This window comes from Fibrobacter sp. UWH5, from assembly GCF_900142505.1.
Classification (GTDB): domain Bacteria; phylum Fibrobacterota; class Fibrobacteria; order Fibrobacterales; family Fibrobacteraceae; genus Fibrobacter.
The window spans coordinates 1-57,671 of sequence record NZ_FRBB01000019.1 but is presented as its reverse complement, the minus strand read 5'-3'; the positions used below and the strand labels follow the sequence as shown (position 1 = coordinate 57,671).

Here is a 57,671-nt window from a genome sequence, read left to right as displayed (position 1 = left end):
AGTAGGACTTGCGGGGCTTTTGCTGTACCTATGGAGGTTGTCTGCGGCTTGTGGGGCGGCTAGCCGATGTCTTCGAAGAAGGCGTCGGCCAGGGCGGCACGGAAAGCGTGGATGCGGTCTGCGTTGGCTTCGCGATGGGGATAGGTGAAGTTGCTGAGGAGGACCACGGCAGCACCCTTGTGGGGGTCGGCGACGATGCTTGCTCCTGTAAAGCCCGTCTTTCCGAAGGTGCGTGGAGAGCATTTCGTTCCCATGAACTTGGGAGAGTTCAGTTCCCAGCCTAGGGCGGTACAGGCGTTGACAGGACCTGCGCTTGTGTGGTGGCCTTCTGCGTCGAAGGCGTTGGTGCTGACCAGTTCCAGCAGGCCTGCCGGGGCGATCCGCTCGCCGCTGACGGGGTCGGTGCCGTCGTTAAGAACCATCTGGACGAACTTCAGCAGGTCCGGTACGCAGCTGAACATGCCGGCGCTCCCTACAGGGAAGAGCTGTCGCAATACCCAGGCGCTTTCATCGTGGATTTCTCCCTGGATTTCGCGGTTCCTGAATGCGCAGATTTCTGTAGGGGCGATTTCTTCCTTGGGAATTCTGTTGAAGTCCCTTGTAAGCGGATCCCAGCCACTGCGGTTCATTTTTAACGGATCAAAAAAGGTTAGACGTCCCTGTTGCTGTAAATCCATACCTGTAAGGCGGCTCAGGATAATGCCCAGAAGGACGCTTGCCGGATTGCCGTAGTTGAAGTCTGCGCCCGGTGGAGCCTGGAACTGGTAATTGTAGAGGGCTTCCAGGATTTTTTCGGCCGGAAGTTCCCGCAAGGTTTTCATGGGGACCCTGTAATCCAGGCTGTGGGTCAAGAGGTGGAATATCCGGATTTCTTCACGATAGTTTGTTCTTAATTCCGGAATATAGTCGATGACCTTGGTCTCGGGGGATAGCCGCCCTTCGAGAATGTGGCAAAGCGCTAGCGTTGAAGTGGGGCATACCTTGGTCAGGCTTGCAATGTCGAAAACGGTGTCTTCCGGAGTGCCCAAGTGAAGGATTTTTCTTGTCCCGTCTGGGAGGATGAACCCGGCGACGGCCTTGTTGAATATGCTCTGGGCCTTTGCTTCGTCTAAAAGGTTGCTCAACTTGTTTTCATTAAAATTCATAGCCCAAAAATATAATTCATAAATCTTATATTTTGCTTGTATGGATGTTTGAGGTTAAGGAAGACTGTAGAAGGAGCCGATATGGAAGGGCGAGGGAAAAAAATCCTGGTTGTAGACGACGATCATCTATCCATGAAAATGACTGAACAGATCCTGAAAGGATTTTCCTTTGAGGTCTTGACAGCCAATTCAGGGGAATCTTGCCTCGATGTATTGCGTCGGTCTCAGGTGGACCTTGTTCTCCTTGATGTTGAAATGCCGGGGATGAATGGCCTGGATACGTTGAGGCTTATTAGGGCCGAAGAAAAGATTAGAAGTACAAAGGTCGTTTTTCTTACGGGTACCATCGATGGTGAACGAAAGAGGATTGTACAGTCGTTGGGTGCCCTGGATTTTATACAGAAGCCCATTTTGCCTGTTAGCCTGGTAGAACAGATTTCCAAGGTTTTCCGCGAAACTTCTAGGCAGTGCATTCTTGTGGTTGATGATGACAACATGAACCTTCGTTTTGCTCAGCGTATGCTGGGGAGCTATTACGATGTGTCTTGCGTGTCTTCGGGTAAGGCTGCCCTTGAGTATCTGAAGACTTCTACTCCTGCCCTGGCCCTGCTGGATTTGCATATGCCGGAAATGAACGGTTTCCAGTTGCTGGAGCAGATCCGTTTGCTGCCGGACGGTGACAAACTTCCGGTTGTCTTTTTGACTGCGGACAACGATCGTGAAACCGAAATTCAGGTGTTCAAGGCTGGCGCCCTGGACTACATCCAGAAACCTTTCGTGGCGGACGTGCTGTTGCACCGACTGAACCGAATTCTCGATTTGAAGCGCTTGCAGGATTCCCTTCAGGAAGAAGTGGAAAAGCGTACTGCGGAATTGAGCGATAGTCGTCGCAAGGTGGCCAACTTGTCATTGCAGGTGGTTACGACTCTTGCCAGTACCATTGACGCCAAGGATAAGTATACCAATGGTCATTCAAGACGCGTGGCCAAGTATTCCCGTGAACTTGGGAGACGTATGGGCAAAACTCCTTCTGAACTAGAAGAGATTTACTTTATTGCCATGCTTCATGATATCGGCAAGATCGGCATCCCCGATGCCATTATCAACAAGACCAGTCGGTTGACTGATTCTGAGTATGGAGTCATCAAGGCCCATCCTTCCATTGGTGCGGAAATCCTGAAGAATATTTCTGAAATGCCCAATATGGAAATTGGCGCCCACTGGCATCATGAACGTTATGATGGCACGGGGTATCCCGACGGATTGAAGGGTGATGCTATTCCTGAAATTGCAAGAATCATTGCTGTCGCAGATGCCTATGATGCCATGACTTCCCGTCGTAGCTATCGTAGTGCGCTTCCTCAGGCGGTGGTCCGTGCTGAAATCGAGAGGGGACGCGGCCTACAATTCGATCCGCAGATTGCAGACTTGATGCTGGAAATGATTTGGGAAGACGCTGATTACGAAATGCGCGATGAGGGTTTTTATGGAGAATTCTAAGTCTCGGTTGCAACAGTTCAGGCAGATTTTTTTCGATGAAAAAATCGAGATTCAGACTCGTCTTCTGAATCTGATCCTCTGGGCTGTTCTGGTGGGTGGCTTTGTCATTTCGATGTTCGTGCTTTTTTTCGAAAGGGATAAGTACGGGCTTATTATTCTTGCTCTTCTTGCGGTTGTTTGCGTTGGACTTGTGCTGTCGGTAAAGAAGCATCCTCAGCTTGCGGGTGTTGTGGTGACTGGTGGCGCAAACGTTATTTTCTTTCCGTTGATTTATCAGAATTTGGGTGGTCTTGAGAGCGGTACGATTCTGTGGTTCGTGCTGGGACTTATTTTTGCCTTCCTTACGTTGCGTGGTGCGCTCAGCTATATCGTGTATGTGGTGGGGCTGGTGTCGCTCAGTGCCTGTATCTTTTACTTTGACGTACATCCTGGTCTGCTTGCAGAAATGCCTGCCGATTTTAGAATCAGGAATATGGTCATCTCGCTGGCCATTGTGTCTGCAATTTTCGGAACCATCTTTAAGTACCAGGATTACGCCTACAGAAAGCAGAACCGTTTGCTACTAGACCAGGAAAAGAAACTTCGCGAAACCATGGAAGACTTGAAGGTGGCGAGCCGCGCCAAGTCTGAATTCCTGGCGAACATGAGTCACGAAATTCGCACTCCTATCAACGGTATTCTGGGCATGAACACCATGCTGTTGAAGGAATGTAATGATGATAATTTAAAGGAGTATGCGCTGAACATTCAGAGTGCAAGCCATACTCTGCTTTCGATTATCAACTCTATCCTTGATATTTCAAAGATTGAATCCGGAAAAATGGAAATTCTGCTGAACAACTATGAGTTGTTCTCGGTTTTGAATGACTGCTATAACATGGTTGTGACGAAGGCCGAAGACAAGAACTTGAACTTCCGTCTGGATGTGGATGAAAATCTCCCGGTCGGACTTTTGGGTGATGAAGTTAGAATTCGTCAGATTATAAACAACCTGCTTTCTAACGCAGTGAAATACACCGAACAGGGATTTGTAAAGCTTACGGTTGGTTTTGAACCGTTGGATTGTGATACCTTGGAAGTTGGTTCCAAGATCCTGTTGAAAATCGCGGTAAGCGATTCGGGTAAGGGAATCAAGTGTGAAGACCAGAGCAAACTCTTCCAGATGTTCCAGCGCATTGACGAAATGAAGAATCGCAATGTGGAAGGTACCGGGCTCGGTTTGAATCTTTCTCGCAAGCTTGTTGATATGATGGATGGCGAAATTCACGTCATCAGTGAGTATGGCTCGGGCTCCACGTTCTTTGTCAGCATTCCTCAGGTTGTAAAGAATCCTGATAAGATGGGTAACTTCTCCGAGAAGTATCGTTCCCTGGCATCAAAGCAGGAACTGCCCAAGGTTCATCTGGAAGCGGCCGGCAAGCGCATTCTTGTGGTTGATGATGTCAAGATGAACCTGAAGGTCGTGGAGGGCTTGCTTAAGGATACTGGCATGCAGGTGGATGCCGTCTTGAGTGGTCGTCAGGCCCTGGAGATGGTCCAAAAGAATAATTACGACATGATTTTCCTGGATCACATGATGCCGGAAATGGATGGCGTGGAAACCATGCGTCTGATGCGGAGTCTTCCGGGAAATAAGAATGAAAAAGTCCCGGTAGTGATGCTTACCGCCAATGCGATTATCGGTGCCAGGGAATATTACCTTAAGGAAGGGTTTAGCGACTATCTGTCAAAGCCCGTTCGTGAGCAGGAACTGCTATTCCTGATTAGGAAATACCTGAATCATTCTGATGGAAACGAAAAAAGAGTAGATGGTGATTCCTCTGCTGAAAGCTCCAGCGCTTCCGACTTAAAGGAAAAGAAGTCTACTTACGAAAAGATTTGTACTCTTCGCGAACTTGATGCCCAGTCCGGCCTTGAACTGTGTATGAACGACGAAAGTTTCTACATCGAAATGCTGCAGGAATATCTTGCCGGAAACAAGAGCGAAGAACTGGAAAAGTTTTTCGTTGCGGCAGACTGGAAGGATTACAGGATTGTTGTGCACGCCCTGAAGAGCACTTCTCTTACCATCGGTGCAAAGAAATTGTCGGAAGAGGCCAAGGCTCTGGAAATGGCTTGCTCTTCTGGAGATGTTGCCTTCGTGAAATGTAATCACGGCTCGATGATGAAGAACTATCAGGTGGTGATAAAGAAGATCAATGAGGCTCTTGGTTTATGACATCTAGAAACGGTGCAAGAGAAGGGCGTTATGTTGCATACTACATCATTGTGATGATGTTGTTTTTGGGCTGCGTCGCCCTATGTGCAATGTTCGTTTCGAAAAATTTTTTGAGACAGAATGAGCGGGATGCCGTTCTTCTTGCTGATTTCAAGCACCGTCAGAATGCCGAGGCCTTGAATGACTTTCTGTATAGGGCAAGTTTTGCGCTAGAGTCGGCCGCGATGATTGTTGATCATCTGATTGCCTCCGGCGAACCTGTCGAAAAAATCCAGGAATTTATGGCCCTGGAAATGAAAAGGGCTTCTAAGCAGACGGATTCCCTATCAGGCAATGTGTTTGGAGTTGTGAATGGAGAGTTTGTTCACGATGGAGACTGGCTTCCTGGCGATGAGTATATGCCGTTGCGTAGACCCTGGTATAAGGATGCTGTGCGTACTCATGGTCGTGTTGTCGTTGGAAAACCGTTTACCAGCACTAATTCCGCAAAGCCTGTAATCTCCTTTAGTAAGAGCCTGTTGGACGAAAAAAATGTGGTCGCATTTACTTTGCCCTTGGCGAGCTTGTCCCGTTTCATCGCCTCCAGAAAAGAAAAGGTTGGCGATATCTGGATGGTTATGGATAGGGATGGCCTTGTTATAGCCAGTTCCGGTGAAATTCGCCAGGGCTTTGATTGTCTTTCTTCTGAAGCATGGGGAATGGATGAAGAAAAGCTTGCTCGTGAAATTTTGCTGGCCGGTGAAAAGCCCTTTGAATTTGTGTACCATAAAGACAAATATATGGTTTTCTCCATGGCTGTCCAAAATGGCTGGAACATGGTCTCCCTTGTTAAAAAGAGCCAGGTCTTTGGCCATTCCCGTGTAATTCTGGTGCAGGTGCTGGTTGTCTTTGGTTCGATCTTTATTGTAATCGTAGTGCTTTGTACAATCACCTTGATCAATCGAATCCGTGTTGTCAGATCGGTACGTAGAAAGTCTGACTTCCTGGATTCCGTAGCCAAGGAACTTAGGACGCCTCTGAACGGAATTCTGGGGATGACTCGAATTCTCCTTCGTGATGCCCGTGATGAAAGTGTTCATGACTATGTTAAAAACGTGCAGGTCGCCTCTATAGGACTTTTGTCTGTCGTTCATGAAGTTCAGGAAATCGCGAAAATAGAAAGTGGCGAATTTGTATTGAATCCTGTGCAGTATGAATTGTATTCGGTGCTGAAGGATTGCTTTGATACGGTTTCGCCAAGGGCTACCGCCAAAAATTTGCACTTCTCCCTTGAATGTGATCCTGATATTCCGTCTAGCCTGTGGGGTGATGAAGACCGAATCCGTCAGATTATTGTGAACCTTCTGACCAATGCCATCTTGTATACGGAATTAGGTGAAGTTCGTCTGATTGTCAGTTATGATGTGATTCCCAATCAGGGTGAACAACGTCTGGATGAATGCATCAATCTGAAAATTACGGTAAAGGATTCGGGCGTGGGAATCCGCGACGAAAATACGGATTCCATTCTCGGATTGTTCCAGATGATGAATGAACCGAAACCTGCCGGAACTCGATTTAGTCTTAGCCTGACAAAAAAACTGATTTCCATGTGTGGTGGCGAAATTATCGTGAAGAGCCGTTTTGGTGAGGGCGCTACATATATGGTTTCGATTCCGCAGCTCGTGTTGAATGTTGAACCTATGGGCGATTTTGCGACTCGCTATAAGAACAGTTCTGAAAAGGAATCGCTGGGCTCAGAAATGTTGTTTGCTCCTGCTGCCCGCATATTGGCGGTCGACGATGCAGAATTGAATCTGAAGGTGATTCGTGGTTTGCTGAAGGAAACCCGCGTTCAAATCGATACGGCATTAAATGGGTCTCAGTGTCTGGATATGGTCCAGGTAAGACATTATGATCTGATTTTGCTTGACAATATGATGCCTATGATGGACGGCCGAGAAACCTTTGAAAGGATGAAGCGCCTCTCTGTCAACTTGTGCAAGGACACTCCTGTGGTCATTATGATTGCAGGTCCTGTTCCTGTAGATAAGGAATCCTATTTGAGTGTGGGCATTGCCGATTATATTCCTAAGCCGCTTATGGAAGAAGATTTGCTTCGTGCCTTGAAGTGGTATTTGCCCAAGCATTTGGTTCTTACCCGAGAAGACTTGAATATGTCTCCCTATGAAGAGATGTCCGCTAAGAACCTGGAAGAAGAAACGTCGGCTCTACTGGCCACTTATGACAAGGTGAACGGATTCTATCAGGTGGCTTCTAGCGAATCTGAAAAGAAGAAAAAGCGTGAACTTGTTGGCGACCTGGAATTGGATATGGTTACTCCTCAAAGTCCCAATGAGCGCCTGTCTGTTTTTGAAGATGTCCTGGATGTTAAACTTGGACTGGAAAACTGCATTAATGACGAGGAATTCTTTAGGGAAATGCTTTCTGAATTCCTGCTGGATGACAAGCGGAAGGAATTGGAACGTGCATACGATTCTGGTGAATGGATGAATTATCAGATTCTGGTTCATGCCCTTAGAGGTACTGCCCGCACAATTGGTGCCGAGGAATTGTCACGAGATGCCAAGTCGATCGAGATGGCTTGCAAGGAAGGTAAGATTGACTATGTGCGTAAGAGGCATGTTGAACTGATTGCTTCATATGCCAATGTTCTTCGAAAGATTCGTGAAGGATTGAACGCAAAATGAGAATGGTAGGCTTTGTATTTGGAAGTATCCTGATGATCATTGCCATCGGCATTTTGATGATGCAGGATAAGAAAGTTGAGACCAATGTGACTCTCCATCGTACGAAGGTGGCCGTAATCATGAACGGCTCGCGAAATGATCACAGCTGGAGCGAATCTCATTATGAGGCCATGGAGAAAGTTGCTGACAGGCTTAATCTGGAAGTGCTCTATTATGAGAATGTGTCCGAGGATTCCCTGACGGAACGCATTATGGAATCTGCCATAAAAAAAGGAGCTCGTATTGTTGTGGCCAATTCCTTCGGGTTTGGAAAAACTGTAATGCGGATGGCCGAGAAATATCCTGAAGTCAAATTTATACATGCGTCAGGTATCGATTATAAATCTAACGTATCTACTTTCTTTGGACGAATTTACCAGATGCGTTATTTGTCGGGAATCGTGGCAGGTCTTACTACGAAGACGAACGAAATTGGTTATGTGGCTGCATTTGATATTTCTGAAGTGAATCGTGGAATAAACGCCTTTGCGCTGGGAGTCGCCAAAGTGAACCCCGAAGCGAAGGTTTTTGTGGGTTGGAGTCATTCCTGGGAAGACTCTGCCTTGGCTGCGGATGCGACTAATGACTTGATTAATAAGCATAATATAGACGTGTTGACGGTCCATGTGGATGCCCTGAGCCCTTACGATATTGCAGAACATCGGAATATTCGGATGATTGGGTATAACCTGGATAATGGAAACCGTTTCCCGAGAACGTTTATGACAGCCCCGGTATGGCGCTGGGAGAATTATTACTCTCCCAAGATCATGGCTATCTTGCAGGACAAGTTTGTTGGCGATCATGCCTGGCTTGGTGTTGATAGCGATATTATTGGCCTGGCTCCAATGACGGCTCTTGTTCCGGATTCCGCAAGGAAAATCGTTGACGTAGAATTCGAACGTTTGAAATCTGGCGCCTACGATGTCTTTTATGGCCCCATTGAAGATAACCATGGAGATGTTCGCGTAAATGATGGTGAAAGCATGACCGATGTGGATATGCTTGAACATTTTGACTGGTATGTGAAAGGGGTGGTGAATGAATAAATTGTTATGGACAATTCCCCTTGTCTGCATCATCCTGACAACGGTCATTATTTCGTCGATTTTGTCTTTTGGTAGCGAAAAGGAGACTCCTGAATCAGTGATAGGAGTCATTATGCCCGGCCGCGTGAATGAATTGGGCTGGAACGGCATTCATTACAAGGGTATTGCGGAAGCCGCCGAAAATTTGGGCGTAAAAGTTTTGCTGGTTGAAAATGCTCGTGAGAACTCGGGACTTTGTGCAGCTGCAATTGATAGCCTTGTTGAGGCTGGCGCAAAGATGGTTATTCTTGGCAGCTACAATTATCCGCAGGAAGTCCTGTCAACTATACGTAAATATCCCAAGGTGATGTTCTTCTCTTACCTGTCCATGTCGGATGAAGAAAATTACAAGGTTTATTTTGCGAGAGTTTATCAGGCCAGGTTCCTTTCCGGAATTGTTGCCGGCCTGTCTACGAAGAACAACAAGATTGGCTATGTGGCAGCCATGAATAATAATGAAGTGAATCGTGGAATAAATGCCTTTGCGCTGGGCGTTGCCAAGGTAAATCCCGAAGCAAAGATTTTTGTTTCGTGGACGGGTGCCTGGGATGATGAGGATATTGAAAAGGATAATGTGAATCGTCTGGTGAATGGTGCAGGCGTTGACCTGGTGGCATATCATCAAAATCAGGATTGGGTTCTGAAGGAAGCCGAAGTGATGGGCGTGATGTCCATCGGTTATAATTTGGACTCTTCTTCCTATTCGCCTAATGTGCTGACATCTGTCTCGACGAATTGGGAAATTGTCTACAAGTCCATCATCCAGGATTACTTTCAGAAAAAGCAAAGTCTGTCTAATTATTGGATTGGCATAGAAAATGATGCAGTAGGGTTGTCTTTTTATTCTTCTCTCGTAAGTGATTCTGTCAAGAACGTCTTGAACGAGACTGTTCTCCAGATGAAAAGTGGGATGGATGTTTTTTCCGGTCCGATTTATGACAATAAGAAGAAAAGGCGTTGTGCCAAGGATGAAATTGTCAGCGATCAAATTTTACGTGATAGTATGGATTGGTTTGTGAAGGGGGTGGTCATTTATGAAGACTAGTATTCGATTGAGGATGATCCTTTGGATGGTGGCGTTTGCCTCTGTCCTGTGTCTTGTGGCCGGTTTGCTGCGTTTTAGACTGGATAGCCTTTTTTATGGATATGTTTCAAGCCAGGTATCAAAGCAGGCTGCCATCATGGCTGAACTCGTGGATGAACGGGTGAGCGTCCAGCTTGAATTCCTGTCGGGAATTTCTAGGGAAATGGAAAAGGATAGTTCAAGAATGTCCGTAATCCTGGAAAGCTACCGAAAGGAAAATGGGATTTCCTATGGAGTGTTGAATCTAAAGGGAAAGCTTATTGTGGGTGATACGTCAGTAACGGTTTCGCCTGCCGATTTTTCAAGCATCGCCCAGTCATTTCGAGGGAATGAGGCTGTCAGCTATAGCGAGGGCAAGGGCTTCCTTTTTAGCGTTCCCATATACCATGGTAGAAACGTTCGTTATGTCCTTTATAAAATCTATAGCGAGTCTGAAGTTCTTCGCTATTTCGACAATCGCTGTTATGATGGGGAATGCTATTCTTCGATTCGTAATGCCGATGATCAGGTGATTGTGGGTTCGGCCAATAACCCGCTTTCTGAAAATCCGATTTGGCAGAACGGAAACTTTGATCCCATTCGCGTTCAGCTGAAAAAACTTCTGAATGTTTCTATTGCCGCAGCCGTACGCGAAGATGTGGGCGGAAAGGGTTACTTCTTCTTTATGGCGGACTTGAAGCAACCTGGTCTTTCTCTTGTTGGCATGGTTCCCGAATCGGTTGCCGCAAAGGGTGTTGAAGATATTACCCTCCTGATTTTCTGGGTTTTCGGAATTTTGCTGCTCTTGTTCCTTATCGGCTTTGGCTTCATATTTGTGTCGGAACGTAAGGCGGAAGAAAATGTGACCTTGAGAGAAGCGAAGGTCCTGGCAGAAAAGGCAAGCCTGGCCAAGAGTCAGTTCCTGGCTAACATGAGCCATGAAATTCGTACTCCGATTAACGGAATTCTGGGTATGGATACAATGTTGCTGAAGGAATGCAAGGATCCGACCTTGAAGGAATATGCCCTAAATATTCAGAGTGCGGGCCATACGCTGCTTTCGATTATTAACGACATCCTGGATATTTCCAAAATTGAATCGGGCCGCATGGAAATCGTTCCTGTTGAATATGACTTGTTCTCTGTGCTCAATGAATGCCGTAACATGGTGTCTATGCGCGCCAACGAAAAGTCGTTGGATCTTCGTGTAGAAGTGGATAAGTCCATGCCATCGGGCTTGATGGGTGATGAAGTCCGTGTGCGTCAGATTATCAATAACCTGTTGTCGAATGCGGTCAAGTATACTCCCAGTGGAAGCGTAATCTTGAGAGTGTCTTACGAACGGAACAATATGGGTTCGCAGTTGGGTTCTCCGGATCTCCGTACCATCAATTTGGTGATTGCCGTTCAGGATACTGGTATTGGAATTCGCAATGAGGATGTCGACAAGTTGTTTGTGACGTTCCAGCGCCTAGAAGAAAAGCGTAACCGCAATATCGAAGGAACGGGCCTTGGCTTGAATCTGACTAAGCGTCTTGTTGACTTGATGGGTGGCGACATCCAGGTGGAAAGTGAATATGGAAAGGGTTCTACGTTTATCGTGGCGATTCCGCAGATTGTGAAGCGTAGCGAACCTATTGGTGATTTTAATGAACGTTGCAACAAGGCAGTGACGGTTGATATTTCCCGTAACCGCTTTAGGGCTCCTCACGCCAATATCCTGGTGGTTGATGACGTTCCCATGAATCTTCGTGTGATGAGTGGCCTCTTGAAGGATACGCAGGTGCAGATCGATACTGCACTCAACGGAATGGAAGCTCTGGAAAAAATCAAGCGTAAACATTACGATGTCATATTCCTTGACCATATGATGCCTGTAATGGATGGTATGGAAACGGTTTCGCTGATGCATACCCTTTCTGGACATCCGAACGAGAGTACGCCTGTAATCATGCTGACCGCCAATGCCGATAAGCATGCCCGCGATCTGTATTTGCAGGCGGGATTCTCTGATTATCTGTCAAAGCCGATTCGCGAAGCGGATTTGCTGGGTGTCTTGCTGGACTATCTGCCGTCTGACCTTCTCGTGATGGTTGACCAGCCTAAGCCTGTTGCGGAACCCAAGTCGTTGGATGACCTGTATCAGACTCCTGTAGTTTCTGTGCCTCTTGCAAATAAGGAAAAAACTCAGCCGGAAGAAAAGTCTCCAAGATATGGAAAGGCTTTGAATATTTCCAAGGATCTGGTGGATCTTTCTGCAACGGGTTTTGTGGATGTAGAAATCGGTCTAGGCTATTGCATGAATGATGAAACGTTCTATCGCGAAATGCTGACCGAATTTGTGAAGACCAATAAGGAATCTGAATTGAATGCGTCCTTGAAGGATGGCGATTTCGAATCCTATAGAATTTGCGTTCACTCCCTGAAGAGTACTTCCTTGACTATTGGCGCAGTGGAATTTTCGAGCCGTGCCAAGGCCATGGAATTTGCCTGCAAGGATGGGCATTTTGACTATGTGCAGATGCATCATGACGCGCTGATGGCCGAATATCGTAACTTCTTGAAAGTCCTTACGGATTTTGCCAAGGATCATCGGGCATGATGAGGTAATAAAATGACTGAAGAACAGATTGATGTGTTGAATCCGGATGGAACTTTCGCTGGCTATTCCCGTGGCCGTACTGAAGTACACGAGAAGGGCCTTTGGCACAGAACGGTGCATATCTGGGCTTTTGACAAGAGCGGCCGTATTCTGTTTCAGCTGCGCGCCGCTGTAAAGGAAAACAATCCGGGGCTTCTGGATACCAGTTGCGCAGGCCATATTTCTGCGGGCGATAGTAGCTGTAATGCCGCTGTCCGTGAATTGCGGGAAGAGTTGGGCGTTACGAAAACCGCCGAAGAACTGGAGTACCTTTTCGAGTCTGGACATGAGAGCGTGCTGAACGGTGGCTCCTATCTGGACAATGAATATTACGACACCTACAAGATTGTCCTGTCTGATGAAGAGGCCGCTAGCCTTGTTCCCCAGCCTGGCGAAGTGGACGATTTTGTATGGATGACCCGCGAAGAATTTTTTGCGAAGCATAAGCTGAATCCCGAAAAGTTCGTAGACCATCCCAAGGATTATGCCTGGCTGGAAAGCAACTTGGTGCTCTAACATACTGAAGGAACGATTATATGGCAATGTTTAAGGATGTAGCTCTGGTTCTTGAAGGTGGCGGCATGCGTGGCGCCTATTCTGGCGGCGTGTTGGATATTCTGTTGGATCACGGGATTAAGTTTGGCGGTTATGCAGGAACCTCTGCCGGCGCCACCCATATCTGCAGTTTTCTGTCGGAACAGCGCGAACGCAATATGCGCATCGATACGGTCCATTCCAAGGATCCGCGGTATAGCGGTTTCAAGTATCTGTTGAAGGGCGAAGACTTTTTCCCGAGAGAGTTCTGCTACGTTACCATTCCCCGCGAGATTGACATCTTTGACTATGCCAAGTTCGAAGAGAATGCCCATATTTCCGATTTTTATTCTGTCTGCACGAACCTGGAAACGGGCGAAGGCGAATACCTTCTGACCCAGGATGTGGACAAGGGCGACGGTCTTGAATGTGTTCGCGCTTCGGCATCCTTGCCGCTGGTCAGTAAGATTGTGGAACTCCGCGGTAAAAAACTTCTGGATGGCGGCATTGCCGACAGCATCCCCTTCCAGTTCATGGATAGCAAGGGTTTCAAGAAGCAGGTGGTCATCTTGACTCAACAGGAAGGTTATGTCAAGAAGCCCAATTCCATGATCCCGCTGTTCAAGCTGATGTACCGCAAGTATCCGAAGTTCGTTGCCGCGGCTGCTACTCGCCATATCCGCTACAACCAGGCGCTGGCCACCTTAAAGCAGTGGGAAGGTGAAGGCAAGTCCTTTGTGTTCCGCCCCAGCGAACCGTTCCAGATCAGCCGTATCGAAAAGGATACCGAAAAGCTGAAGGAACTTTACAAGATGGGCCTGCGGGATGGCGAGCGCTTGATTCCCGCTCTCAAGAAGTTCCTGGAAGGTTAGCGTTTATATTCCGCTAAAATCATCCCAGTTATAATGGCGACCGCCCCTGCGATTGCCACGGGAGAAATGTATTCCCCGATGGTAATGACCGCCGTGATCATGGTAATGAGGGGAATGGCGAAAATGTAGTTGCTGGCGAGAACCGTCCCCAGTTTCATCATCACCTTGTTCCATATCAGGTAGCCGAACAGGTTGCTGAAAATGCAGAGACATAAAAAGTTTCCGATGACCACGGGTTCCCGGAACGCCTCCCATGGGATGTTGTGAGTTTGCCCGAATAGGGTTGAACCCGGGATTCCTATGCAGTCAAGAATCATCAGCGGCAGGGACGTAAGTACCCCGTAAAAGAAAATCTTTCGAATGGCGAAACTGGTGCTGTACTTTTCGCGGGTCTTCTGGGTGCTGAAGGCGTAGAATACCCAGGACACGGCGGCACCGAATGCCAACAGGTCGCCGACAGGTGAAAGCTTCAGGATGAATTTCCCGTTCAGAACCACCAGCGCGGCACCCAGGAAGGTGACGATACTTCCAAAAATCTGGCGCCGGTTCAGACGCTCCGCCTTGTAGAGCAGGCCGCCAACAATCATGATCATCAGGGGGTTGGTACACACGATCAGCGACACGTTGCTGCTTGGTGAAAGCGACAGTGCGGTGTTTTCTGCCCAGAAGTAAGTGGTGCAGCCGGTAAAACCTCCCAATAAAAATTTGAGCTCATCTTTCCAGCAGTCAGAAAAGAACTTCTTGTGGTTGGCGATCAAAAGCATCAGGTAGGTTGTCGCAAATCGTATAAAGAAAATCTGGATGGGGGAAAAGCCGTGCTCGATCAGAACCTTGGTGCTGACGAAGCTGGTACCCCAGAAAATCATGGTGACAATTGCGAGTAGGTGCCAAATCATGACTTCAAAGATAGAAATTCTGTTTTTGGTTTGATAAGCATACGGGAAACGCAAATTTTAAAGAGAATGTTAAATGTTATAGTTTTTATTTATTGCCGCTTATAATTAAAACCTTATAGCAGGGGGAAGATCTTGCAGGATTGTTTTATATGGCGGGTGTTTATATTGTGTTGGCTATAGGAACTAGCTATATTTGGAGCATCAATCTGCGGTTTAACCCCGCGTGCATCAGATTGCACGGCAGGTGGCCGAAGCGATTAGTGCATTTAACATAAAGAGGAAAATATGGCAAATCTCGAAACATTGTGTGTTCAGGCCGGTTGGACCCCCAAGAAGGGCGAACCCCGCGTGCTCCCCATCTACCAGAGCACCACTTTCAAGTACGACACTTCCGCCCAGATGGCTGACTTGTTCGACCTGAAGGAATCCGGCTACTTCTACACCCGTCTCCAGAACCCCACCAACGACGCTGTTGCCTCCAAGATCGCTCAGCTGGAAGGTGGCGTAGGTGCCATGCTCACCTCTTCCGGTCAGGCTGCAAACTTCTACGCCGTGTTCAACATCTGCGAAGCCGGTGACCACTTCATTTCTACTTCCGCAATCTACGGCGGTACCAGCAACCTCTTCAGCGTTACCATGAAGAAGCTGGGCATCGAATGCACCTTCATCGACCAGGATGCTTCCGACGAAGAAATCGAGAAGGCTTTCCGCCCCAACACCAAGTGCGTCTTCGGTGAAACTGTGGCTAACCCCGCCGGCAAGATTCTTGACCTGCAGCGCTTCGCCAACTTGGCTCACAAGCACGGCGTGCCTCTGATCATCGACAACACTTTCCCCACCCCGATTCTCTGCCGCCCCTTCGAATTCGGCGCAGACATCGTGACCCACTCTACCACCAAGTACATGGACGGTCATGCCATGGCTGTGGGTGGTGTTGTGGTTGACAGCGGTAACTTCGACTGGGAAGCCCAGCACGACAAGTTCAAGGGCCTCACCGAACCGGATCCGTCTTACCACGGCCTGACTTACACCAAGTCCTTCGGCAAGCTCTGCTACATCACCAAGGCTACCGTGCAGCTCATGCGCGACCTGGGTTCCATCCAGTCTCCCCAGAATGCTTTCCTCCTGAATGTGGGCCTGGAAACTCTGTTCCTCCGTATGCCCCGTCACTGCGAAAACGCTCTGGCCTGCGCCAAGTACCTGAAGAACCATCCGAAGGTCGCTTGGGTGGACTACGCCGGTCTCGAAGACAATGCTTCCTACGCCCTGGCCCAGAAGCAGTTCAAGGGCGGTCTGCCCTGCGGCGTGCTCACCTTCGGTATCAAGGGTGGCCGCGACAAGTCCATCCAGTTCATGGATGCCCTGAAGCTGATCTGCATCGTGACCCATGTGGCCGACGCCCGTAGCTGCGTGCTGCACCCGGCAAGCCACACTCACCGTCAGCTTTCCGATGAACAGCTCATCGAAGCAGGCGTTGCACCTGACCTGATCCGCTTCAGCGTGGGTATCGAAAACGTGAACGATATCATCGCCGACTTGGAACAGGCTCTGGCACAGGTCTAGTTTAGATATCAGATACAAGATATGAGCGAATAGCGAAGTCTCATATCTGAAACCAGTATCTTGATTTTTGAAAAATCCGCGATGTCCTTCTGCGACAACGCGGTTTTTTCTTTTTCGTATCTCATCCCTCATATCCAATTCCGGCGCCAGATCCTTCGACTCCGCTCAGGATGACTCCCAAAACCGCTCACCACTCATCCCTCATATCTCATGCCTCACCGCTCATTCCCCTCTTGACTATCAATATCAAGGGATGTATATTATTCCTGTCGGTCTATATGACGTTGTATTTGTCTATGTATATGTCGGGGTAAATTATGTATCGTCCGTCCTTAAAGTTGAGCATGGAGATTGTGAATCTGGCTATCGAGATTTCCGTTTTGGCGACCCGATGCGAGGCCTGGCTGGAAGGCCGTCAGGGGCATCGCGGCTTTGACTGCGGCGTCGGTAGAGACCTCTGCGATGAACCCTTTCAGGGGGATTACGACGTGTTTTCGCTGTCGGATTTTTTGCGGGCCCATGCCGACTTGGCGGGGGCGAACCAGCCTGACGGGGGATCTTTCAGGACGGGGAACGGCTGCGTTTTCAACGGCAAGATGTGTATCCACCTGGCGCCCCCTGCAAGCGAAGTGCCTTACATGATGCAGGAACTTTTCCAGTGGCTCCAGAAAAGCGAGGACCACCTGCTGATCAGGGCCTGCATTTTCCATTACGCCCTGGATTACATCCGCCCCTTCAAGGATGGCAATGGCCGCATGGGATTGCTCTGGCAATCGTTGCTCCTGAAGAAGCTGAGTCCCGTTCTTTCGAACCTAACCCGGGAACATTGGGACGAAGATCAGCAACGTCGCTACTATTTTGCCTTTGTGAAGGCCATAAAGGCAGGCGAGGCGGGCCCCTTTGTGGAGTTCCTTTTGCAGGGAATCCTGGATTTGCTTAAAAACATTGCAGAATCCCTTAAAGAAAAGGGGGATGATGCCGCAAGTGTGGAACTTTCTATCCGACAGAACAAAATTTTGGATTATCTGCGAGAAAAAACGCTGACTGTTGAGCAGATTGCCAAGAAGTTGAAAGTTTCGTCGAGAACTGTAGAACGGGAAATGTCTAAATTACAGCAAATGGGTGTTGTTTACCGCGAGGGTTCCGACAAAACAGGCTCCTGGCGGGTACGTTAAAAAGGACCTCGGATGAATCCGAGGCCCTTTCTATTTCGTTAGATTGTTTTAGACAAATTAAGCGAAGTTGTACAGGTCTGTAATATCTTCGTTGTTCTTGTCGTACATCCAGAACTGGTTGATGTGGGCATGTTCGTCTTCCACCAGGTTGATCTTCATGCCGTGCTTGTACTCCAGATAGTTGTACATGCGGTTCAGGTCCTTGCACATCACGTCGATAACGAAGGGGCTGACCACCAGAGTCACTTCGCGGAGCTTGCCCTTGGCCTTGGCGCGAGCCATCCAACGGTCAATCATGCCGAGAGTGCTTTCCAGGGTAGCGATACGGCCACCACCGCAGCAGACCGGGCATACCTGAGTCTTTTCGGTCATCAGGTTCACGCGGACGCGCTTACGGGTCACTTCCATCAGGCCGAACTGGCTAATGGGGGCGGGGGTGATGGGAGCCTTGTCGCGACGGATTGCCTTGCGGAATTCCTGGTAGACGGTCTCGTTGTCGGCTTCGGTTTCCATATCGATGAAGTCGATAATGATCAGGCCGCCCACGTCGCGGAGACGGAGCTGCTTTGCAATTTCGTGGCAAGCATCGATGTTGGTTTCCAGGATAATCTTACCCTGGTCCTTGCCGTGGACTTTGGGACCGGTATTCACGTCGATGGACACCAGTGCTTCGGTCTGCTCGATGACCAGGTTGCCACCGCGGGGCAGCGGGACCTGGCGCTGGAGAGAGCGTGCATAGTCGTTTTCGATCTTGAAGTATTCGAACAGGCTTTCGTTGCTGCTCCACAGCTTCACCTTGTCCAGCTTGTCCGGAGACAGAACCTTCAGGTAGTCGCGGAGGGCGAAGTATTCGTCGCGGTTGTCGATATACACGTAGTCGGTGTTATCGCCAAAGTATTCGCGGACGGTCTGTTCGATGGAATCAGATTCTTCGTAGATGCAGGTTTCGGCAGGCTGGTTTTCGAAGTTGTACTTCGTCTGTTCCCACTTGCTTTCCAGTTCACGCATCTGCTTGTTGATTTCGAATTCGGATTCGTTCAAGCCGTTGGTACGTACGATATAGCCCACATCGCGACCCTTCAGGCGGCGGACCACCTTCTTGAATTCGCGGCGCTTGGCCGGATCACGTTCACGCTTGGACACACCGATAAAGTTGGTACCCGGCATGCAGACCAGGAAACGGCCGGCAAAGCTGAGATGGGTGGTCAGACGGGCACCCTTGGTGCTGATGGGTTCCTTAACCACCTGGACCATGATTTCCTGGCCTTCGTGGAGGATTTCATCAATAGGCACTTCCTTGGAGGAACCGCCTTCGTCATCATCGTCACCGTATTCGCGACGAAGCAGTTCGTTGCGATCGACGGCGTCTTCCTGATGGAGGAAGCCGGCCTTCTCCAGGCCGATGTCAATGAACGCAGCCTTCAGTGCCGGAAGCACCTTCTGGACCACGCCCTTATAAATATTGCCCAGAACTCGATTAGAAGAAACGCCTTCCACTACCAATTCGACGAGTTCACCGTCTTCCATGATAGCGATACGCTTTTCATAAGGCGTCTTGCTAATCAAAATCCCGCGCTTACACTTATTTGCCATTAAAACTCCTAAAAGTTCGACAAAACTTGATAGACACGATAATAGATTTTGGCCCCAAGACCGGTCCAAAAGTATGGGCCCTGTCCGAGCCCCGCGCGCTTCTTGACGGAAAGTACCGACTGCCTGCCAACGCGAGACCTGGGGACCATAAATATATAATATGATTTTTATGCGGGGGAAGCCTCCCCCTCGCTCAAGCCCTTTTTAAGGTCTTTTGCTACCCCCTCTGCGGGGGCACGCCCCCGCAACGCCCCCAACCGTTGACAAATTGTACAACATATTTTTCAGCCAGCGCATCAAAAAAGTTTCGCCAAAGTCTATATTCTAACCGTAAGGAATTTGGGAAACCAGGAGGCTCTATGTCCATCAGGAAACATTGGGGAAAAATCACCTTGAGTATCGCCGCCAGCTTCTGGGCCGGCTGTAACGATAGCGGCACCGAGGCGGAATACATCCAAGGTGGCGAAAACATCTGTACAAACGAGCAAAATGAAGAATGTGGCGGTGGTGCTGTCATCGCACTCTACGGCGTCGCCCCCACTTATGACATCAGCTCCAGCAGCATAACCGGTGACTGCACCGAAGGTAACTGCGCAGAGTCTTCCTCCGGCATGGGAGAATCCTCTTCCAGCGTCAATAGCGAATATCCCTACGTGCTCTATTCCGATCCCTCGGTACACTGCAAGGACAGCACCGTATACGTTCCGTCTCCATGCGAAAACGCCTCCAAAAGCTACGCATCCACTGATGAAAACGCCCCTCTGTACGGCATCGTTCCCATCGTCTGCAATACACCGAGCCGTTACGATCCCATTTTCAAGTGCGACAACGGCGATTCCCTCCCCGCATACCGTTACAAGGAAAAGGACGGCATCATCTACACCAACAAAGAGTACGATGAACTATTCGGCTCCAACTAAGCCAATAATTTAGTAGATTGCCCTGCATGGCCCTGCTCCTCACCATCATTTTCTTCGCCTGGTTTATCAGCAATATTGTCCGCGGCAACATTTCTCACCAGGGCAGTGATTACCATTTCAGGGAGCACCCCATACCGTTCATCATCATCCAGATTTTCCTTCTAGGCTTCGGTCTCTTCTGCTTGAACCGTTTTCTGAGTGAGATCGGGATTCACGTCTTCTAGATTTTAATATCTTTCGTCTCCAGGAAGAAGAAAAATCTATGTCTGACCAGATCAACTTAAAAGACGAACTTTACCTAAAAGATTATGCCGGCAAGATTCACAATTTACCGTTGGGTGAACTGTACGAAGTTTTGGGTGTCGTCAAGAAGGATTCCTCTGACGAACGAGTCAAGATCGTAATGGATCGGATCCATGAGTTAGAGGCGGAAATTCAGACGAACAAGTCTAACAAAAAAAAGAAAGTAAAGGTAAAGCCCGTCAAGGCGGCAAGGGAAGATTCTGCAAATAGGGAATCGCCGGTAAAGCTTTTCATCCGCAAGCTTTTCTGGATTTCTCTCATGGCCGTATTCGTTGTTTCGAGAGTGCAGGACGTCGCCCATAAAATTCTTGATGGTTCGTTTGATGTTACCGAATGCGGAATCACCTTTACCATGGATATTCTTCCGTTTTTTTGCTTTGGTATCGGGTACAAGATCGCCCGGCGTTTTACCATGGCCAAGAAGAAGAAGTTCCATCTTGGAGTCGCCTTTTTCCTGATGGGGAAGGCTGTTCTGGGAATCTGTCTTGACGTCTATCTTGGTGTCGTCTGCCAGTTTTACGATGAGAAGGCGTCCTACGTATCTGTCATCGTTCTTGCGGCGGCCTTGCTTTTTACGGTCAACATGTTCCGCAGGAAGGTCAAGGACAAGTTTGCGACAAACGGCATGTTGCCTATGGCCATTGCCCTGTTGGCGGAACAGCAAATCTGGATGATGTAAGAAAGGCGGGACTGAGCCCGCTTTTTTTATTGAAGATGGGTGGGCGGGGCGCCGGCGCTATTCTTGATGGCAGCCTGCTTGGTAGCCACGATCTTGTCGGCAATGGCGCGGGCCTTTTCCGTAAGCCACAGCCATGAAGTCGTTGCTTCACTGTAGTCCGCTTCGCCGTACATCTGCACACGGCCATCGCGGCGGAGTGCGTCCACCTGGCGCATGCCCTTTACGTCGCCCTTGGGGTAAACGGCAAAGGTGCTTCCGCCATTGTTGTTCAGGATGCTGAAGGCGGGAACGTCACTGGGACCGTCGGCGATGTATACCATGTTCTGGAAGGGAACGCGGCGCACTTCTCGTGCGATAGAGGAGTTGACGTCGATGGTTTCGGGGTACTTGTTGCTGCCCTTGTTGATTTCGAAGATGTAGCGGGTCTTGGAAGTGTTGTCCAGGGCGCTGGCGATCTGGGAAATTTCGTTTGCGGATACTTCGTTTGCGTTAGGGACGTTCCCTGCTGCGTCCTTTGCATCCAGAAAACCGGGTTGCAGTACTTCTTCGATGAATTCACATCCAAAAATTCCATCTACAAAGGGGGCGATGGCGCTGCCACGGATCGTTTCGGCAAAACCGGTACTGACCACGTAATGTTCCAGACGGATGTCGAAGGCCTTGTATTTCGGATCTTCTTCAATCAGCTTCTTGATTTCGCCGAAAAAATCGGGAAGGCCCGGGTAAAAGGCAAGTTCCTTGCCGAAGCTACGGAGCATCTTGTTGGAAAGTCCCTTGAACAGCCCCGCCTTCACATAGGTCAAGATGTGGTTCAGGTAGCTGGTGTCGGAATTGACGGAAATTCCCTGGGCGGCGTAGTGGCTTTTTAGGGCGTTCACTTCTTGCCAGAACTTGGCGCCGTCAACGTTGAAATGACGGAATAGGGGTTCCTGCATGTAAGAGCTGATGAGCGTCTTGTCGCAGTCCCATACCATGGCGATGATGTTCTGTTCAAAAGCGGAATTTGCCATATTGACCTCGTTCCTGTCCACCTATTTGGTGATGAAGAAACTTTCGGGGTTGATGGAGTTGCCCGACAGTCGGATTTCGTAGTGCAGGCCGAGGCTCGTTTCGCGACCGCTTTCGCCGATGAGGGCGATGGGTTGACCGCGTTTTACAAAGCTTCCCTGGGGGACAAGGGATTTCCCTAGGTGGGCGTAGAAGGAACGTACGCCCTTCACATGCTCGATTTTCATGGACAGGCCAAAACCGCGATGGTTGCGGACTTCCATGACGGCACCTGCACCTGTCGCATAGACGGTGTCCCCTTCGACGGCCACGTAGTCGATGCCGCGATGGGGCAGTTGTCTGTCGGTAAAGGGATCGTAGGCCATTTCAAAGCGTTTCTTGACGGCGTGTTCACCCTTCATGGGGTGAAGTACGGGCAGCTTGGCGGCCAGGGCGGAATCGTTTTCCAGGGCGTTCAGCAATTTGCGGAAAGTGGTTTCCAGTTCCATCAGGCTCTTGCGCTTGCGGGCGGCGCGTTCTTCGTCGCTGGTGGTTTCCAGGGTGAATCCCAGACCTCCCATTTTCAGGGTGCTGTCGCGGAGAAGCCTTGTTTCTTCGGCCTTGAGGATGGAAGAGTCTACGGAGGCGCGGACGGCTACCAGTTCCTTTTCGATAGCTGCATTCTGGCGATAGACGTTCGTTACGTTTCCGCTTGTTATGTTATCCATAATGCGGACGGGAGAGAACATGATAAAGCCTGCCACGGCGGCACAAACGCTCAATACAGAGAGTATGGCCCCTAGGAGGGATACGCTGTAGCTCTTACCCGAGGTGGTCTTGCTGGGGAATACATGGATTTCAAGTTTTTTCACCGTCGATACGCTCCCGCAAGGAATTGATTTTGCGCTTATGTTCTTCGATGGCGCCGAGTATTTCTACCACGGACGGGTCGTCCTTGATGGCGGAAAGAAGGTCGTCACGGACGGCTCCGTGAAGTTTCTGACCCAGTGCCTGGAAGCGGTTTTTGAGCCTAGATTCCTCGGCTGCCAGTTCTACCCGCAAAAGTGCGGTAGAGGCGAAGTTCATAGCCGAATTTTTAAGCTTATTTAAAGGAATTTTACTCATAAGATGATTTCCAATGTCTGTAAAAAAATTAGTTTTTTATCCGTATAAAATTTGGAGAAATACCATGAGTCGTCGCGATCGTAGACACGCTAAACAAGAAGTCAAGAAGTTCACCCCGAACAAGAAGAACGCACTGGACCCCAAGATTATTGCTGTACTTGGAGCTCTCGCCGTAATCTTCTTTGTTGGCACCATGCTAATCCAGAGAGGCTAAGATGAAGTTCGATATTAAGAAGTCCGACCTGCAGGAAGCTCTGCAGACTGCCATTACCGCAATTCCCAACAAGTCTACTCTTCAGATTCTGAACAACTATTCTCTTCGTCTCGAAGGAAACATCCTGGAAATTTGCGCAACCGACTTGAACCTTGGTGTCAGGACCAAGCTGGAAGTGAACGGCGAACGTGATGGCGAAGTCGTGATCAACGCCCGCAAGTTCTCTGACTTGATCAAGGCTCTTAGCGATCCCGCTATCGAAACCATCAGCATCGATGTCCAGGATTATCTGGCTCGCATCAAGTGGAGCGAACGCGGTCAGGCTTCTATCATGGGTTTTGACGCTGGTGACTTCCCTCCGTTCCCGGAAGTGGAAGGCGACAGCCTGAACTTCGCTGCAAGCGAACTTGCATTCCTCGTCGAAAAGACCGCTTTTGCAACTTCCAACGATTCTGTCCGCATGAACCTGAATGGCGTGTTCTTCGAAGCTGACAATGGCAAGGTTTCCATGGTCGCTACCGACGGTCACCGCATGGGCCGTGCAAGCATCGACCAGGAAGGCGCTACTCTCGCTAGCGGCATTATCATCCAGCCCAAGGTTCTGCAGCAGATCCTGCGCATTGCCAAGAGCGAAGATATCATCGAAATTCGCACTACCGAAACCCATGTGCTGTTCAGCACCGGTTCTACCCAGATCATTTCCAAGCTGTACGAAGGACCGTATCCTAACTACCGCAATGTGATCCCCCAGAACTTTGAACGTACCGTGCAGGCCAACTGCGCCGAACTTCAGGGCAAGGTCAAGAGCATTCTCCCCATGGCTAATCCCCGCACTCACCAGATCCGTCTGCACATGAACGGCAACGTCATGGAACTTTCTGCAACTGACCCGGATGTTGGTGGCGAATGCCGCGAAGCACTGGCCATTACTCACAATGGCGAAGGCAACTTCAGCATGGGCTTTGACGGTCGTTACTTCTCCGAAATCCTCGGCATGTGCAAGAGCGAAGAAGTTATCCTCAAGATGAACAGCCCTCTTGGCGCCTGCATTATCGAACCGGTCGGTGAAGACCTGAACTATAGCTTCCTCCTGATGCCGTCTCGTCTGGTTGACTAAGGCTTAGACATTAGGAACTGCAATAAGAAAGGGCTCGCGAAAGCGAGTCCTTCTTTTTTTATAGGTATGCGGAAATTATTTACGTTTAATTTATCTATATCAATAAGTATAAACTAAACGAGTTTTTCTGCCTCGCCTTCGGCGTACTTTCCGTAAAGCATGGCAATGACGTCCTTCTTGGGAACCTTCTGCTTGGTCTCCTTGAGGCTTACGTGGAGGCGGTCCAGCATGGCCTTGTCGATTTCCTTCCAGTACTGATTGTTTTCGGTCAGCGTCCAAAGCTTGTCGCCATCGTCGCTGGTGGAGACGGTTACCAGCTTTGCCTTGAAGAATGTTCCCAGGGCGCGGTTGATGTAACTGCTTGTGGTGCCGGGGATGTTCATGGCGACGATTTCTTCTACCAGCATTTGCTTGCTCATGGGAACGAAGGAGCTCAGGTCGCAGGCGGCCACGTAGATTTTCTTAAGCATGTTCTTGGGGAAGATGTCCCAGCCCTTGCGCTTGAGTGCCTTGGCCAGAACCATCTGGGCGTCTTCTTCCACAGAGACTTTCTGCTCGGCGAGAGATACGGTGAAGGATCCGCCGCCGATGTCGTTGATTTGTACGAAGTCTGCCGACTTGACGAAGTCCATGAAGTTCTTGAATCCCAGACGCTTTTCGTTGAAGGCGTTGTCGATGCCCAGCATTTTCGGCTTGACGGCGGCAAGGGGCAGCGGGCCGTCTTCCTTCTGCAGGATGTCGCGGAGCATTTCCATGGAGTCGATCTTTTCGGACACGATAAGGCTGCTTCTGTCCTTGGCGTTTTCTTCTTCATCTTCGTCCACGGGGGCGGCCGTGGCGTCGTCGGTGTAAACGTAGCGGGAACAGGAATTCTTGACGCACTCGCTTAGAGGGGACTTGGGACCGACGCCGATGACTTCCTTGCCTTGTTCGCGGAGTTTGCGGAACAGGGGCGAAAAGTCGGAATCGCCGGTGGCCAGCACGATCCACTGCACCTGGGAATCCAGGGCCACTTCCATGGTGTCTACGGTCATCTTGATGTCGGTGGAATTCTTTCCGCTGACAGGATGGAAGGTGTGGACAAGTTCGAAACCGTTTTCGTTCAATGCGGATTGCAGAGGCATCAGCTGGGGGCTTGACCACTTGCCGTAAGCCTTACGCACAACGATTTGCCCCAGGGGCAGCAGTTCGTCCATTAAGGACTGCACGCCGTTGTTTCTTACCCAGTTGGTCAGGTTCTCTGCATCAATAAAAATTGCAATATGGTTCATAACGGCACTAATATATATATTGTGAACCATGAGTCCGAAGGTGCCGCAAAAGAACTGCAAGCTACTGCGCAAGATTATGAGCGTGGTGGCCCTTGCGGTGTGCGGTATTGGTCCAGCCGCCTTCGCTTTAGAGAATGATGAGGATCATTTTCAGCGATTTTCTGCCCTTCCCATATTAGGTTATTCGGAAGAAACCAAACTGCAGTATGGTGCCATGGCGCTTCTGTTCTTTAAGCCCAACGAACCTGGTGGTAAGGTCCAGGAAATCGATATTACGGCATACTGTTCTACCCGAAAGCAGTTCCAGTTTCTGATGGTTCCCTATTTCTATCTGTACCACGACAGGATTAGCGGTATCGTAGACTTCAGGTATCAGAACTGGGTAGGCAGTTACTTCGGCATGGGGAACGATGTGGACTTCGACAAGTACATCGGCTTCGATCGAGAACGTCTGCATTTTTCTACGGAATTGAAGTCTTCCATAGGGTTGCCCCGGTCGTTCAATTATGGTGTGAAGGTTATTGCAGAAAGGTCGTCTACCGATTTTAATGACTGCACCAAGGATCGCTGTGCCGATGTGGACTTACCGGATTTGCATAATGGTTGGCGGAATGGGGGCGGCTATATTCTTAGTTACGACACCCGCGACAATTTGAACTGGACCCGGAGCGGTTTCCTTGTTCGCTGGCAGCAGATGTTCTACAGCGACTGGCTAGGGGATTATGACTTCGGTGTTCAGGATCTGGACCTCCGTGGGTACACGCCCTTGTTCTGGAATATCTCCGTGGCGACGGCAGCCCTCTGGCAAAGGGCTAGCGGGGATGTTCCCTTTGACATGCTATCTGGCCCTGATGGAACGAAACGCTTTCGCGGTGTAGAGAGCTTGTTTTTTCGCGATAACCAGAGTCTGATTTTACAGGCGGAACTGCGTAAATATTTAGGTTGGCGCCTGGCCGGTGATATCTTTTTTGAAGGGGCCAAGGTGGGTGACCACTTTAGCGAACTTCTACGGAATCGGTGGCATCAGGCTGTTGGGTTTGGAGGGATGCTGGCCCTTAACTTGAAGGAACGGCTTTACGCCCGTGGTGAGATTTCCTGGGTGGACTACGAGAAGTTCGGCATGACTGTTTATATCCGGTCTGCGTTCTAGTTCCCGAGGTTTAAACAAAAAATAGGCCCCGCAGGGCGGAAGTAAAAATGCGGCTGCGCCCCGAAGGTCGGATATGAAAAAGTGGTTGCGCCCCGAAGGTCGGGTATGAAAAAGTGGTTGCGCCCCGAAGGTCGCAACCACCATTTTTGAGATAGAATATCTGTGGATTCAGGAATTAGTCCTGAATGCGAGTCCAGTTCAGCACGCCCTTCTTCATGAGGTAGCAGTAACCGGCTTCGAGAATCACCAGGAAGGCGAGAAGAACAAAGAGCAATTCCCAACCACCAGCCAGGAACTGGATGGTCCAGGGGTAGAGGAATGCAACTTCGAGGTCGAACACCAGGAACAGCATTGCCACCATGTAGTACTTGACCGGGTAGCGTTCGCTGGAGGTGCCGGATACATGGGCGATACCACATTCATAGGAGGTACCCTTGATGGCGGTATCCTTGATTTTGCCCGGATGCAGAAGCCAGTTGGCAACCAAGAGGACAGTGGGGATGCAGAGGGCCAAAATGACCAGGATGGTCATGGCAAAAGTGGTGTCGAAAATTTCAACGTTCGTCATAGTGAGCACAAAGATAGTAAAAAACTTTTTGCTGTTTAGGTATGGTTTTGTAAACTATATTTGAGCCTATGAAAAAGATCACTGCATTATTGGGATTTGTGGGTGTAGTGAGCATGATTTCGGCTTGTTCCGATACCATCTCAGACGTTGATGTGATAATTGCTGAGCAGGATAGCTCTATTTCCAGCGATTCTAACGCCCCTCAGGGTGACGCTCCTGCATCATCGTCTTCTAAGAAGGATTCTGGGGTACAGGCTGAAGTCAAGTCTAGTGGTTCTGCCGTAACAGATACTGTCAACAAGACTGTGTATTTGTCTTCTGCCAGCAATTATGAGACCCCCTACATTAGTAGCGGTGTTTTCTGCTGGAGCGAAAAGTGCGAAGCGGCTGCGGTTACCTCCAGCGCTAGCATGGAAACCATCGTTATTGGAGTCTCTTCCGAGGCGGAAGTGTGGCCCAACGTAACAGAAACTCAGATGGTTGACCTGCGAGACAACAAGACCTACGCCTTGAAGACTATCGCCGGTGTTCATTGGATGACCCAGAACCTGAATTACGAAACCAAGGCCAATAGTTTCTGCCCCACTAAGGACGGTGCTGATATGTGTGCCAAGTATGGCAGGTATTATACCTATGCCGCTGCATTGTCCGCCTGCCCCACTGGATGGAGACTTCCAACCGAGGCAGAAGTTCTCGCGCTGGATAATGCTGTAGAACATGAATGGTGGTCCATTGGCGGCCGTGTGAACGTTGAAGAAGGCAATAGCTTTGGAAATGAAGGTGACCAGGGATATATCTGGTACGAAGATAACGGAACCAACAATTCCTATCGTATCAAGAACTATTCTGGCGATAGACCTCACGAAGTCCAGCATGTGGGTGGCGATACTCGTGCCTACAACGTTCGCTGTGTAGAAAACAAGTAAGACTTTCTTGGAACTGTAAGAGAGTTCGCGGTTGTAATCGCGGGCTCTTTTTTTTATGGTTGGCTTCTTGCTGTTCCGTCAGCGCAAAAAGACCGCGCGAAATAAATCGCGCGGTCCTTTTGGTTTGGTTGGTTTGGAGGGATTTCTTTTTGTCTGGAGTTACGGCCTTGTTCGGCGGACTCCCCAGAGCTTGTCGCGGGTCTGGTTCAGTATGGTCTTGCCGTTGACTTCTATTCTTAATTCCAGTCGTCCGATGTAGACGCCGGTTCCGACCAGTCTGCCGGTTCTGTCGCGCATGTTCCATGCCAGGAAGAGGCGTTCCCCTTCGTGGTCTAGGCAGGAACCTTCACCGGACGCATCTTTATAGAGGTCGCTGTTGCAGTTGATTTCGCCTGCGGCTCCGCCTACGTATTCGCCATACTGGCTGTAGTAGCGGGTGCGGTATTTCAGGGTGACTGCATCTGCGGAAACGATCAGGTTTGAATGCTCTCGCAGGAAGATTTCTTTGCCTGTATTTCCTGCCAGATGGTATTCGTTGATGAGTGCCTCGTCGATGCTTCCGTCCTTGATGGCCTGCAAGGTGGCATCGCTAATGCCCGCCTCCTTCAGTTCCTTGTCGAAGCAGCCGCTTGCGATGGAATCCAGAATGTCCTGGATCGAAACTGTTGTGGTGGAGGTGACCTTTGTAACCTTCATGCCGTCTTCGTAGTTCTTCAGGGAAAGGCTCTCGATGGCTTCAATGACGCTGTCGGCCAGGCCGGCGCTTTTGTAATTTTTGGCGGTCACCTTTCCTTCGGAAATCAGCTGTGCGGCTTCATCGCTGATGCCGTAGGATTCGCCAATGATACCTGCGCTAATGTCCACGAAGAGCTGTTCCAGGGCTTCGTCCTTGGTGAGGGTGTAGGTGGTGTCGTAGCGATCCGTGGCTTCGGTGCCTGTGCGGCTTTCGATGAATGCGTCCAGGATGTTGAACTGTTCTCCCGTTTCGTCCAGCATGATTTTTGCGATGTTGAAACTGAGGAGGTTGCCCTGCACGCCGTACTTTTCGCCGATCTCCTGCGCGGTCAAGTTGCTGTCGGCGTTGAGCATGGGCTGGGTGGCTGCAGGGTTGGCAATAATTTCGTTTTCGGTACTGACTGTAATGAGGGACGGACTTTCGTTGGAAACTTCCTGGTTGCCGGTGATGGTAGCCCAGGGATTGTCGCGATGGGGCGCGTTGCCCAGCAGGTCTTCTGCGGTGTTGCTTGCGGAGGTGGCGAAACGAATCAGGTCGCCGTTGGTGGGCAGGATGGCGTTATCCGTAGACTGTCTAAAGATGAGAGTCATGGTGTTGTCGCTGCCGCTTTGCTGGATGGCGGATTCCGGCTTTTCGTTGACTCCGGAACGCATGCAGGTGTATTCAAAAAGATTCTTGAAATATTCCCTTGATTTGTCTGTAATGGCTTCGCTGAAAGTGAGAGCGAGTTCGCGGTTTCCATCGGATTTTTTGGCGGCGACAGCCTTTACGATGATGGGGCCGATGCCGTCTTCGATGATGTTTTCGTAATAAGGGCTGAAGTGTTCCTCGATTCCATTTTCCTTGTAGGTAAAGTTGGCCTTGATGGAACCGAAATATTTTTCGGATTCTCCGCCGGTAAATTGCTTCTTGCCGAAACCGCAGATGTTGTCGTCGCAGTCCACCGTGACGATGATTTCGTCTCCGCTAGAAGAAATGTCGAAATCCTTTGTGGTGGGGAAGGATTCTCCAAACGTGAACTGGATGTCATTCAGTATGTTCTTGGAATCCAGCTTCTTGTCCAGTTCAATATAAAGGCTGTCTGCTCTGCCGTCGCCGTTCCTATCAAAGATGATGGCCTTGGTGATGTGGGGTTCCGGAGAGTTATCGAAGTTCAGGTTCTTCCAGTAGGATGCCGAGGCTGCGGATCCCTTGGCGACCAAGGTGACTCCCTCGACGGCACTGTTTGCGCGAATCCTGAAGTGGGCTCTGCCCTCCTTGTCCAGGTTGACGTAAGTGATGACGTCCCCATTTGTATCAAGGATGTCTACAGCCGGATGTGAAATGGACAAATTAATTTTCTTGTTGTAATTGTTGACCTGTGCCCAATCCTCGAAGAAGGAAATGTACACGTCGTATTCGGTGTTGGCCCAGTGTCCGATTTGCAGGGTGTCACCGGAGATTTCCTGTCCCAGGATTTTCCAGGTGCTGTCGGTGAACGCAACGCTGGGAATGCTGTAAGAGGGGATGGTTATCTCAATAGAGGTTGTCTGACTGGGATCGGACTTCAGGGAAATTTCAAGGAAGTAATGTCCCGGAGCCAGAGTGTAATTGTCGACGATGGCGGCCGAGTCGATGCTGAACGTAGAGTCGCTGGTGATATGAATGCCTTCGTACCAGTCGCCGATTCCCAGCTCCTGAGGGTCGTCCAGGTTTCCTCCGGACAGCTTGAAGGTGGAGGCGCCGCCGGTTGTATCCGTTGTAGTTTGGCTGTTGGAAAAGTCGCAGCTCAGGGCGTCGCGCTTGTTGACCTGCCAGATTTCGTAACTCTTTAGATTCTTTTCTGCGTAGCTGGAGATGAGTAGGCTGGCGTCGGCTTTCAGGTCCATGGATGTTCGCATCTTGAAGTTCCCTTCGACCTTGTAGCGTTCCGTGTAGAAGATGTTGAATACGTAGGTATTTCCTTCGATCAGGCCAAGGGTGTCCAGGTCTACGGCGCGGCTTCTTCTGTCGTGAACGCCGCCGATATCCACCACTAGCTTTCCGTCGATGTAAACCCATACATCATCGTCGCCCAAAAATTCAAAGTACTGGCCGCGGACATATTCGAAGTTGGCCTGCACCTTCATGGACATGCCGTAATTATGGTAGGCGTTGCTGGAACTTTTCCCGCTGCCGTCAATGCCGGCGAATCCGCTGGGGATGGAATCGTAATAAGGGTTGGGAATTGTCTTTGCTGAATCCAGCCATTGGAAATCGTCGATCAGGAACATGCCGCCACGGGCCTCGCCTACGGAAGATTTTGTATCGCTGTCCATCTGGGCGCGCCAAATGCCGTCTTCGTCCAGTTGCAGGGTCATGTTGCGGCAGGTGGCGTTTGTGTAGGCCTTGCCATTCTTGACCACCAACGTTTCGGGCAGGAACCATTGATTCAGATGTTCTGCGTTACGGCACTTTCCTTTCCAGTCAAAATTCTCATTTCGGACGGGGACACCGTTCTTTCCCAGTTTGCGTTCCACCATGCCTTCCAGCACCTGGTCGAGACTGGCGGTGTAGTCAATGAGATTGCGGTCTTCTTCGGTGTAGTCCCTCTTGGACATGGGGGAATTGGGCCAGCAGAGGTTTACGTTGTCGCCGCCGAAGTCTGCGCTGGTTCCCACGCCGCCGAATGTGTCGGTGCAGTGGTCCGCGCCGTCGCCCAGGTTGCAGAGGCTTTCGTCGCGGGTGGTGGGCCTGAATTTCTTGTGGTTGTCGCGGCTGCCGTCATACCAGTCGAACATCATGACGGGGAGTTTTCTGGTGGGGCAATCTCCCAGGATGCCTGGGTATTGGGTAAAGAGGGCGGGTGCGTCTGCCTTATAGGCGCGAATCCAGAGGGTGTCGCCTTCGGCCGCCAGACTGTCCAGGCTGATTTCGTTTTCGGTGCCGGGGGCTTTAGAAACGACGCCTTCTGCGCTGTAGAATTTGTTTCCTACGGTCTGCTTGAAATAGACGCTGAACTCACCATCGGGTTTGCTGATTTTCGTTTCGTACCAGCCGCAGTATTTGTCTACGGCAGTCATGACACCGATGGAATCTCCGTTGACGTAGGCGATGGCGTTGGTGTTGGTCCAGGGGGCAAGAAAACGGAGGACTTTGGCCGGGGTTTTTGTTGCGGGAGTTTCGTTGCCCGGGCGGTCTGTATTGTTGGCACCGGGTCTAGCGGCAACGAGACATGCGCTCAAGGCGAGTCCCATGAGGATTGTTTTGGAGAGATTCTTACACCACATATAGATTTCTCCTTCTAAACACCCATTTGCTCTAATCCCATTTTTAGACGAAGTGTTTAGAAATAATTTCAAATATTTGAAGAAGTTTTTCAAAAATATTTAAAATCTTGTAAAAATCAATGTTTTTTAAAAATAACTGTGTAAGAATTTGTTGATTTTGTTTAGTAAGTGTGTAAAAATGAAGGTCAGCGGGCAAAAAAAAGAAAAGGCGCCGGCATTTGGCCGGACACCTTTAATGAGAGAGGTTTAATTTCTTTTCTAGGGCCCGAATTCTAGGCCAAGCTTGTTGACTTTTCCACGGCGCACGCCCCACAGCTTGTCGCGGGTCTGATGCATGGTGGTCTTGCCGTTTACGATAATCTTCAGTTCCAGTCGGGCGATATACACACCGGTTCCCACGAGGCGGCCGTTGTTGGAGCGCATGTTCCAGGCCAGGAAGATCTTGCCCTTGTTCTTCATGCAGCCTTCTTCGCCATAGATTTCCTTGTCGGAGCACTTGATGGACTTGGAAGTTCCGCCCACATATTCGCCATACTGGCTGTAGTAACGTGTACGGTAGAAGAGTTCTATGGCGTCGTCTGCAATCAGGGACTTGGAACCGTTGCGGAATTCTTCGATGTTGTATTCGTTCAGGGTGCCGTCCTTGATGGCGTCAATGACGGTCTGGCTGACTCCGGCCTGCTTCAATTTTTCATCAAGTAGACCTGCCCTGATCGAGTTGAACAAATCCGTCTGGGTGGTGGTCGAAATGGAACTGATTTCGGTCAGGGTGTCCCTGCTGGCTTCAATATTGTCTTCGGTCAGTTTGGCTATGATGCCCTTTTCTTCTGCTGTTAGGGCGGACTGGTAATTGCTTTCGTTGATAGTACCTTCCATGATGGCGATGACGGTGGCTTCGCTAAAGCCGAAGTTTTCGCCAACCACTCCGGTTCTGATATCGGCAAAGACCTGCGTCAGGGCTTCTTCTTCGCTGATGCATATATATGTCGTATCGTAGGTCGTGGTGCTTCCCAGCTGAGATTCGATGAATGCGTCCAGCGAGTTGATGTCCTTCTGGGTTTCTTCCAACATGATCTTGGAAATGTCGTAGTCAATGAGGCTGCCCTGAACACCGAGGGAGTCGCCGATCTGCTGAGCGTCCTGGGTAGTGTTGGTGATCAGCAGGCTCTGTGTGACGGTATCCTTCTTGATGATGCCGTAGGGGTCATCGCCGATAGAAATGACTCCCGGACTTTCGTTGGTCAGTTCCTGGTCGCCAGTGATGGTTACCCAGGCGTTGTCCTTGTGGGGAGCGTTGCCAACAAGGTCGATGGTCTCGTTTGCGGAACCGTTTCCGGGGACAAAGCGGATCAGGTCTCCATTGTTGGGCAATACGGCGTCCTGTGTGGTCGAACTATAAACCAGGGTCATGGTATTGCCGCTACCGGATTGCAGTACCGGGGTTTCGGGATTCTCGTTGATGCCACCGCGCATGCAGATAAATTCAAACATGGTGGCGAACTGAATACGGGAATCGTCTGAGATGGCTTCGCTGAAAGTCAGTGCCAGGTGGCGGTTACCATCGTTGCTCTTGGACTTCACGGCACTTACGATAATGGGGCCCATGCCGTCGCTGATGGGTTCGTTTTCCTTGTAGAACTGACTTGTCTTTCCATTGTCCTTGTAGGTGAACCAGTTGTTCAGGGAACCTGTGTAGATATTGGTTGCACCTCCGGTGAACTGGCGGCTACCGAAACCACACTTGGCGTCGGTGCATTTTTCAACATCGATATCTTCGGCGGTCAGGACGATGGTATTGTTGTTGATGAGTCTGAACTTGTCGGTTGCCATAAAGGCTTCGCCAAATTCAAACTGAATGGAATCCAGACGGCTCTTGTCAGAAAGGCTTCTGTCGAACTGTGCATATAGGCTGTCGGCTCGACCGTCACCGTTTCTGTCAAAAATGGTTGCTGTAACGATCTGCGGAATTGGCGGATCGGCAAAATTCAATTTTGTCCAGGCAGAAGAACCTGCTGCTGCGCCCTTGATGGTAAGTGTTGCTCCGGTAACAGGGGCGTTGGCGTGTACGTAGAAGGTGGCTCTGCCGTTGGAATCCAGGTTGACGGAAGTAATCTTCTTTCCGCCGATGGTATCAAGAATGTCGATGTTTACGTCAGAGAAGGACAGGTTGATCTTTCTGTTATAATTATTGACTGTAGCCCATTCTTCAAAGAAGGTGATGTTGACCTGGTAGGTGGCGTAAGCCCATTCGCCGATCTGAGTGGTGTCGCCAGAAACGGCCGTGCCGAGGACTGTCCAGTCTTCCTTTGCGAATGCTACGCTGGGGAGGTCGTAGGCAGGGACGGTAATTTCGACCTTTGTAGTCTGGCTGGGATCGGACTTCAGGGTGATTTCCAGGAAGTAGTGGCCCGGAGCCAGGGCGCCGTTAGCCTTGATGGCTTCTACGTTGACGCTGAATGTAGAGTCGCTGGTAATGTTGAGGCCTTCGTAATGCAAGCCCACATCAAGAATCTGGGGTTCAGAAAGATTGCCGCCGGTAAGCTTGAATGTGGAAGCGCCGCCTGTAGTATCCGTTTCTGTAGAGTTGGCGTCATAACCGCAGGAAAGCTTGTTCTTCTTATTGACCTGCCAGACTTTGTAATTGGTTTCATCACCCAGGGGGATGGACGTTACGAAAATGGAGGCGTCCACCTGCAGGTCGATGGATGTACGCATACGGAAATTAGAAGAACTGGTATGGCGTTCCACATAGAAAATATGGAAGTCATAGGTAGTTCCTTCGACAAGTCCCATGGTGTCCAGGTCTACGGCACCTGCAACCTGTCGGTGCTGGCCACCGATATCTACTGCCAGGCGGTTGTCGATAAAGACCCACACGTCGTCATCGCCGTAGAAGTCGAAGTACTGACCGGGAACGTATTCAAAGGTGGCTTGGATCTTGACGGCGAAACCGAAGTTATGCTTCTGGCCGTTGCCTAGCTGGTCAAAGTAGGGATTCTTGACGGTCTTGGCGTCATCCAGGAATTCAAAGTCGTCTACAAGGAACATGCCGCCCTTGGTGGCGTCATTTCCTTCGGAAACATTGTCAGAGGAAACTTCGGCCAGCCAGAAACCTTCCTTGTCCATAGAGATGTAAATGTCGCGGCAGGTCATGTTGGTGTACTGGGTGCCGGCGGCATCGGTAGCCACCACTTCGGGCAGGAACCAGTTTGCCAGGTGGGTGGTAATCTTACAGTCTCCGGGGAACGGATCTGCGGGAACGGGAACGCCGTTGGGGCCCAGATTCTTCTGGACCATGCCGCCCATATATCCCTTGTTGTTGTTGGATCCGCCACAACCGCCAGAACCGAAGTCGGCGCTGACACCGTTGGCGGGGTCGCCGTTCTTGCCGGGATCGTCACCGTCGCCCTTGTCGCCATGAAGCCAGTCAAATACGGTAACGGGGAATTTCTTGAGGGGGCAGTCTCCTAGGACGCCGGGGTACTTGGAGAATAAGGCGGGAACGTCTGCCTTGTAACCCTGCACCCAGATGGTGTCGGAAATGCTGGCGATGGAATCCAGGGAGATTTCGCTGGCGATGGTCGGTTCGGTGATGGTGACGCCTTCTGCGCCTACATAGTTACGACCGACAGTCTGTTTAAAGTAAACCTTGAGTCCATTTTCGGGAGTTTTGACCGATGCGGCGAACCAGCCACAATAATTCTTGATGGGCTGCATGATGCCCACGGAGTCGCCGTTCATGAAGAGGATGGCGTTGGTGTTGCTCCAGGGGGTAAAGAAGGCGATCGTCTTTCGGCTGCCGGGTTCTTCGAGAGTCAGCTTGCCGTCTTTGCCGAGTGTGGCTGTTGCTGAAGTGGCTCCGTCCTTGAAGAGGTCCGCGCCCTTGATGGTGACGTTTCTGCGCTGGACTGTCAGGGGAGTATTGCAGTTCCTGTTGGTGTATAAATTGATGGTGACGTTCTTGGCATCCACTGTAGAGAAAGAAATGCCATTGGCGAGGCTTGTACATCTCGTGAGATTGTTTCTGCCTGAAGTAACGGTGTAATAGAGATTTCCGTCGGCGTATTCCACGTCAGCGGTGTAATCTGCGGCGAACGCTGCGGCCGAAAGGCCCAAGACTAACCCTGCCAGCGCGATCGCACGAAGGGGTTTAAATTTGTTAAACGAAACAAGGGAAGGCAACTTCCTTGCCTTCTCAAGAAGTACTCTACACACCATCCAATCTCTCCTTAGTGAGGCTCGCTACACCAAACGAGTCTCTAGGTCTCCGTAGAAATAAATTATTCCTGATTGGAATGCAACAAGTAAAGAGTGCGTTTTTGTAAAAATACCGGAGAAAACTTTTTTTGAGGCCTTTTTGGGGGAGTTCGTTCCAAAAAAAATCCCCCTTTGGCAGGGGGATTCCGTGTAAGAATTTTTTAGAACAGTCTAATTAGAGACCAAGGTCAATGGCGTTAACCTGACCGCGACGGACGCCCCAGAGGAAGTCCTGGGTCTTGTCGGTAATGGTCTTGGTGTTTACCTTGATCTTGATTTCCAGACGGGCGATGTAGACACCGGTTGCGGCGAGTCTTCCGTTGTCTGCGCGCATGTTCCAGGCCAGGAACAGCTTGCCGTCGGAATCCAGGCAGTTCTTGCGTCCGCCATCCTTGAAGATGTCGTCGTTACAGGTCAGTCTGCCGGTCTGACCGCTAACATAGTGGCCAAGGCTGGTGTAGTAGAAGGTCTTGTAAGTCAGCACGGTGCTTTCTGCAACGGTAGAGACGATGTTCTTGATGTCGGCTTCGGTACCGCTGGAGTAGTAGTGCAGATTTTCGACATTCAGAAGACCGTTTTCGTAAGCGTCTACGATGACTTCGCTGAGGTCAAATCTGTCCTTGGCTTCACCGATGCTCATGGTACCGTTTGCGACGGCGGCGATGATTTCATCGATGGTGTAGGTCTTGTCGGCGTTAGCGGGATCGTTTGCTGCCTTCTTGTCTACGTAGCTGGGGGTGCTCTGAACGGCCTTCACAATTTCGGCAATCTCATTTTCTACCAACTGTGCCATGTCCAGGTCTCCCAGGTAATGACCCTGTGTGCCGTAAACTGCGGCGACCTGCTCTGCGCTCATGGCCTGTTCGCTAACGACCAGCTTTGGAACCGTGGCGTTGGGGTTGGTAATGATTTCCTTTGCGCTCTCGAAATTCTCTGCGGCAGGATCCAGGGCCACAACCTTCGGGCTGGTAACGGTAACCTTCTGCTCGCCGGTGATTCGTACCCAGGGGTTTCCTTCGTGGGGGAGAATTCCGATTAGGTCGTGAGCCTGTCCGCCCATAGAGGGAACCGTGAACCTGATGGAGTCGCCTACGGCAGGGACGATATCCTGTGTGCTACCCTTGGAGAATACAAGACTCCACTGGTTGGGCTGTCCTGCGCCGATTCTTCCGGGGGTCTTTACTACAGTATGAAGAACCTTGTCCTTCCAGCAGTGGAAACTGAACAAATCAATGTTTGCGTTTTCCTCGTTGACGCCTTCACTGAAGGACAGTCTCAGGAACGTATTACCGTCGCTCATGTATTCAATTTCAGCGGCGACGATAACAGGACCGACTCTGTCGTACAGGATGCCTTCCACAGGGAAGTAGGACTGCTTGCCGGATTCGTCAGTGTAGGTGTAGTAAACGGTAATCTTTCCGTTGTAGGGAGCCATTGCACCGCCGGTATAGATCGAGGTGCTGAATCCCGAACCACTTGCAACGACATAGGCGAAATCTTCACCGTCGTTGTAGACTGCCTTGTAGGGGGTATCGAAATTGCTACCGAATACGAACTTCAGGGAATCCAGAACGCTCTGGCCGCCGAGGGCCTTGTTGAAGTGAAGCCAGATGCTGTCAGCGCGTCCATCGCCATTTCTGTCGTAGATGAATGCGGAATCAATCTGCGGAACAGGCGGGACTGCAATGTTGATGTTTGTCCAGTCTACAGAAGCGTTCTTGGCGCCTGCACTCTTGATTGTCAAGGTGGCGTTAATCACTTCGTCCTGGGCCTTGATATAGAAGCTGGCATGGCCTGCTACCAGGACCACTTCGTCAATGATGTTGCCCAGGGAGTCGCATGCGATCAGGTTCGGGTTAGTAGAAATGATGGATACTGCGATACCGCTATAGATAGTAGCCCATTCTTCTGCATACATGATGTTGACGGGGTAGGAGCGTCCTGCCCACATACGTTCAGTACGGTCGAGGCTAACAGGGAGAGTGTCGCTGGAAACGTCGCGGGAGATCTCGTTACCGAATGCGTGCCAGTACTGGGTGTAGCAAGTGGAGTCCATTGTGGAATCTGCCGTTTCGCTGATGTTGGCGACACAGTAGCTAGAATCCTTGACGCTTGCGTATGCCAGGTTGGGCAGTTCGTAGGGATCCACGGTAAAGTAGACGTCCTTGTACTGGTCGGGACTGTCGCGGAGGGCTACGCGTACGTAGTAGGTTCCCGGCGGCAGACTCTGCGCAAAGCCGATCGCCTGCAGGTCAATGGTAAGCATGGTATAGTCATTGGTGACCTTGATACCGCTATAGTAGGCGGAATCAAGCTTGGAGAGGGCGATGCCTCCCTTGGCCAGACTCTTACCGAACAAGGTGAATGTTGAGGGGCCGAGAGTGGTGTCGCGAAGTTCGGGGCTTGTAGAGAAGTCGCAGGCCAGGGCGGTCTTACGGACAATCTGCCAAACTTCCTTCTGGATAACCTTTTCGCCACCGGGAATGTCCTTCAGGAACATGCTGGCGTCAGTCTTCAGGTCGATAGACGTACGCATCTTGAAGTTGGATTCATCCTTGTGACGTTCTGCGTAGAAAATGTGGAACGGGTAGGTTTCGCCAGGAATCAGGGGGTCGCCTGTATCCTGTCCGATGGTATCCAGCTTTACAGAACCGCTAACCTGGTGATGTTGGCCGCCGATATCCACCACAAGCTTGTTGTTGATGAAAACCCACACATCGTCATCGCCGTAGAATTCAAAGTACTGGCCCCTTACATATTCAAACTGGGCCTGGATCTTCATGGTAAAGCCATAGTTGTGGGTACCGATATTTTCGCCACCGTTGAGCCAGTCGAAGTTGGGGTTGGGAACAGTTCCTGCCTCATCCAGGAATTTGAAGTCATCCAGGAAGAAGAGACCCTTTTCGGGGCTTTCCAGGTTCTTCTGACCCAGCCAGAAACCCTTGTTGTCCAGAGTCAGTTCCAGATCACGGCAAGTGGCGTTGGTGTACTGGTTGCCGGCGGCATCGGTTGCCAAGACTTCGGGCAGGAACCAGTAATCAAGGTGATCCGTAATTTCGCATTCCTTGGGGAAGTTCTTTGCCCTGACAGGAACGCCGTTGGGGCCAAGTTCCCTTTCGACCATGCCCAGGCGGGCCTTGTAGGCGTTGTCTTCGCCCTTACATCCGCCGGTACCGAAGTCCTGGCTTGTAGTGCCTGCCTGTGCGATTGCGTTCTTTTCATCACCCTGGTCGCCGTGGAGCCAGTCGAACATCATGACGGGCAGTTTCTTTACAGGGCAGTCGCCGAGAATTTCGGGGAATGCGGTAGAAATCTCGGGTTCGCCATACTGGTTGGCCACGATCCAGAGTTCCTTGCCGATGGTCAGTGCGGAGTCCAGCTTGATTTCGTCTTCGATGTCGATGGGTTCCTTGATGGGACCATTCTTGCCGATGTACATGTCGCCGATAGTCTGCTTGAAGGAGACGTAGACATTCTTGGGAACAATTCTAAGGGTATCTTCGAACCACCCGCAGTAGGTTTCGCGGATGGGAGTCATGGAGTAGTCCTTGCCGTTGAGGGTCATGAGAGCCGTGGTGTTGTTCCAGGAGGGGAGCAGCCTAATAATGACCGTGGCGGAATCGGGTACCACGTATTCGTCGGGAATGCCCGGCAGAATCTCAAGAGAACCCTGACTCAGCTTGAGCCAGACTTCGTAAACGGGCTGATCCTTGATGGTCTGGTCATACTCCGGGAAAAGCGTAGCCAGGTAAGGCATATCCTTTTCTTCGGAAGTGAGGTACGTGCCGCACTTGTCCGTATTCTTTTCGCAGTTTAGACCGAAGCGGAGCCTGCGGAGTTCAGCCTTCCCGTCGTCAAGACGTTCTTCGTTGAACTTGATGGTATAGGTACCGTCGCGTTCCTGGCTGACCAAGCTGTACTTCAGCTTTTCTTCGTTATCAGCATAGTAAAGACTGTCACCCTCGTAAATGATATGGGCGATAGCGACAGTTGCCGCATTTGCAGAAATAGTAAACAGAGCCAGGCCAACCGCCAAGCTCCGGAATAGGTTCGTCAACCGCATCCGTTCTCTCCTTAGAATTTCCCAAACAACAAAACCGCCACAAAAATAATTTTTTTTTAACATTACTCAAGTGCTTTTGTATCAATAACTTGTAAAGTTTTTTTTGTAATTGGGATACGTCGGGAAGGGAGCCGCGAACTGGAATAAGACAGGCCTATAAACGCCGATTTTGAACGTTTTTTTTCGCAAAAAAGGCATTTTTGAAAAAAACAGGTGCTTTCGGGGAGTCAAAATCCTAATTTTTATGCCGTAAAAAGAAAAGCTAACTGGAAAAAGAACTTTAATCGAAAAATGGAGATTTCAGAATGAATCGCGTATATCTCGTAGCCTCCGAAAACATGGAAGCTAAAATCAAGGAAGCAAGTGAAGCCGTAGCCGCCGCAGGCCTCAAGGTCGCCACCTACAAGCCCGCTGTAAACGGTGCCGCTGCCGCCGCCCAGATCAAGGCCGACAAGACCGCCGTCCTCATGGAAACCATCGCCGCCGACTTCCTCAAGCAGGATTTCGAAAACGTGGACCTGGTAGTGGTAGAAGGTGCCGTAGGCATGAGCCCCGTCTGCGCCCAGGCATACAACGAAGCCCTTGCAACCGCTCTCGATTCCAAGATCTATTCCGACAACGAAGATGCCGACCTGTTCTGCCCCAAGCGCCTCCTCCATTGCCCCAAGTGCATTGCCCGCGACCTGGCTGAACCCGCCGCCGAACGCAAGACCTCCCAGGCCATGTTCCGCGCAGGCCTCCTGGTGAAGGCTTCCAAGGCTGCAAAGCGCATTGTCCTGCCCGAAGGTTCCGAACCCCGTACCGTCCAGGCAGCCGTTCTCGCTGTAGAACGTAACATCGCCGTGCCTGTTCTCGTAGGTGCCAAGTCTGAAATCGAGGCTACTGCCAAGTCCGTTGGTGTAACCCTTCCCGCAAGCATCGAGATTATCGAACCCTCCGAAGCTCTTGCCGAGAAGTACGTTCCCACCCTGGTTGAACTTCGCAAGTCCAAGGGCATGACCGAAGAACAGGCTCGCGCAGCCCTTAAGGACAACGTGATGCTTGCAACCATGATGCTGAAGATGGGTGAAGTGGACGGTCTCGTTTCCGGTGCCATCCATTCTACCGCAGACACTCTCCGCCCGGCCCTCCAGATCATCAAGTGCGCTCCCGGCGTCAAGTCCGTCAGCTCCGTGTTCTTCATGTGCCTGCCCGGTCAGACTTACGTCTATGGCGACTGCGCCATCAACCTGAACCCCACCGCCGAAGAACTGGCCGGCATCGCCCTCCAGTGCGACGACACAGCCAAGGCTTTTGGCCTGCCCAGCCGCGTGGCCATGCTTTCCTACAGCACCATCAATTCCGGCAAGGGTCCCGACGCTGACCTGGTGAAGGAAGCTACCGCCATCGCCAAGGCTGCCCGCCCCGACATGGCCCTGGATGGCCCGCTGCAGTACGACGCAGCAACTACTCCCAGTGTAGGCTCTCTGAAGGCTCCGGGTTCCGCTGTGGCCGGCAAGGCTACCGTATTCGTGTTCCCCGACCTGTCTGCCGGTAACATCGGCTACAAGGCCGTGCAGCGTTCCGCCCGTGGCACCATCGCCATCGGTCCCATGCTCCAGGGCCTCGCCAAGCCGGTGAACGACCTGTCCCGTGGCGCCTTGGTAGAAGATATCGTCTACACCATCGCTCTCACTGCTGTTCAGGCACAGGCTTAAAAGCTAGTTTGGCTAATGCAAAAAAGACTCGCTTGTCAGTAGGCGAGTCTTTTTTTAAGGAAAAATTTATGCAGGTTTACGCCTGTACGATTTTTCCGATTTTTTGATCCGAAGAGATAAAAAAATCGTATCTTCATTAAGGAAGAGAACAAGTTAACTAGAAGGACGAAAAATAAAAAAGGAGAACAAATGTCCACTGAAACAATCATCGCCATCGTTGGTGTGCTTGTCTTACTTTTCATCATCCTGTTCTTTGCCGCCTATATCAAGGCTGCACCGGATGAAGCCGTGATTGTATCTGGTATCCAGAAACAGCCTCGTGTTATCATTGGTCGCGCAGGTTTTTGCATTCCGTTCTTTGAACGTGCGGATCACCTGAGTTTGCAGCTTATTCCTATTGACGTGAAGACTCGTAATGCAGTCCCTACTTCTGATTACATCAATGTGGTTGTTGATGCTGTCGTGAACGTGAAGATTTCTGACGATCCTTCGAGGCTTAGGGCCTCTGCCCAGAACTTCTTGAACAAGAAGCCCGAACAGATCAAGGAAATGGTGGTCGACGTTCTTGAAGGTAACATGCGTGAAATCGTGGGCCAGATGAAGCTGGTTGATATGGTGAGCGACCGTAAGCAGGTTTCTGAACGCGTCCTTGAAAATGCTATTCCGGATTTGGAAAAGCTGGGTATTATTGTGCAGACTTTCAATATCCAGAATTTTGCAGACAGCAATGGTGTTATCGAAAACTTGGGCGTAGACAAGACTGTGGCTATCCGCAAGGCAGCCGCCATTTCTAAGGCTAATGCTGAACGTGATATTAGTGTTGCCCAGTCTCAGGCCAAGAAGGAAGCTAACGATGCTGCTGTTGCCGCTGACCTGGAAATTGCTCAGAAGCAAAATGATCTGGCAGTGAAGAAGGCTAACCTGCAAAAGATTTCTGATACGGAACAGGCTATTGCTGATGCTGCCTATAAAATCCAGGAACAGAAGCAGCGTCGCGAAATTGAAATTGCCAATGCCGAAGCAAACATCGCTAAGCAGGAAAAGGAAATTGAAGTTCGCGAAAAGATGGTGGCTGTCCGCCAGAAGGAACTGGAAGCTGAAATTCAGAAGAAGGCCGAAGCTGAACGCCAGGCCATGATTCAGAAGTCTGAAGCCGACTTGTTCCAGCAACAGAAGGATGCTGAAGCAACCCGTTACACCGAGGAACAGCGCGCCGTGGCAATCACCAAGGTGGCAGAAGCAGAAAAGCAAAAGGCATTCGCTGAAGCAGCTGCTATCAAGGCCAAAGGTGAAGCTGAAGCAGACGCCGTGAAGGCCAAGGGTATTGCAGAAGCTGAAGCTCTGGACAAGAAGGCTGAAGCCATGAAGAAGTATGGTGAGGCCGCTCGTCAGGAAATGCAGCTGAAGACCTTGGAAAAATTCTTTGAACAGCTCCCTGCTGTGGCAAGCAACATCGCAAAGCCCATGGAAAAGATTGGAAGCATCACTATGTACGGCGAAGGCAATACCGCCAAGCTTACAGAAGATATTACCAAGACTCTTTCTCAGATCACCAACGGTCTTACCGATTCCGTAGGTATCGACTTGAAGACCATTGTGGGCAGCATGTTCGGTGCAAAGCTTGCAGGTGTGGGTGGTGTCAAGCAGATTGCTGAAGAAAAGAAAGATTCCGACAAGTAATCAAAAACGTTAAACGCAAAACGCGACCTCATTGAGGTCGCGTTTCTTGTAGTTCATATTTTTTTACTTCTTGTCCAATCTTTCGTTGATCTTCTTCTGGAGTTCCTTCAGGTGCCAACGTCCACGCTTGTCTTCCAGGAAGTAGCTGGTACGAACGCCTCTTGCAAGGCCGCGGTCGATCAGGTCCAGGGCGTCGGCGTAACGCTTCTGGTCAAATCTCAAATCCGCCAGGAAGTAATAGTTGTACAGGTCCTTGGGGTTCTGCTGCAGGGCCATGGTCAGGTACTTGTCCGCCAGCTTCTTGTCGGGCCATGAAAGCACCAGGGGAACATAGGGCAGCATAAAGTGGGCCCTGCCTAGAATCTGCCAGTCTTCGGCTGCGGTAGAAACGTCGCGGACAATGTTGGCTACGCCGTCCTTCACAGAGGCGAGAGCTCCGCGTTCATTACCCCACATAGAAATGGCCGACGCGTACACATGGGCGATTTCCTTGTTCTTGGGGAATTGCCTGTAGGCGTTTTCGCTGATGGTCTTCAGGCTGTCCAGTTTCTGCTTACGCTTGCTCTTGTCGAAGTGAACGAATCGGAAACTGAAGAAAAGACTCTTGGTCAAACCTTCGGTCGCAGCCTCGAGAACGGAGGAGTCTGCCATGGCGGCACGATACTTCTCGATCATCAGGTTAGCATTCTTCTTGTCTGCTTTATCCCCATTGGCGCGTTCGGCGCGAGCGGTGAAACAGGAATCCGCGATACGCAAATCCTCTTTACCGTTGTAGCCGGCGTTGGCCACACCTGTAGAATCCGCGAAACCAAAGGTCGCAGAAATCGCAATCATCAGTAATGTGGCGAAGAACTTATTCATACCTTCCAGTTCTGCAGCAGCTTGTTCAGCTGGGCAATGCGGGATTTTTCTTCATCGGTGCCGTGGTAGGTCTTGAACAAGAGATACCGATACTCCATTAGAGCGGTGCGAATCAGAACTTTTTCTTCTTTCTTTAACATATACAGTTTGCGATATTGGGTAAGCGGGATTTGGGAACTTGCGTTCCCGTACCGCTAACTTTAAAAAGAATGGAATTACTTGTGGCCCTTGCCCTTACCGGAGAAGTAGTCCTGCTGACGGGTCATGCCGAGAACAGCGTGCCACAAGGTTCCGTTGGGGTTGATCTTCTTACGTTCGCTGACGGCGTATTCGATAGGAACATGAGAGAACACATTGTTCATGCTGCCGACGACCATGTCGGTCTTACCGGCCATACCAGCGTGTACGGCGGCTTCTGCCAGCTGGAAGCAGAAGATGGCGTCGGTGCCCTTTGCCGGGGTGCTGCGGACCATGTAGCTGGGGTCGAAGTACTTGATGTTGATTTCCTTGCCCACGTTCTTGAAGTGTTCCTTGATCTTTCGGGTAAGGAATTCACCAATGTCGTTCTTCAGGATGTTGCCGCTGGCGTCCTTGCGTTCGGGCTGGTCGTTGAACAGTTCCTGGCCGGCGCCTTCGGCCACAGCGATCACGGCGTGAGTCTTGCCGTTGTCGTAGCGGCTTTCAAGAGCCTTGCAGAGACCTTCCAGAGTAAAGGGAACTTCGGGAACCAGGCAGATGTTCACCACGGTGGTGGCGAGTGCTGCGTATGCTGCGATGAAGCCGGAGTCGCGACCCATGAGTTTTACCAGGCCAAGACCGTTGAAGGCGCCGTTGGCTTCGTTATGGGCGCAGGTAATGACGTCGGTAGCACTGAGAACGGCTGTTTCGAAACCGAAGGTTCTGTCGATCAGGTTCAAGTCGTTGTCGATGGTCTTAGGAATACCGATAATGGAAATGGGCTGCTTGCGCTTCTTGACTTCTTCGGCAATGGCATGGGCACCGCGGAGGGTACCGTCACCGCCGATGCAGAACAGCACGTTGATGTTCAGACGCATCAGGGTGTCTACCATGATGGCCGGGTCCTGTTCGCCGCGAGAGCTACCAAGGATGGTACCGCCGTCTTCCTGGATGGCGTCAACCACGTCCGGGTTCAGTACCTTGGGGGAATAACCGTACTTGGGATTCAGACCGCGGTAACCGTAAGGGATACCGAAAATGTTGCGGACACCGTAATCAAACCACAGAGTCTGTACGAGACCCTTGATCACGCTGTTCAGACCGGGGCAAAGTCCGCCGCAGGTAATGATGCCTGCACGGGTCCATGCCGGGTCGTGGAATATGGTTTCGCGAGGGCCGGCTGCTTCCAGGCTGGGGACCGGGGTGTTGGTTTCGTAGAAGTGCTTCAGACGGTTTACGTCGGTAGTAAGGCTAACCTGTTCGCTATCAGAAGTGAACTGGATACCCTTCATGGGGGACTTCAGAGTTCCCACGCCAACGGTTTCAATAGAAAGATCATATTCAGACGGATTCTGCAGAATATCTTCTTGAGTCATACTAGCATCCCTTTATGGTTGCTGGGTTATACAGCTTGCCCTTGTACTTAAAAAATACATAAAAGCGGAAGCCGCGACAAAAGGCTTGCTTTCTAGCACGGCTGAGCAGCAGTATTTTCTGCAAAAAATACATTATTAAGTTCGCAAAAAATGTTGCAAACTTAAGTTTTATCGGTAACAAATTATTTAACTAAAGGTCCAGCGGCGGGAAGTGAATCTTGGTGCGCAAACCGGGATTTGCGTTTTCCAGTTCGATCTTCAGGTTGGTCAGGGTGCAGAGCTTCTTGACCATGGAAAGACCGATACCTGTTCCACTTGTCTGGCGGGTCATTTCGTTTTCGACGCGGTAGAATTCCTGGAACACCTTCTTCATTTCGGAGGCAGGAATACCGGGGCCGAAGTCACGGACCGCAAGGTACATGTCAGTACCCTTGATGGCCAATTCGATATTGATCATCTTGTAGTCCGACTTCTTGCTGAACTTCAGGGAATTGTCCACCAGGTTCATCAGAATCTGCATAATGGCATCGCGGTCAATTAGCAATGCGATGTTGCTTGCATCCGTATCCGAAGAAACGGTCAGCTCGAAACCCTGCTTTTCTACGTTCTTGCTGTAGGTGGCGATAAAGTCGTCTAGCACTGCCTTGGGGCGTTCCCTGCGTAGCTGCACGTTCCAGCGGTTGCCATCCAGTTTTGAAAGGTTCAGCACATTCTGGATCAGTCGGGAAAGTCTGTCGGCTTCGCTGGCGATCTGGTTATAATACTTCTGTCGTTTCTCGTCGCTGACCACCCAGGAATTCTGCAGAAGTTCCGCATACATCTTGATGGCGGTAAGAGGCGTTTTCAGCTCGTGGGTAATTGCAGAAACGAAGTCCTGACGCTTGGTGGCCAGTGCCATCTTACTTTGGATGAAACGGTAGATGGTCCAGAGGGCGATTGCGATAAAGATCAGCAGGATGATTCCCGAAATCAGGGTGACCATGCTTCCGATGTTCGTCGCTTCGCTGGCGAACATAGAGAATCGAATGCTATCGTAGGGCTTGGCTAAGAAGAAGAACTTCTTCAGGTAATGGGAAGATGTTCTACGACCGATGGTAGAAATCGTCTGACCGTTCAGGGAAATTTCGATGGCGTAAGGGGAATAGACGTAGTCTTTTAGTTTGTCCTGAGCGATAAAGTTCAGGTAACGGAACATGTCTACGGCAAAACCCTGAATAACGGGCATCTTACCGATAAGGATTCGTCTGTAGAAGACGATCGTATCGTTAATGGCCCTTGCCTGGAAGTTGGAAATGTCGACGTTGGTATTTGCCCCGGAGAATGCCAGCAGGTCCGTCTGCAGAGTGGAGTCATCCTTCTGGGTTTCGGCGATATAGGTGATAGCTTCGTCTTCCGATGTGGTTTCCGTTCTCACGGGGAGGGCGAAGTCGGGCATTTCATCGTACAGCTGGTCGATGGTTTCCGTGGAGTCCATCATCTGGGTGGCTCGCTTGGGAAGACCGTTCTTGATGTCCAGGGTGTCCAGGAGGTGCTGAATCTGGTCGCGGGTCTTTTTACGTTCTTCGCGGTGGTCGAACAGCGCGTTGTCCCAGATGGACTTGCCGATAAGGGTTGTTGTATCCGGGTAGAACGGTGTAAGCAGATCTCCGTTATGGGAAATCTGGAAGTGACCAATCAAGCCCTTGGTACATTGATAGTTGGGGTCGTATTCGCAGAACGGACCGATGCGGTCGGGGAATACGAAAAAGTCAGAGAGCAGGCTTCCGCTTCCGCCAATGACGGCAATGGAGTTCAAGATGCCGTAGGCTTTATAGGAACGGCGGTTTTCCTGGTTCAGGTCCTGCAACAAGGCAAGTTCAAACGTGGAAAAGGCCTTCTGGATATCTTCCTGGACGTTGCGTTCGTTAAGGTCTCGAGCCTGACGGTAAGACTGCACGAATATGATCGTCAGCGGAACTGCGATAATCAGGAAAATGGAAATAAACACCAGGCGTTCCTTGATGACCGCCTGGTGCTTTTTAACGTATGAGAGAGCTTCTTTGAGACTTATCTTTCGCATTCGGGTGCAGAGCGCATCTGATAGCCTTCACCGCGGAAGGTCACCAGCAGTTTCGGGTGAGAAGGATCGTCTTCAATCTTCTTGCGGAGCTTGGTAATGTGGATGTCCACGGTACGGGTGTCCACGGATTCAGCATTTTCGTAACCCCAGACCTTGCGGAGCAGTTCGGAACGGGGAACGGCGTGGTCGCGGTTAGTCCACAAGTATTCGAGGATTTCGATTTCCTTGCGGGTGAATGCCAGTTCTTCGTCACCGCGGGTACCGGTGTATTCGCGGAAGTTCACCTTGAGGTTACCGGCAACAAGCTTGCCTTCGTTTTCCATGCTCTGACGGCTACGGCGGAGCACTGCTTCGATACGGGCCAGGAGCATGGGAACAGAGAACGGCTTCGGAATATAGTCGTCAGCACCGAACTTGAGACCGTTGATGATGTCTTCGTCGGCATTCTTTGCAGAAAGGATGATGATGGGCAGGCTCTTGTCCTGTTCGCGGATCTTGTCGCAAACGGTAAAGCCGTCCATGCCCGGGAGCATCAGGTCCAGAAGTACAAGACCGTACTGGCCGGTCAGGGCTTCTGCGAGGCCGTCTTCGCCATTGATTACATGCTTGACGCGGTAGCCATTCAGCTCGCAGAGGTCGATGAGGCCTTCTGCGATGGCGATTTCGTCTTCGATAATGAGAATGTTTGTGCTGCTAGTATTCTGAGTCATCTATGTACCTAAAAAATTTGCCGAATTAGATTGCGAGGCCCACACCCACTTCAACGGTCATGTTACCCGGATCGACTTCGCTGGGATAGTCGCCGCCGAAGTAGTACTTGAAGTTGGCGTATGCGGCAATGGGGATGATGGGGAGCTTGGCGCGCATACCCACCAGCACGTGGCCGCCGATAGAGGTGTTGAGACCTTCGTCAAGAGCCTTGGTCTGAATATCCTTCTTCATGTTCTCGCCAATGGCGCTAGCCTGGGTATTGGCTGCCTGCAACTTTTGGTTGACAACTTCTTCAGATTCGCCGTTCAACTTTGCATCTGCGACTTTGCCATATGCCTCGACCAGATCATCAACGCCTTGCTTGACTCCTTCAACGATGCTAGAGGTGAACTTCTGGTTCAGCACGAAGGAGTTCAGGTAGTAGGTCACGCCACCGCCGATGTAGGGGCGGATAATGGGCAGGGAAGTAATGGGGTAGGTAATGGAAAGGTCGCCGTTCATGGCTACGAACTTCGGATTAGCCTTGCCGAAGGGGGTGCCGCCCAGTTCGACTTCCAGGGGAATTTCCTGAACGGATTTTTCCGAATTGACAAAGAGGCTTGCGTCGTAAGAACCGAACTGGAAGTTGACGGTAGCTTCAACGTCGATAATGGGGAGAATGTCTACCCACAGCTTGAAACCGAAACCCTGCATGGTGCCGTCAAAGCCGCCGTGCTGCAGGCTGATACTGGTGTAGTCGTCAATTTTGGCGATGTCGGCAGGCTTGTCCATGCCCTTCATCTTGGTGCCAAAACCAGGTGCATAGTGACCACCGATACCGATAATTGCAAAAGACTGGGAGGCGAGCAAGGCGCCTGCTGCAATAAGAGCCTTAAAATTCATATCTACTCCTTAGAAAAGATTTTGGAATCAAACTAAATAATATTTTCCAAAAAGCAAACCGCAAATTGGCCGAAATGCCCTTTTTAGAGGCTTTTTTAGCGAATAGCGGGGATAATCAGGAATACTTTCTGTCCGCGGGCAACCTTCAGGTCCTTAAAGGTGTACTCTCCAGCGTATCCGCCGTTCATGCCGGTTGCCTTGACGGTCACGTTGTGGACGCCGGTTTCTACCGGGGTTCGGGACATATAAATGGAATTGGGCATAAAGAGACCGATGCGCAGGTCGGCCTGTTCCAGCTGGCTCTGGGCCACATCGGTGCCAAGACTTGTCACTAAATTCAGGAGGACGTTGTCCGTCTTCATGGCCTTCTTGGCCTGCTGTGCGGCAATGGTTCGAAGGGTCACGCGAACGGCGGTACGGGTAATGGTGGTAGGCGTTTCTTCCTTGATGTTCTTGTCCAGTTCGGCGTTCACATCCATAATTTTTTCCGGAGAAAATCTCTGGCCGTCCACACTTACGTCAAAGCCCTTGACTCGCTGGGGCAGGGTCTTCTTTTCGGGGAGGGAGAATCCGATATGGAACGTCTCACCGTTTCCGCCGGAAACCGGCGGGGCTACCAGCGTGAAGGAACTGATTTTCCCGGTCTGCGAATCCTTGTAGTTTAGATGCATGACTCCGCCACTGACAAAAGTTCCGGACATGTACAGTTCACCGAGAATGGGGCTATGTCCGGCATAACCGATAACGATAATTTCCTGACCCAGTTCGTGAGCCTTGGAGGCTGTGGGAGTGGCTGCCAGGGGTTCGTGCTTCAGGTCTTTCAGGTTGTCGGCGCGGTCTGTGCGGCGCAGGTTCTCGTTGACGAATTCCCAAACTTCCTTGGGCATCTTGATATTGCCTTCGTCGAAGGCCTTCACGGCCTGAACGTAAGAAATGGCGGCATCGTCACTTTCACCTGCCAGGTCGTAAACCAGGCCGCAGAGGTAACGCAAAAAGCCGTTGTCGTTGACCTTTTCGTTATCCTTCTGGTAAAGTCTTTCCAAGGCTAGCTGGGCTCGCTTGACTTCAACCATGGCTCCGTCCACATCGCCCATGGCCAGGTAGTTCAAAATTTGCAGTTCGTGGAGCACCACAATTTCAAAGGGGCGGGCTCTGTAGGGGCGCACGTTGTCGTTGGTAACTACGGCTGCCGCTTCGTTGGTGACGGATCTTGTATAGAGGTCGTCGTAAATTTCTTCGGCCTTGTCCAGGTTCAGGGCGCTTTCCTTGAAGTCCCTGTTGTAATGGTGGAGGGTTCCCAGGTCGAAATAATAGAGGAACTGGCTGTTGGAACCGTACAGGTCCTTTTCTTCTTTCTTGACCTTGTGGATGGCTCCGTCGAAGCCGTCCTTTTCCAGGGCAGGGGCCAAGGCTTCGTAGCGGGTCATGGACTTGTTGGCGCAGGAGCAAAGCAAAAGGGCTGCGGCCAAGAGTAGTAAGAGACGTTTCATTGTCGGTTCCTTCTTTGTTACTGCTGCAAATTTAATTTTTTTTAAAACAAAAGAAGCCTGGCGGTTAAGCCAGGCCTCCGTCAAACTTGGTGTCTGAAGTCGAAAATTACTTCTTCTTCTTCTTGCCGGTAGCGTCGAGAGTGACTTCGACAGTTTCTTCACCCTTAACGGTTACGAGTGCTTCAGCAGACTTGCGGTTGGAGCATTCTGCGCGAACCACGTGGTCACCTGCATCCAGGTTGTGGACGGTAAGGGGAGCGCCATCGGTCTTGTCAGCCTGGTCGCCATCAACGAAGATGATGCACTTGCCAGGATTGGTGGTCACCTTGATGTGGCCCTTGGGAATCTTGGTGCCGAAGTTGAAGTCATTGCACTTGTTCTTGCCCGGCCAGATGTTCACGCGCTTGTTCACCAGTTCGAAACCCTGGTCGATCACCACGAGGGTCTGACGGCCAGACTTGACGGTCACGTTTTCGATGGGGCTCTTGCCGAGAGGTTCGCCACCCAGGAACACGTCGCTGTTAGGAGGTTCAGTGATAATGTTGACCACTGCGTTCTGGTTGCGAGGAGGAGGTTCGTCGCCATCGCAATCGGCAGCGAAGACGTTGATGGAGAGGAATGCCACCATCAGGGCGAAAATATACAGTTTCTTCATGGATTACTCCTATTAAGTTTGCGTTAAAAAATACAAAGTTTTACTGGAATTTAAATTTTTTTTGTGAAAAAGTTTGTTTAAAGTGAAGAGTGTACAGTGAATAGTGAATAAAAAATTGGGAAAAAGGGGTGTAGGATTGTTATTTTTGTTTTTATGAAAGCTCTTTATCAACGAATTCGAATGCTGAATGGCAAAAACTATGGCCTCTACAAGTCTCTCGGCGACAAACCTTGGGATTTTGGGGACTTCGAACTGGAATTTCTCCATGTGCAGGGGGATCCCTACGCTCCGGCATCCAGAATCATGATAAAGGCGGACCTCCAGATGCTGGGCTACGGTTCGGAATGGGGTGTAGAGTTTGAACGTCGTCTGGCCCTCAGCGATTTTCTGTATCGCAGGCTTAGCAAGCTGGTGCTGGAACGCTACCCGGATAAGGATGCCGCGGTAATCTTCGATGTGTCCGGCCCCGAAATGCTGGTGCGCAATTCCCTGTGGATCGATAACGGCGTGTTGCGTGCGGTCCTTCAGGTGCGCCTTCCTGGCGATGGCCGCAAGATCCAGGCGGAAGCGGCTGCCGAAATTTTGACCATGGTCCTTCCGGACTTGGTTTCAGCCGGTCTCTATTATAGCAAGAGCGATGAGGCCGCCCTGGATGCCCACTATCAAGTGCTGGCAGACCGTCGCGCCATCCTTGGCGAACTGGATTCCCGCGGCCTGGCCGCCTTTGTTCCCGACGGAGCCGTGTTGCCCCGCGCTTCGGGGATTTCCGAAGATCCTATGGAAGGGGCGATCCCCTTCAAGTCTCCCGACGAAATGGCTGTCGTGCTGAATGTGAACGGTCGTGAAATCCGCGGCATGGGAATTCCCAAGGGCATTACCGTTATTACCGGTGGCGCCTTCCATGGAAAGTCCACCTTGCTTCAGGCGTTGACTCGTTCTGTTTATCCCCATGTTCCCGGCGATGGCCGCGAAGGCATTGTCATCGATGAAACTGCCGTTCGCGTGGGTGTGGAGGATGGCCGCAGTGTCCGCGGAACGGACTTGTCGCAGTTTGTCCGTAATCTGCCCGGCGGCGTAAGCACCAAGGAATTTACGACGGCGGGTGCGTCGGGCTCTACAAGCGAAGCGGCCAACCTGCTGGAAGCTATGGAAGCTGGCGCCTCTACATATCTTATTGACGAAGACTCCTCGGCGGTGAACTTCCTTATCCGCGATGTCCGCGTCCGCAAGCTGTTGGGCGATGACCGCGAACCTCTGATTCCCCTGACCGATCGCATCCGCGATATTTGCTATCCGCAGAGCGGTTCTGATTGTGGTGGCGCAGAGTCCTCTGTTGCGGCCCGCAGTTTCATTCTCGTGGCAGGTGCCTGTGGCGACTACCTGGAACTTGCAGACAACATTATCGTCATGGCCAACTACAATGCGGAATGTGCAAAGACTGCGGGCAAGGCCTGCGAAGTCCTGGGGGCCGCACCCGCTGTGACGACGGACCTTCCCGCCTTTGTTTCCCCGGTTAGCAGAACTTTCTCTGACTATGTCAAACCCTTACAGCCTTCCATCAAGCCCCTGTCCGCCGTGGAACGTCAGGTTAAAGTCAAGCTGAACGGAGACTACATTGTTCAAATCGGCTTCCTGGTGTCGGATACCAGCCGCCTGGTGACCCTCGCCGGAAAGCAGCAGCGTTTTGGCGCCGGTTTTATGCTGCTGAATCTTTGCCAGAGTGCGGCCAGTGCCGACGAATCGTCTAAATCTGCCGTGCTGCCGGGGGATTCCATTACCGACGCCATCGCAAAAATCTGCGACAAGATCAAGAACGTTGGTTTCCGTAATTTGCCCCAGGGCATGAGCCGCGAAATGAGCTTGCCTCGCCCCGTAGATATCGCCTGCGTGTTGTTCCGCCTCCGCGATATGGGCCGAAAGTAACGGAAAGGAATTGGAGAATGGTGGCGAAGTTGCTTCATATTCTGCTATGTGCAGCGGCGCTAGCCTTGGTGGCTTGCAATGCATACTACTATGAAGACTATTCCCAAACCTTGAATCGTTATGAATTGAAGGTAGCGAATTTTGTGGAACTGGATTCCATCATTCTTCGCCAGGATTCTCTGGATGTAGACTTGCTTTATCCGGATACGATTGTAAAAGTGTCGTTGAAACATGACCACCGCTTTAGAAATTACCAGCCGATGGATTCGACTCTTTTGACCAATTCGGATTCTGCGTCTGCCACGATGGTCACATTGTCCGTAAATAGGGCGAATTCTTCTGCAAATCCCTTGTCCTTTGAATTCAAGATGGATATTGAGTATGCTGCGACGGATTACGCAGGTGATGATCATAGACCCTATTGGAGTGGTGTTTCCACTACGCGGTTCTATTTGGATATTTTCGGCTGCAACGATATTAACTGCGAAACCGCAGAGAAAATTGTATGGCACAATGGCAGTTACTCCAATGTACTGGTTCTTGGCCCCGATGATTTCAAGTTTTCCCAAAAAAACTTTGAGCAGTTTTATGCTGGAGACTGTTCCGACTACACCAAGGAATATTCCTTCAACCTAAAAATTGACCATCCCCGTATCAAGCTGGATGCCGATATTCAGCAGGGGTATATAGAATGTCGTGAAAAAGTGCCGAGTGGAAACTGGGGGTAGTATATGTTAAGATTTTTATTGCATATCGCCCTGTTGTTCCTTCTGGTATCTTGCGGGGAAGATTTTTTTGGTCCGGAATCCCACACAAAGCCTGTGGAACTTTATGAGCTGGGGCTAGATAATCGGGCGCCTGTCGGATATGTATTGGCCGAGAATGATTTTACGGTTCGCAGGTTCTACTACTACGCCGTCAATGAAAAACTGAAAGCTGTTGGCGACACCGTATTTGCAAAGCCGGCTAAGGATCTAGTAAGTTTTGAATTTCCCGCAAGGAACATTGAATCCGAGACGGTGATGTTTGTTGCCGAATTACAGGCCGATGATTCCGTGACGGTAAAGCTTCAATCCTTGACGGAGGTGGGGCGTAAAAACGAATTTATACTCAGCACGGCAAGTACTTTGCTGACCCCGCGAGTCATGGAATTGATGCGGCAGGGTTACCCGGTCTATACTGCAAAAAATATGGCGTTACAGGAGCTACAGAGACAACTCAATGTTCGTGAGGAACTTTTTGATATCGAAGATGTAGATGTTCCCTATGGAAATTATGACACACATTGTGTAAATTGTGATGTTCGGACAATCTGCACCCGCTCCAATTTCGTCGTTTATGCCTGGTCCTTCGTAAGGCAGAATAATAGTGCTTCCGGGTATAGGGATTTTCTTGATAGTGTCAAGGCAGACTTTGCAGAAGATGGAATCCTGAATGAAGAACATGTCGTCGTGCCGATTGTGGATTATGGACTTATGAATTTGACGCTCATTTCCCGCGATATGGATTCTCTAGTTTCCTCAATGAAGCTAATCTGGGATACAAAGTATTCTAGGAATGGTAGCGGTCATTCAGATAGTTGGTATCATAGGGATTACTGCGGCAGTATGGTGCAATTTACCGGGGACTGGCAAAGCAAAATGCTAAACCATTTTTTAGGCTTTGGAAAATGCAATCGCGATAACCTATTTGAAGTTCTGGATAATCCTTTTGAAAGTGGCGCTTCCCAGGATGAGAAGTTCATTTGTGATATTCGCAGTGCCAATGGGCATTACGGGTCAAATGCTTGTGATACGAGCTTTGCGTGGCGACCTTTTACGCAGAAAGAAAAAGACCTTGGACTCTGCATTAGTGACACTGCCCTTGTGCGTGAAATTTATGCATTTAAGGATTCTGTCAAGTACAAGTGTGCTCCAGATGGAAACTGGTACAAGGTGATTTCTTACGATGAACTCAGAAAGTCAAGGGAGTGTCGTTCGACGGTAATCTACTACATCGAGGACATTGAAGAATATCACTCCCGCGCTTACCACAATGGTGAAGGGAAATATCAGCCCTTTGACCTTATTGATGGGGCCTGTAAAGTTAGGCTAGAGCCTCGTTGGAAAGAAGATGACAAGTATTTTGGTCGTTGCTATTAATGGCACTTTACTTTGTCAACTCGTCTGCAGTAGAATCATTGTCTACGGTAGAATCTTCATCTGCAACGGGATCGTCCGCGCTTAAATCATCTTCTGTAATCTTGATGCATCGGATGGAGTAGCCTTCTTTTCGAAGGCGAAATTCGCTCGAGGCGTTTGCGCGGTTTGCCGCCAGCACTTTGATGACGGAATGTAAGTTATTGTATTGGGTTGTGTGAAAGTTTGCGTTTTCCCCAACGTATTTCTTGGATCCGTCATGGAACAGATAACCCGTGGGAATGGCAGAAAAACCTACACGATCGGATCCAGAATCGGTGTTCCACAAAGTTGTCTTTGCCTTTAGCGCCTTCCCTGCGGTGGAGAATCCTCCGAACATTTGGAACAGGTCGTCAAACTCGTCGCTGCTAGGCAAGCGCCATCCTTCTGGGCAAATTCCCGTTATGATTTTGGGCGAGGGTGTCGTGTCGAGCAAGTAATCATCATAGTTAGTGGAAATGTTGTATCCTTCCTTTACAAATTCTATGGAGTCAACGGCGGCGCCCCACGTGTAGAGCCTTCCGAAGATATCGCAATAGTCTTGGATGGAAGAATCGCCTCCGCACCACATCTTTCCTTTAAGGGAGGGGGTGTTTACGGAGTCCGCGTAGTCGAGGTTTTGAGCCATCCAGGTCTGGTCTTCAATTTGTACGGTCCTGTATTTTTTCCCGTCGCGTTTGTCTGTAATTTCACCATAGGAAATGTCGGGGTTGAATACGTCGTCTAGTTTGTATGCAGAGGAGCTGGATTGTGCGCTACTGGAGGAACTTCTTTTGACGGGGATGTTTTCTATTCTGTTATGCCAGTCGTCGTTGGATCCACCTGTTGGACTTGAATCTTCGGCGCATGCGACGAAAAAGAGGGCGGCAAACGTTAAGAAAATGGTTGTGACGATGTTTTTCTGGCTTGTCATGGGAATAAAAATACAATAAAAGGGACTTTTTTCTACTTCGTTGATGATCAATGAGTTAGAAAATCGAAGAAAATAGGGCTTGTTTTGCTGGGTGTCAAAAGAAATATGTGAATAAAAAGTTGATAAGCTGTAGTTTTTGTGGATTAAAAACAGTTATCTTTGAAAAATCGCAAAAAAAGTGAATTTTTTTGCAGAAACGCCCTTGACATTCATCCAGAAAATTCTATAATTGGCCTCACCTCCGAACGAGACAGCCGAAACGCTGAAACGGACGGAAGCGAGAACCCGAGAGGCTCTCGAGAAGATTGAAGGAATCGGAGATGTGCTTAGTGACGGCCCAAGAAATTTCTTGGAATTAGTCAAATACGAACGTGATTACGGGACCAAGACTTTAAAAAAATTAATGAAGAGTTTGATCCTGGCTCAGAACGAACGCTGGTGGCGTGTCTTATACATGCAAGTCGAGCGGGGACTTCGGTCCTAGCGGCG

At 50.4% G+C, this 57,671-nt stretch carries 42 protein-coding genes and 1 rRNA gene; 23 read left to right on the top strand and 20 right to left on the bottom strand.

Going from position 1 to position 57,671, the window contains the following annotated elements:
* Positions 1–59: 59 nt before the first annotated feature.
* Complete coding sequence (locus tag BUB38_RS13080; protein WP_073161185.1) at positions 60–1,145, bottom strand: serine hydrolase domain-containing protein; 1,086 nt, start codon at positions 1,143–1,145, stop codon at positions 60–62.
* 48 nt (positions 1,146–1,193) lie between these two features.
* On the opposite strand from BUB38_RS13080, the gene BUB38_RS13070 reads away from it, so the two are divergent.
* From BUB38_RS13070 to BUB38_RS13035, 8 genes are read left to right on the top strand one after another with little or no spacing between them, the layout of a single operon-like run.
* Positions 1,194–2,645 (top strand): response regulator, encoded by a 1,452-nt coding sequence (locus tag BUB38_RS13070; RefSeq protein ID WP_139258453.1) that lies wholly within the window; start codon positions 1,194–1,196, stop codon positions 2,643–2,645.
* Entirely contained in the window at positions 2,632–4,863 is a 2,232-nt protein-coding gene (locus tag BUB38_RS13065; RefSeq protein WP_073161184.1) for a response regulator, read from the top strand. Before BUB38_RS13070 ends, BUB38_RS13065 begins: the two co-directional genes overlap by 14 nt.
* Positions 4,860–7,553 (top strand): response regulator, encoded by a 2,694-nt coding sequence (locus tag BUB38_RS13060; RefSeq protein WP_073161183.1) that lies wholly within the window; start codon positions 4,860–4,862, stop codon positions 7,551–7,553. The genes BUB38_RS13065 and BUB38_RS13060 overlap by 4 nt, the downstream gene beginning before the upstream one ends.
* Before the next feature lie 2 nt (positions 7,554–7,555).
* A complete protein-coding gene (locus tag BUB38_RS13055) occupies positions 7,556–8,641 on the top strand; it encodes a BMP family ABC transporter substrate-binding protein (protein WP_073161182.1) in 1,086 nt (361 codons plus the stop codon).
* Positions 8,634–9,725 carry a BMP family ABC transporter substrate-binding protein gene (locus tag BUB38_RS13050; protein ID WP_083542185.1) on the top strand — a complete coding sequence of 364 codons (1,092 nt, stop codon included), beginning with the start codon at positions 8,634–8,636 and terminating at the stop codon, positions 9,723–9,725. The genes BUB38_RS13055 and BUB38_RS13050 overlap by 8 nt, the downstream gene beginning before the upstream one ends.
* Complete coding sequence (locus BUB38_RS13045; RefSeq protein WP_083542183.1) at positions 9,715–12,345, top strand: ATP-binding protein; 2,631 nt, start codon at positions 9,715–9,717, stop codon at positions 12,343–12,345. The genes BUB38_RS13050 and BUB38_RS13045 overlap by 11 nt, the downstream gene beginning before the upstream one ends.
* Before the next feature lie 12 nt (positions 12,346–12,357).
* Positions 12,358–12,900 (top strand): NUDIX hydrolase, encoded by a 543-nt coding sequence (locus BUB38_RS13040; protein WP_073161179.1) that lies wholly within the window; start codon positions 12,358–12,360, stop codon positions 12,898–12,900.
* A gap of 20 nt (positions 12,901–12,920) precedes the next feature.
* On the top strand, positions 12,921–13,790 hold the full coding sequence (locus BUB38_RS13035) for a patatin-like phospholipase family protein (protein WP_249269400.1): 870 nt from the start codon (positions 12,921–12,923) through the stop codon (positions 13,788–13,790).
* Here BUB38_RS13035 and BUB38_RS13030 read toward each other — a convergent pair.
* The gene (locus BUB38_RS13030) at positions 13,787–14,686 is read right to left on the bottom strand and encodes a DMT family transporter (protein ID WP_083538273.1); all 900 of its coding nucleotides are present in this window, start codon (positions 14,684–14,686) and stop codon (positions 13,787–13,789) included. The two genes, BUB38_RS13035 and BUB38_RS13030, sit on opposite strands and share 4 nt — an antisense overlap.
* 285 nt (positions 14,687–14,971) lie before the next feature.
* Between BUB38_RS13030 and BUB38_RS13025 the strand changes: the two genes are divergently transcribed.
* Both BUB38_RS13025 and BUB38_RS13020 read left to right on the top strand, forming a co-directional pair.
* A complete protein-coding gene (locus BUB38_RS13025; RefSeq protein ID WP_073161178.1) occupies positions 14,972–16,249 on the top strand; it encodes an O-acetylhomoserine aminocarboxypropyltransferase/cysteine synthase family protein in 1,278 nt (425 codons plus the stop codon).
* 317 nt (positions 16,250–16,566) lie between these two features.
* On the top strand, positions 16,567–17,424 hold the full coding sequence (locus tag BUB38_RS13020; RefSeq protein WP_083542181.1) for a Fic family protein: 858 nt from the start codon (positions 16,567–16,569) through the stop codon (positions 17,422–17,424).
* 57 nt (positions 17,425–17,481) lie between these two features.
* On the opposite strand, the gene BUB38_RS13015 is transcribed toward BUB38_RS13020, so the two are convergent.
* The gene (locus tag BUB38_RS13015) at positions 17,482–19,017 is read right to left on the bottom strand and encodes an Rne/Rng family ribonuclease (RefSeq protein WP_073161176.1); all 1,536 of its coding nucleotides are present in this window, start codon (positions 19,015–19,017) and stop codon (positions 17,482–17,484) included.
* 359 nt (positions 19,018–19,376) lie between these two features.
* Here BUB38_RS13015 and BUB38_RS13010 point away from each other — a divergent pair, with 359 nt between their 5' ends.
* From BUB38_RS13010 to BUB38_RS13000, 3 genes are read left to right on the top strand one after another with little or no spacing between them, the layout of a single operon-like run.
* Positions 19,377–19,937: a hypothetical protein gene (locus BUB38_RS13010; protein WP_073161175.1), complete on the top strand. Its 561-nt coding sequence runs from the start codon at positions 19,377–19,379 to the stop codon at positions 19,935–19,937.
* Positions 19,938–19,963: 26 nt separating this feature from the next.
* The gene (locus BUB38_RS13005; protein ID WP_073161174.1) at positions 19,964–20,161 is read left to right on the top strand and encodes a hypothetical protein; all 198 of its coding nucleotides are present in this window, start codon (positions 19,964–19,966) and stop codon (positions 20,159–20,161) included.
* Between the two features lie 38 nt (positions 20,162–20,199).
* Positions 20,200–20,919, top strand: coding sequence for a hypothetical protein (locus BUB38_RS13000; RefSeq protein WP_073161173.1), 720 nt, complete (start codon positions 20,200–20,202; stop codon positions 20,917–20,919).
* 26 nt (positions 20,920–20,945) lie between these two features.
* On the opposite strand, the gene BUB38_RS12995 is transcribed toward BUB38_RS13000, so the two are convergent.
* The 3 genes from BUB38_RS12995 to BUB38_RS12985 are packed head-to-tail and all read right to left on the bottom strand — an operon-like array spanning position 20,946 to position 23,031.
* Positions 20,946–21,929 carry an HAD family hydrolase gene (locus tag BUB38_RS12995; protein WP_073161172.1) on the bottom strand — a complete coding sequence of 328 codons (984 nt, stop codon included), beginning with the start codon at positions 21,927–21,929 and terminating at the stop codon, positions 20,946–20,948.
* Positions 21,930–21,950: 21 nt separating this feature from the next.
* Positions 21,951–22,778: a M23 family metallopeptidase gene (locus tag BUB38_RS12990; protein WP_073161171.1), complete on the bottom strand. Its 828-nt coding sequence runs from the start codon at positions 22,776–22,778 to the stop codon at positions 21,951–21,953.
* Positions 22,765–23,031, bottom strand: a complete 267-nt coding sequence (locus BUB38_RS12985) for a hypothetical protein (protein WP_139258452.1) — start codon at positions 23,029–23,031, stop codon at positions 22,765–22,767. Before BUB38_RS12985 ends, BUB38_RS12990 begins: the two co-directional genes overlap by 14 nt.
* A gap of 64 nt (positions 23,032–23,095) precedes the next feature.
* Here BUB38_RS12985 and BUB38_RS16420 point away from each other — a divergent pair, with 64 nt between their 5' ends.
* Positions 23,096–23,245 carry a hypothetical protein gene (locus BUB38_RS16420; RefSeq protein WP_158236529.1) on the top strand — a complete coding sequence of 50 codons (150 nt, stop codon included), beginning with the start codon at positions 23,096–23,098 and terminating at the stop codon, positions 23,243–23,245.
* A gap of 1 nt (position 23,246) precedes the next feature.
* Entirely contained in the window at positions 23,247–24,362 is a 1,116-nt protein-coding gene (gene dnaN, locus BUB38_RS12975) for a DNA polymerase III subunit beta (RefSeq protein ID WP_073161168.1), read from the top strand.
* 113 nt (positions 24,363–24,475) lie between these two features.
* On the opposite strand, the gene BUB38_RS12970 is transcribed toward dnaN, so the two are convergent.
* Positions 24,476–25,633, bottom strand: a complete 1,158-nt coding sequence (locus BUB38_RS12970) for an NYN domain-containing protein (RefSeq protein ID WP_073161167.1) — start codon at positions 25,631–25,633, stop codon at positions 24,476–24,478.
* A gap of 28 nt (positions 25,634–25,661) precedes the next feature.
* Between BUB38_RS12970 and BUB38_RS12965 the strand changes: the two genes are divergently transcribed.
* Positions 25,662–26,783 (top strand): BamA/TamA family outer membrane protein, encoded by a 1,122-nt coding sequence (locus tag BUB38_RS12965; protein ID WP_073161166.1) that lies wholly within the window; start codon positions 25,662–25,664, stop codon positions 26,781–26,783.
* A 175-nt stretch (positions 26,784–26,958) separates the two neighbouring features.
* Here BUB38_RS12965 and BUB38_RS12960 read toward each other — a convergent pair whose 3' ends face one another.
* On the bottom strand, positions 26,959–27,351 hold the full coding sequence (locus tag BUB38_RS12960) for an NADH-quinone oxidoreductase subunit A (protein WP_073161165.1): 393 nt from the start codon (positions 27,349–27,351) through the stop codon (positions 26,959–26,961).
* A gap of 68 nt (positions 27,352–27,419) precedes the next feature.
* Between BUB38_RS12960 and BUB38_RS16795 the strand changes: the two genes are divergently transcribed.
* A complete protein-coding gene (locus BUB38_RS16795; RefSeq protein ID WP_083542179.1) occupies positions 27,420–28,277 on the top strand; it encodes an FISUMP domain-containing protein in 858 nt (285 codons plus the stop codon).
* Positions 28,278–28,436: 159 nt separating this feature from the next.
* Here BUB38_RS16795 and BUB38_RS12950 read toward each other — a convergent pair whose 3' ends face one another.
* The 3 genes from BUB38_RS12950 to BUB38_RS12940 all read right to left on the bottom strand — a co-directional run bounded on the left by BUB38_RS12950 (position 28,437) and on the right by BUB38_RS12940 (position 40,581).
* On the bottom strand, positions 28,437–32,261 hold the full coding sequence (locus tag BUB38_RS12950; protein ID WP_073161163.1) for a fibro-slime domain-containing protein: 3,825 nt from the start codon (positions 32,259–32,261) through the stop codon (positions 28,437–28,439).
* Positions 32,262–32,519: 258 nt separating this feature from the next.
* Positions 32,520–36,377: a fibro-slime domain-containing protein gene (locus tag BUB38_RS12945; protein ID WP_254794959.1), complete on the bottom strand. Its 3,858-nt coding sequence runs from the start codon at positions 36,375–36,377 to the stop codon at positions 32,520–32,522.
* A 316-nt stretch (positions 36,378–36,693) separates the two neighbouring features.
* Positions 36,694–40,581 carry a fibro-slime domain-containing protein gene (locus BUB38_RS12940; protein WP_073161162.1) on the bottom strand — a complete coding sequence of 1,296 codons (3,888 nt, stop codon included), beginning with the start codon at positions 40,579–40,581 and terminating at the stop codon, positions 36,694–36,696.
* Between the two features lie 305 nt (positions 40,582–40,886).
* Between BUB38_RS12940 and pta the strand changes: the two genes are divergently transcribed.
* Together pta and BUB38_RS12930 are read left to right on the top strand one after the other, a co-directional pair.
* Positions 40,887–42,278: a phosphate acetyltransferase gene (pta, locus tag BUB38_RS12935; protein WP_073161161.1), complete on the top strand. Its 1,392-nt coding sequence runs from the start codon at positions 40,887–40,889 to the stop codon at positions 42,276–42,278.
* A gap of 189 nt (positions 42,279–42,467) precedes the next feature.
* Positions 42,468–43,958, top strand: a complete 1,491-nt coding sequence (locus BUB38_RS12930; RefSeq protein ID WP_073161160.1) for a flotillin family protein — start codon at positions 42,468–42,470, stop codon at positions 43,956–43,958.
* A gap of 63 nt (positions 43,959–44,021) precedes the next feature.
* Here BUB38_RS12930 and BUB38_RS12925 read toward each other — a convergent pair whose 3' ends face one another.
* From BUB38_RS12925 to BUB38_RS12895, 8 genes are all read right to left on the bottom strand, one after another.
* Entirely contained in the window at positions 44,022–44,819 is a 798-nt protein-coding gene (locus tag BUB38_RS12925; protein ID WP_073161159.1) for a hypothetical protein, read from the bottom strand.
* Positions 44,816–44,959, bottom strand: a complete 144-nt coding sequence (locus BUB38_RS16415; protein ID WP_158236530.1) for a hypothetical protein — start codon at positions 44,957–44,959, stop codon at positions 44,816–44,818. Before BUB38_RS16415 ends, BUB38_RS12925 begins: the two co-directional genes overlap by 4 nt.
* 75 nt (positions 44,960–45,034) lie before the next feature.
* A complete protein-coding gene (locus tag BUB38_RS12920; RefSeq protein ID WP_073161158.1) occupies positions 45,035–46,372 on the bottom strand; it encodes an ATP-dependent 6-phosphofructokinase in 1,338 nt (445 codons plus the stop codon).
* A gap of 190 nt (positions 46,373–46,562) precedes the next feature.
* Positions 46,563–48,431, bottom strand: coding sequence for a sensor histidine kinase (locus BUB38_RS12915; RefSeq protein WP_073161157.1), 1,869 nt, complete (start codon positions 48,429–48,431; stop codon positions 46,563–46,565).
* Positions 48,419–49,141 carry a response regulator transcription factor gene (locus BUB38_RS12910; protein ID WP_073161156.1) on the bottom strand — a complete coding sequence of 241 codons (723 nt, stop codon included), beginning with the start codon at positions 49,139–49,141 and terminating at the stop codon, positions 48,419–48,421. The genes BUB38_RS12915 and BUB38_RS12910 overlap by 13 nt, the downstream gene beginning before the upstream one ends.
* Before the next feature lie 25 nt (positions 49,142–49,166).
* Complete coding sequence (locus tag BUB38_RS12905; protein ID WP_073161155.1) at positions 49,167–50,024, bottom strand: hypothetical protein; 858 nt, start codon at positions 50,022–50,024, stop codon at positions 49,167–49,169.
* Positions 50,025–50,119: 95 nt separating this feature from the next.
* The gene (locus BUB38_RS12900; protein WP_139258451.1) at positions 50,120–51,514 is read right to left on the bottom strand and encodes a COG3014 family protein; all 1,395 of its coding nucleotides are present in this window, start codon (positions 51,512–51,514) and stop codon (positions 50,120–50,122) included.
* 106 nt (positions 51,515–51,620) lie between these two features.
* A complete protein-coding gene (locus BUB38_RS12895; protein ID WP_073161153.1) occupies positions 51,621–52,169 on the bottom strand; it encodes a PEGA domain-containing protein in 549 nt (182 codons plus the stop codon).
* Between the two features lie 153 nt (positions 52,170–52,322).
* On the opposite strand from BUB38_RS12895, the gene BUB38_RS12890 reads away from it, so the two are divergent.
* The 3 genes from BUB38_RS12890 to BUB38_RS12880 are packed head-to-tail and all read left to right on the top strand — an operon-like array spanning position 52,323 to position 56,233.
* Positions 52,323–54,092, top strand: coding sequence for a P-loop domain-containing protein (locus BUB38_RS12890; RefSeq protein WP_073161152.1), 1,770 nt, complete (start codon positions 52,323–52,325; stop codon positions 54,090–54,092).
* Between the two features lie 29 nt (positions 54,093–54,121).
* Positions 54,122–54,820, top strand: a complete 699-nt coding sequence (locus BUB38_RS12885; RefSeq protein ID WP_139258450.1) for a hypothetical protein — start codon at positions 54,122–54,124, stop codon at positions 54,818–54,820.
* 3 nt (positions 54,821–54,823) lie between these two features.
* Positions 54,824–56,233 (top strand): hypothetical protein, encoded by a 1,410-nt coding sequence (locus BUB38_RS12880; protein ID WP_073161150.1) that lies wholly within the window; start codon positions 54,824–54,826, stop codon positions 56,231–56,233.
* Positions 56,234–56,240: 7 nt separating this feature from the next.
* On the opposite strand, the gene BUB38_RS12875 is transcribed toward BUB38_RS12880, so the two are convergent.
* Positions 56,241–57,182: an FISUMP domain-containing protein gene (locus BUB38_RS12875; RefSeq protein WP_139258449.1), complete on the bottom strand. Its 942-nt coding sequence runs from the start codon at positions 57,180–57,182 to the stop codon at positions 56,241–56,243.
* Positions 57,183–57,582: 400 nt separating this feature from the next.
* On the opposite strand from BUB38_RS12875, the gene BUB38_RS12870 reads away from it, so the two are divergent.
* Positions 57,583–57,671: ribosomal RNA gene (locus BUB38_RS12870) — 16S ribosomal RNA — on the top strand; the annotation flags it as partial.

Excerpts from the sequence above, each read along its gene's own strand:
- BUB38_RS13060 (WP_073161183.1), top strand. The coding sequence starts at position 4,860 with ATGACATCTAGAAACGGTGCAAGAGAAGGGCGTTATGTTGCATACTAC.
- BUB38_RS12965 (WP_073161166.1), top strand. The coding sequence starts at position 25,662 with ATGAGTCCGAAGGTGCCGCAAAAGAACTGCAAGCTACTGCGCAAGATT.
- BUB38_RS12895 (WP_073161153.1), bottom strand. The coding sequence starts at position 52,169 with ATGAAGAAACTGTATATTTTCGCCCTGATGGTGGCATTCCTCTCCATC.
- BUB38_RS12970 (WP_073161167.1), bottom strand. The coding sequence starts at position 25,633 with ATGAACCATATTGCAATTTTTATTGATGCAGAGAACCTGACCAACTGG.
- BUB38_RS13020 (WP_083542181.1), top strand. The coding sequence starts at position 16,567 with ATGTATCGTCCGTCCTTAAAGTTGAGCATGGAGATTGTGAATCTGGCT.
- BUB38_RS12915 (WP_073161157.1), bottom strand. The coding sequence starts at position 48,431 with ATGCGAAAGATAAGTCTCAAAGAAGCTCTCTCATACGTTAAAAAGCAC.
- pta (WP_073161161.1), top strand. The coding sequence starts at position 40,887 with ATGAATCGCGTATATCTCGTAGCCTCCGAAAACATGGAAGCTAAAATC.
- BUB38_RS12930 (WP_073161160.1), top strand. The coding sequence starts at position 42,468 with ATGTCCACTGAAACAATCATCGCCATCGTTGGTGTGCTTGTCTTACTT.
- BUB38_RS12875 (WP_139258449.1), bottom strand. The coding sequence starts at position 57,182 with ATGACAAGCCAGAAAAACATCGTCACAACCATTTTCTTAACGTTTGCC.
- BUB38_RS16415 (WP_158236530.1), bottom strand. The coding sequence starts at position 44,959 with ATGTTAAAGAAAGAAGAAAAAGTTCTGATTCGCACCGCTCTAATGGAG.
- BUB38_RS13040 (WP_073161179.1), top strand. The coding sequence starts at position 12,358 with ATGACTGAAGAACAGATTGATGTGTTGAATCCGGATGGAACTTTCGCT.
- BUB38_RS13010 (WP_073161175.1), top strand. The coding sequence starts at position 19,377 with ATGTCCATCAGGAAACATTGGGGAAAAATCACCTTGAGTATCGCCGCC.
- BUB38_RS13050 (WP_083542185.1), top strand. The coding sequence starts at position 8,634 with ATGAATAAATTGTTATGGACAATTCCCCTTGTCTGCATCATCCTGACA.
- BUB38_RS12995 (WP_073161172.1), bottom strand. The coding sequence starts at position 21,929 with ATGGCAAATTCCGCTTTTGAACAGAACATCATCGCCATGGTATGGGAC.
- BUB38_RS13005 (WP_073161174.1), top strand. The coding sequence starts at position 19,964 with ATGGCCCTGCTCCTCACCATCATTTTCTTCGCCTGGTTTATCAGCAAT.
- BUB38_RS12950 (WP_073161163.1), bottom strand. The coding sequence starts at position 32,261 with ATGTGGTGTAAGAATCTCTCCAAAACAATCCTCATGGGACTCGCCTTG.
- BUB38_RS12925 (WP_073161159.1), bottom strand. The coding sequence starts at position 44,819 with ATGAATAAGTTCTTCGCCACATTACTGATGATTGCGATTTCTGCGACC.
- BUB38_RS13055 (WP_073161182.1), top strand. The coding sequence starts at position 7,556 with ATGGTAGGCTTTGTATTTGGAAGTATCCTGATGATCATTGCCATCGGC.
- BUB38_RS13045 (WP_083542183.1), top strand. The coding sequence starts at position 9,715 with ATGAAGACTAGTATTCGATTGAGGATGATCCTTTGGATGGTGGCGTTT.
- dnaN (WP_073161168.1), top strand. The coding sequence starts at position 23,247 with ATGAAGTTCGATATTAAGAAGTCCGACCTGCAGGAAGCTCTGCAGACT.
- BUB38_RS12900 (WP_139258451.1), bottom strand. The coding sequence starts at position 51,514 with ATGAAACGTCTCTTACTACTCTTGGCCGCAGCCCTTTTGCTTTGCTCC.
- BUB38_RS12985 (WP_139258452.1), bottom strand. The coding sequence starts at position 23,031 with ATGAGTAAAATTCCTTTAAATAAGCTTAAAAATTCGGCTATGAACTTC.
- BUB38_RS12905 (WP_073161155.1), bottom strand. The coding sequence starts at position 50,024 with ATGAATTTTAAGGCTCTTATTGCAGCAGGCGCCTTGCTCGCCTCCCAG.
- BUB38_RS12910 (WP_073161156.1), bottom strand. The coding sequence starts at position 49,141 with ATGACTCAGAATACTAGCAGCACAAACATTCTCATTATCGAAGACGAA.
- BUB38_RS16795 (WP_083542179.1), top strand. The coding sequence starts at position 27,420 with ATGAAAAAGATCACTGCATTATTGGGATTTGTGGGTGTAGTGAGCATG.
- BUB38_RS13080 (WP_073161185.1), bottom strand. The coding sequence starts at position 1,145 with ATGAATTTTAATGAAAACAAGTTGAGCAACCTTTTAGACGAAGCAAAG.
- BUB38_RS12920 (WP_073161158.1), bottom strand. The coding sequence starts at position 46,372 with ATGACTCAAGAAGATATTCTGCAGAATCCGTCTGAATATGATCTTTCT.
- BUB38_RS12960 (WP_073161165.1), bottom strand. The coding sequence starts at position 27,351 with ATGACGAACGTTGAAATTTTCGACACCACTTTTGCCATGACCATCCTG.
- BUB38_RS12880 (WP_073161150.1), top strand. The coding sequence starts at position 54,824 with ATGTTAAGATTTTTATTGCATATCGCCCTGTTGTTCCTTCTGGTATCT.
- BUB38_RS13015 (WP_073161176.1), bottom strand. The coding sequence starts at position 19,017 with ATGGCAAATAAGTGTAAGCGCGGGATTTTGATTAGCAAGACGCCTTAT.
- BUB38_RS13025 (WP_073161178.1), top strand. The coding sequence starts at position 14,972 with ATGGCAAATCTCGAAACATTGTGTGTTCAGGCCGGTTGGACCCCCAAG.
- BUB38_RS13035 (WP_249269400.1), top strand. The coding sequence starts at position 12,921 with ATGGCAATGTTTAAGGATGTAGCTCTGGTTCTTGAAGGTGGCGGCATG.
- BUB38_RS12890 (WP_073161152.1), top strand. The coding sequence starts at position 52,323 with ATGAAAGCTCTTTATCAACGAATTCGAATGCTGAATGGCAAAAACTAT.
- BUB38_RS16420 (WP_158236529.1), top strand. The coding sequence starts at position 23,096 with ATGAGTCGTCGCGATCGTAGACACGCTAAACAAGAAGTCAAGAAGTTC.
- BUB38_RS13065 (WP_073161184.1), top strand. The coding sequence starts at position 2,632 with ATGGAGAATTCTAAGTCTCGGTTGCAACAGTTCAGGCAGATTTTTTTC.
- BUB38_RS13030 (WP_083538273.1), bottom strand. The coding sequence starts at position 14,686 with ATGATTTGGCACCTACTCGCAATTGTCACCATGATTTTCTGGGGTACC.
- BUB38_RS13000 (WP_073161173.1), top strand. The coding sequence starts at position 20,200 with ATGTCTGACCAGATCAACTTAAAAGACGAACTTTACCTAAAAGATTAT.
- BUB38_RS12940 (WP_073161162.1), bottom strand. The coding sequence starts at position 40,581 with ATGCGGTTGACGAACCTATTCCGGAGCTTGGCGGTTGGCCTGGCTCTG.